This window comes from Mesorhizobium sp. WSM4817, assembly GCF_055811135.1.
Genome location: NZ_JBVVQQ010000024.1, coordinates 57,672 through 115,342, shown reverse-complemented (window position 1 = coordinate 115,342; position 57,671 = coordinate 57,672). Strand labels below are relative to the sequence as shown.

40 protein-coding genes and 3 pseudogenes (2 of these 43 cut by a window edge) are annotated in these 57,671 nt (G+C 58.0%); 21 read left to right on the top strand and 22 right to left on the bottom strand.

From position 1 onward, the window contains the following. Positions 1–8,540, bottom strand: partial view of a hypothetical protein gene (locus tag AC0L2K_RS27205; RefSeq protein WP_473532843.1) — the 5' portion only. 1,126 nt of this gene lie to the left of the window's left edge; the window shows 8,540 of its 9,666 coding nt (coding positions 1–8,540); its start codon is at positions 8,538–8,540; its stop codon lies beyond the left edge, outside the window. Between the two features lie 288 nt (positions 8,541–8,828). On the opposite strand from AC0L2K_RS27205, the pseudogene AC0L2K_RS27200 reads away from it, so the two are divergent. The 6 genes and pseudogenes from AC0L2K_RS27200 to AC0L2K_RS27175 form a co-directional block, all read left to right on the top strand. Beyond that, a pseudogene (locus AC0L2K_RS27200) lies at positions 8,829–9,099 on the top strand (TetR family transcriptional regulator C-terminal domain-containing protein); the annotation flags it as partial. A gap of 325 nt (positions 9,100–9,424) precedes the next feature. Continuing rightward, the gene (locus AC0L2K_RS27195) at positions 9,425–10,603 is read left to right on the top strand and encodes an endonuclease/exonuclease/phosphatase family protein (protein WP_473532842.1); all 1,179 of its coding nucleotides are present in this window, start codon (positions 9,425–9,427) and stop codon (positions 10,601–10,603) included. 534 nt (positions 10,604–11,137) lie between these two features. Continuing rightward, a complete protein-coding gene (locus AC0L2K_RS27190; RefSeq protein WP_473532841.1) occupies positions 11,138–13,078 on the top strand; it encodes a patatin-like phospholipase domain-containing protein in 1,941 nt (646 codons plus the stop codon). Between the two features lie 2,018 nt (positions 13,079–15,096). After that, positions 15,097–15,672, top strand: coding sequence for a tyrosine-type recombinase/integrase (locus AC0L2K_RS27185; RefSeq protein ID WP_473532840.1), 576 nt, complete (start codon positions 15,097–15,099; stop codon positions 15,670–15,672). A gap of 7 nt (positions 15,673–15,679) precedes the next feature. Continuing rightward, complete coding sequence (locus AC0L2K_RS27180; protein WP_473532839.1) at positions 15,680–16,288, top strand: hypothetical protein; 609 nt, start codon at positions 15,680–15,682, stop codon at positions 16,286–16,288. Positions 16,289–16,403: 115 nt separating this feature from the next. Then, entirely contained in the window at positions 16,404–17,015 is a 612-nt protein-coding gene (locus tag AC0L2K_RS27175; RefSeq protein ID WP_287203183.1) for a hypothetical protein, read from the top strand. Positions 17,016–17,209: 194 nt separating this feature from the next. Here the strand turns inward: AC0L2K_RS27175 and AC0L2K_RS27170 are convergent, their stop codons facing one another. The 3 genes from AC0L2K_RS27170 to AC0L2K_RS27160 form a co-directional block, all read right to left on the bottom strand. Then, positions 17,210–18,205: a hypothetical protein gene (locus AC0L2K_RS27170; RefSeq protein ID WP_473532838.1), complete on the bottom strand. Its 996-nt coding sequence runs from the start codon at positions 18,203–18,205 to the stop codon at positions 17,210–17,212. After that, positions 18,202–19,632, bottom strand: a complete 1,431-nt coding sequence (locus AC0L2K_RS27165) for a S1 family peptidase (protein WP_473532837.1) — start codon at positions 19,630–19,632, stop codon at positions 18,202–18,204. The genes AC0L2K_RS27170 and AC0L2K_RS27165 overlap by 4 nt, the downstream gene beginning before the upstream one ends. Before the next feature lie 92 nt (positions 19,633–19,724). Beyond that, positions 19,725–20,357 (bottom strand): hypothetical protein, encoded by a 633-nt coding sequence (locus AC0L2K_RS27160; RefSeq protein WP_473532836.1) that lies wholly within the window; start codon positions 20,355–20,357, stop codon positions 19,725–19,727. A gap of 989 nt (positions 20,358–21,346) precedes the next feature. Here AC0L2K_RS27160 and AC0L2K_RS27155 point away from each other — a divergent pair. After that, entirely contained in the window at positions 21,347–21,733 is a 387-nt protein-coding gene (locus AC0L2K_RS27155) for a DUF3768 domain-containing protein (RefSeq protein ID WP_473532835.1), read from the top strand. A 685-nt stretch (positions 21,734–22,418) separates the two neighbouring features. Here the strand turns inward: AC0L2K_RS27155 and AC0L2K_RS27150 are convergent. Next, positions 22,419–23,051, bottom strand: a complete 633-nt coding sequence (locus AC0L2K_RS27150) for a hypothetical protein (protein WP_473532834.1) — start codon at positions 23,049–23,051, stop codon at positions 22,419–22,421. Positions 23,052–23,882: 831 nt separating this feature from the next. Between AC0L2K_RS27150 and AC0L2K_RS27145 the strand changes: the two genes are divergently transcribed. Further along, the gene (locus AC0L2K_RS27145) at positions 23,883–24,092 is read left to right on the top strand and encodes a hypothetical protein (protein WP_473532833.1); all 210 of its coding nucleotides are present in this window, start codon (positions 23,883–23,885) and stop codon (positions 24,090–24,092) included. A 128-nt stretch (positions 24,093–24,220) separates the two neighbouring features. On the opposite strand, the gene AC0L2K_RS27140 is transcribed toward AC0L2K_RS27145, so the two are convergent. The 4 genes from AC0L2K_RS27140 to AC0L2K_RS27125 form a co-directional block, all read right to left on the bottom strand. Further along, positions 24,221–24,445 (bottom strand): hypothetical protein, encoded by a 225-nt coding sequence (locus AC0L2K_RS27140; RefSeq protein WP_473532832.1) that lies wholly within the window; start codon positions 24,443–24,445, stop codon positions 24,221–24,223. A 655-nt stretch (positions 24,446–25,100) separates the two neighbouring features. Next, the gene (locus tag AC0L2K_RS27135; RefSeq protein WP_473532855.1) at positions 25,101–25,184 is read right to left on the bottom strand and encodes a hypothetical protein; all 84 of its coding nucleotides are present in this window, start codon (positions 25,182–25,184) and stop codon (positions 25,101–25,103) included. Beyond that, positions 25,181–25,861 (bottom strand): thermonuclease family protein, encoded by a 681-nt coding sequence (locus AC0L2K_RS27130; protein WP_473532831.1) that lies wholly within the window; start codon positions 25,859–25,861, stop codon positions 25,181–25,183. The genes AC0L2K_RS27135 and AC0L2K_RS27130 overlap by 4 nt, the downstream gene beginning before the upstream one ends. 117 nt (positions 25,862–25,978) lie before the next feature. Continuing rightward, positions 25,979–26,431, bottom strand: a complete 453-nt coding sequence (locus AC0L2K_RS27125; protein WP_473532830.1) for a DUF4236 domain-containing protein — start codon at positions 26,429–26,431, stop codon at positions 25,979–25,981. An 849-nt stretch (positions 26,432–27,280) separates the two neighbouring features. Between AC0L2K_RS27125 and AC0L2K_RS27120 the strand changes: the two genes are divergently transcribed. From AC0L2K_RS27120 to AC0L2K_RS27100, 5 genes and pseudogenes are all read left to right on the top strand, one after another. Next, positions 27,281–27,874, top strand: coding sequence for a DUF6130 family protein (locus AC0L2K_RS27120; protein ID WP_473532829.1), 594 nt, complete (start codon positions 27,281–27,283; stop codon positions 27,872–27,874). Positions 27,875–28,006: 132 nt separating this feature from the next. After that, positions 28,007–28,162, top strand: coding sequence for a hypothetical protein (locus AC0L2K_RS27115; protein ID WP_473532828.1), 156 nt, complete (start codon positions 28,007–28,009; stop codon positions 28,160–28,162). A gap of 16 nt (positions 28,163–28,178) precedes the next feature. Next, on the top strand, positions 28,179–28,574 hold the full coding sequence (locus AC0L2K_RS27110; RefSeq protein WP_127205040.1) for an Ohr family peroxiredoxin: 396 nt from the start codon (positions 28,179–28,181) through the stop codon (positions 28,572–28,574). 255 nt (positions 28,575–28,829) lie between these two features. Further along, positions 28,830–29,315, top strand: coding sequence for a peptide-methionine (R)-S-oxide reductase MsrB (gene msrB / locus AC0L2K_RS27105; RefSeq protein ID WP_473532827.1), 486 nt, complete (start codon positions 28,830–28,832; stop codon positions 29,313–29,315). A gap of 233 nt (positions 29,316–29,548) precedes the next feature. Continuing rightward, positions 29,549–29,785: pseudogene (locus AC0L2K_RS27100) on the top strand (2Fe-2S iron-sulfur cluster-binding protein); the annotation flags it as partial. Positions 29,786–29,797: 12 nt separating this feature from the next. On the opposite strand, the gene AC0L2K_RS27095 reads toward AC0L2K_RS27100, so the two are convergent. The 4 genes from AC0L2K_RS27095 to AC0L2K_RS27080 all read right to left on the bottom strand — a co-directional run bounded on the left by AC0L2K_RS27095 (position 29,798) and on the right by AC0L2K_RS27080 (position 33,153). Beyond that, the gene (locus AC0L2K_RS27095; RefSeq protein ID WP_473532826.1) at positions 29,798–30,544 is read right to left on the bottom strand and encodes a ferredoxin reductase; all 747 of its coding nucleotides are present in this window, start codon (positions 30,542–30,544) and stop codon (positions 29,798–29,800) included. Next, on the bottom strand, positions 30,541–31,152 hold the full coding sequence (locus AC0L2K_RS27090) for a molybdopterin-dependent oxidoreductase (RefSeq protein ID WP_473532854.1): 612 nt from the start codon (positions 31,150–31,152) through the stop codon (positions 30,541–30,543). Before AC0L2K_RS27090 ends, AC0L2K_RS27095 begins: the two co-directional genes overlap by 4 nt. A 290-nt stretch (positions 31,153–31,442) precedes the next feature. Next, entirely contained in the window at positions 31,443–31,853 is a 411-nt protein-coding gene (locus AC0L2K_RS27085; RefSeq protein ID WP_473532853.1) for a hypothetical protein, read from the bottom strand. Positions 31,854–32,271: 418 nt separating this feature from the next. Further along, positions 32,272–33,153, bottom strand: coding sequence for a response regulator transcription factor (locus AC0L2K_RS27080; protein WP_473532825.1), 882 nt, complete (start codon positions 33,151–33,153; stop codon positions 32,272–32,274). A 485-nt stretch (positions 33,154–33,638) separates the two neighbouring features. On the opposite strand from AC0L2K_RS27080, the gene AC0L2K_RS27075 reads away from it, so the two are divergent. After that, positions 33,639–34,271, top strand: coding sequence for a response regulator transcription factor (locus AC0L2K_RS27075; RefSeq protein WP_287203890.1), 633 nt, complete (start codon positions 33,639–33,641; stop codon positions 34,269–34,271). 44 nt (positions 34,272–34,315) lie between these two features. Next, a complete protein-coding gene (locus tag AC0L2K_RS27070; RefSeq protein WP_473532824.1) occupies positions 34,316–34,741 on the top strand; it encodes a response regulator transcription factor in 426 nt (141 codons plus the stop codon). Positions 34,742–34,863: 122 nt separating this feature from the next. On the opposite strand, the gene AC0L2K_RS27065 is transcribed toward AC0L2K_RS27070, so the two are convergent. Then, entirely contained in the window at positions 34,864–35,040 is a 177-nt protein-coding gene (locus tag AC0L2K_RS27065) for a PAS domain-containing protein (protein ID WP_473532852.1), read from the bottom strand. A gap of 421 nt (positions 35,041–35,461) precedes the next feature. On the opposite strand from AC0L2K_RS27065, the gene AC0L2K_RS27060 reads away from it, so the two are divergent. Continuing rightward, positions 35,462–37,081 (top strand): MASE4 domain-containing protein, encoded by a 1,620-nt coding sequence (locus AC0L2K_RS27060; RefSeq protein ID WP_473532823.1) that lies wholly within the window; start codon positions 35,462–35,464, stop codon positions 37,079–37,081. A gap of 116 nt (positions 37,082–37,197) precedes the next feature. On the opposite strand, the gene AC0L2K_RS27055 is transcribed toward AC0L2K_RS27060, so the two are convergent. From AC0L2K_RS27055 to AC0L2K_RS27035, 5 genes are all read right to left on the bottom strand, one after another. Beyond that, positions 37,198–37,860, bottom strand: coding sequence for a thermonuclease family protein (locus AC0L2K_RS27055; protein ID WP_473532822.1), 663 nt, complete (start codon positions 37,858–37,860; stop codon positions 37,198–37,200). A 187-nt stretch (positions 37,861–38,047) separates the two neighbouring features. Continuing rightward, on the bottom strand, positions 38,048–39,649 hold the full coding sequence (locus tag AC0L2K_RS27050; protein WP_473532821.1) for a S8 family serine peptidase: 1,602 nt from the start codon (positions 39,647–39,649) through the stop codon (positions 38,048–38,050). 185 nt (positions 39,650–39,834) lie between these two features. Then, the gene (locus tag AC0L2K_RS27045) at positions 39,835–40,068 is read right to left on the bottom strand and encodes a hypothetical protein (RefSeq protein ID WP_473532820.1); all 234 of its coding nucleotides are present in this window, start codon (positions 40,066–40,068) and stop codon (positions 39,835–39,837) included. Between the two features lie 48 nt (positions 40,069–40,116). Continuing rightward, positions 40,117–40,851 (bottom strand): hypothetical protein, encoded by a 735-nt coding sequence (locus tag AC0L2K_RS27040; protein WP_473532819.1) that lies wholly within the window; start codon positions 40,849–40,851, stop codon positions 40,117–40,119. 616 nt (positions 40,852–41,467) lie between these two features. Then, positions 41,468–42,148, bottom strand: coding sequence for a recombinase family protein (locus tag AC0L2K_RS27035; RefSeq protein ID WP_473532818.1), 681 nt, complete (start codon positions 42,146–42,148; stop codon positions 41,468–41,470). A gap of 691 nt (positions 42,149–42,839) precedes the next feature. On the opposite strand from AC0L2K_RS27035, the gene AC0L2K_RS27030 reads away from it, so the two are divergent. Next, on the top strand, positions 42,840–44,618 hold the full coding sequence (locus AC0L2K_RS27030; protein ID WP_473532817.1) for a hypothetical protein: 1,779 nt from the start codon (positions 42,840–42,842) through the stop codon (positions 44,616–44,618). Positions 44,619–45,036: 418 nt separating this feature from the next. Here AC0L2K_RS27030 and AC0L2K_RS27025 read toward each other — a convergent pair. Further along, positions 45,037–45,283, bottom strand: a pseudogene (locus tag AC0L2K_RS27025) (IS21 family transposase); the annotation flags it as partial. 41 nt (positions 45,284–45,324) lie between these two features. Continuing rightward, positions 45,325–47,916: a UvrD-helicase domain-containing protein gene (locus tag AC0L2K_RS27020; RefSeq protein ID WP_473532816.1), complete on the bottom strand. Its 2,592-nt coding sequence runs from the start codon at positions 47,914–47,916 to the stop codon at positions 45,325–45,327. A 1,269-nt stretch (positions 47,917–49,185) separates the two neighbouring features. Here AC0L2K_RS27020 and AC0L2K_RS27015 point away from each other — a divergent pair. Continuing rightward, positions 49,186–51,168 carry a DNA phosphorothioation-associated putative methyltransferase gene (locus AC0L2K_RS27015; protein ID WP_473532815.1) on the top strand — a complete coding sequence of 661 codons (1,983 nt, stop codon included), beginning with the start codon at positions 49,186–49,188 and terminating at the stop codon, positions 51,166–51,168. 207 nt (positions 51,169–51,375) lie between these two features. Here the strand turns inward: AC0L2K_RS27015 and AC0L2K_RS27010 are convergent, their stop codons facing one another. Then, positions 51,376–52,563 carry a cysteine desulfurase family protein gene (locus tag AC0L2K_RS27010; RefSeq protein WP_473532814.1) on the bottom strand — a complete coding sequence of 396 codons (1,188 nt, stop codon included), beginning with the start codon at positions 52,561–52,563 and terminating at the stop codon, positions 51,376–51,378. A gap of 93 nt (positions 52,564–52,656) precedes the next feature. Between AC0L2K_RS27010 and AC0L2K_RS27005 the strand changes: the two genes are divergently transcribed. The 3 genes in view from AC0L2K_RS27005 to AC0L2K_RS26995 are tightly spaced (at most 5 nt apart) and all read left to right on the top strand, a layout consistent with a single transcriptional unit that may run on beyond the window. Then, positions 52,657–53,652 (top strand): DUF4007 family protein, encoded by a 996-nt coding sequence (locus AC0L2K_RS27005; protein WP_473532813.1) that lies wholly within the window; start codon positions 52,657–52,659, stop codon positions 53,650–53,652. A 5-nt stretch (positions 53,653–53,657) separates the two neighbouring features. Then, positions 53,658–57,011: an ATP-binding protein gene (locus AC0L2K_RS27000; RefSeq protein ID WP_473532812.1), complete on the top strand. Its 3,354-nt coding sequence runs from the start codon at positions 53,658–53,660 to the stop codon at positions 57,009–57,011. 1 nt (position 57,012) lies between these two features. Next, positions 57,013–57,671, top strand: the 5' portion of a protein-coding gene (locus AC0L2K_RS26995) for a phosphoadenosine phosphosulfate reductase domain-containing protein (RefSeq protein WP_473532811.1). It continues 169 nt past the right edge of the window; the window shows 659 of its 828 coding nt (coding positions 1–659); the start codon lies at positions 57,013–57,015; the stop codon falls past the right edge of the window.

Genomic DNA, 57,671 nt, shown 5'->3' with positions numbered 1-57,671 from the left:
GTGTAGCCGAATTCCCGCTTTGTGGGGATCAGCGACAGCAAGTATTGCTCCAGCGCGTCGCGGATCAAATTGAAGTCGATAGCCTTGAAGAACTCTCCGCGGAACAGTTCGGTCACGAGATCGCTGACCTGGTCGAGGATGAGCAACGGCGTCGGCTTCAGGTCGCCCCACTCGCGCAAGAAGGTCAGTAGGAAACGACGCGAGTTGGGGTCGCTCGCCGGTTTCCCGGACACCGACAGCGCCAGCCAGCGCGAGTCGCCCGTCAGACGGTCGCCTCCAAGAACAAACGGGCCGCCATCGGAGTTGGGCTTATAGACTTGGCCATCTGGGCCGATGCTGTCGCGACGGGGCGGATTGACCTGCAATGTGCGGTCGGCGAGCTCAGCAAACTGGTTCGCGACGAGTTTCGCGTGGATCTCGTCGCGCGATTTGAGCAGGTATTTGTCATAGAACCCAGCGAGCTTGACGGTTTGGCCGTCGACCCGGAAGGGCAGGTCATGGTCCAGGGCGCCACGAAGGACTTTATCCAGGTTGGTGAGAGCGTCCGCGCGGGCCTTTTTCAGGAAGGCGTCGCCTATCGATCTGAGCTTCTGAAGTTCCGCGGCGAACGCGTCCTGCGCTTCGTTTAGCGTGCTGAGCGCTGTGGGAGTATCTGCCGTCAGGAAGTTCAGGAACGGTCTGCTGTCCGCGTCCTTGAGATCCACCAACTTCTTGAAGTCCCCCTCGGGCGGAGGGCCGGCTATGTCTTTGAGCTTCGTCGAATAGTCAGCGACGACATTCTTCAGAGCCGAAAGCTTCTGACGTTCCGCGCTGAGAATGTCCAGCTTTACGAATTCACCGGCCCGGCCGGCTAGCGATCTCAGGCCATCGATGCACTCCTCGATGCGCGTGATGATCTCGCCGACATCGCGCAGCAGGATAGACGCATATCCGGCGATCTGCCCCGAGACCTGATCGACCTCGTCTTTGAGCTCGCCCAGGCTGGCGGAGACGCGGTCCCGTATCGTCTCGAAGCTGTTCTTCAGCTCCGGCAATTGGTCATTGGTGTTGGCATTGATCGACCACTGGGCCACTGCGGCAAGGGCGGCACCGCCCGCGAGCATCGCGACATCCTGATTGCCGGCCACCAACTCCAGTTCGTTACCAAGCTTTCGGGTATGGTCGAGCAGATGCCTCAGCAGTTGCCGGCGGCGGTCGAGGGCCACTGAGAAGCTTGTGTGAACGTCCTGAAGCCCATCGATGATCTCTTGTGCGTCGGTGCAGGCGTTTTCCTTTGCGAGGGCAAGCTCGACCGCTGCGCGGAGCTCTGCGAGCCCATGAGAATCGTTGATCAAGTCGCACAACGTGCCGCGTGCGATCAGGGAGAATCCGTTGATTGCCGGTAGCAGCGCCGCAAGGCCGAGATCTATCTTGCCCGCCAATTCCCGCAGGTCAGAACCGGAAGGTGCTGCGCCGCCAGTTATGCCGTTAGCCCTATCCGCGACGTCGCTCAGTATCTTTGCGTCCGCGTCGATTGCCTTCGCGCCGCCGGGTCTGAGTTCCTTCACGCGCAGAGCTGCTTTGTCAGCTGTCCGCGCAATCGAAACCAGCGCCTGCGCGAACGCGTCCGAAGGCTCGCCGTTGAGGTGATCAGCGAGGATCTTGTCGATCGAAGGGGGCGGTTCGACATGTGGGCAATAGGCCTTGACCGCAAGTTTCCGACAGATCGCCAGATCGTCGAACTTGACTGCTATGAACCCCTCGCGGAGCGGGGCCCAGAGCTCGTTGACGGCGTTGCAGAAATTGTTGTCCCAGAGACGGATCGGACCGGCGAAGAGTTCGACGATCTCGACCGCAGCCTGCGCGGCTTCCTTCGGCTGGCCCGCCTCAACCGCCCCCATGAATCTGGCGGCGAGGTCGTACGTCCGCTTCGCCAGGCGCAATTCGTCGCCAAATTCTGCTTCGAGCCACGCCGCCAGTTCCACGGCGTTGGCCAACCGCGCCTCTAGAAATGCGCTGAAGAATTCGAGTTGGGCGTTTGCCGCGTTCCTAGCGGCCTCGGACCAGCCTGCGATGACCGTCTGCGCCGTGTCGATCTGGTCCTGGTGAAGCGCGACCAGTGCCTTTGCCAGAGGCTCGCCGAACGGCCACTCCTGGGTCGCCAGCCTGTCGAAGACGGTCTCGGGTGGGAGATTGTTCCACGCGTCAGATGCGACTCGGTACAACAGGGCCTGCACAAGCATGCGCGCATCGGGGCGCCTGAGGCGCAGGGCGAGCACGACGCTTTGCCATTGATCGGGTGTCACGACAGTCGCCGGCACCAGCGGCAGTCGGATCACTTCGACTTCCCAGGCGTCGGTCGCATCGTTGGTGCTCTCGGGCACGACGAGGAACGAAAGCAGTTGGGCAACGTCTTGGATCTCGTCGTCCGTCGGACCTTTTCCCTGGGCGACCCGCAGCACCCGAAGCAGCGCCTCCTTCGTTTCTTGCGGCGAGGTCCCGAACAAGCCGAACAACCACGATGAATTGTTGTCTTCGAAATATTTATCTATCAGCGTGACCGCGATCTTCGGCAGGATGTTCTTCGCGTCTTTGTCGAGCAGCTCGATGTATTTGAACGCGGTCGCGTAGCCGGAACGCACTGCGTCCTCGAGATACCTCCCCGGATTCGAAGCCGTCCGCTTCAGCGCGTCGAGGAATCGCCTCCCGGCCTCGTAGACCTCGGACAGCGACAAGGCGAACAGGGTTTCATCCGCTTCGTTGGCGGAGGCTTGCAGCGCAAGCGCAAGCTCCCGCAATCCCCTGTCAAGCTCCGGGAAGACATTGGATATCCTTACGCCTTCGTCGCCCAGCGTGCGAAGCGCCGATATCTCCTGCTGCGCCTCCGTGATCTGCCGCTCGAGCGCGTCCCACTCCTTGCGAATATCGCTGACCGCTTTGGAGAGCGGTTGAATGATCTCGGTTCTGACGGCTTCAATTCCGGCGGCGGCATCGCCCGCCAGTTCCTGCAACTGACCGGCGCCGTACTGTACGAGCTCGCTGAGCTCCGGCAGCCCCGTGTCCGGATTCGACAATTCTTGAATGAACTCGAAAAGGTCCCTTATCTTCACAAGGCCAAGTATCTTGGCGTCGCCGGAGAAAAAGTTCCGGTAGACGTCCCGTACCTGTTTCATGGTCTCGGCTGCAGGCGCTGGCTGGGCAAGTGCGGCGCCTGGCTGCGCGGTCGAGGTGGTCGCCACTGGCGTGAACTCGAATTTGCGTGCCACCGAGAATGCGACGTCGATGGTTTTCTGTCCGGCCGCATCGACCAACGGCGCGGACTCTTTAGGAGCAGCGACGTTCTGGGTGAGCAGTCCGCGCTTGCGCGACATCCCCGCGAGCACGCCTGCCTGGCGGAAAACGCCGCCGCCCTGGTCTCCCTTATGCCCCATGTCCTGGGGAAGCTGATCTAGAAACGCCAGAAAAACCTCGGATTGGTTGCCTTCGAGGCGCCCTTTCTCGTTCTTGGGATCGGTGAGGCCGTTGCGGATGTACTGCGGCTCCAGCGTGGCGCGGATCGGTTCGAGTGGGCGGCCGATCAGCTGCTCAGTCTGACGCGCCCGCACGCGCGCGACCTGCACGGCCGGATAGAAGGGCGGCTGGTCCGCGCCTTGCAGCACCGGGTCGAAATCGTAATCGAAGTCGAAGAAATGGGTCCACTCGGCAGCGGCGGATCCCTGGTCCGTTTTCGCGGGGGTGGTCGAAGGCGAGGTGGCTCTATTGGTCTTCCCCGTCGCGATTAGCGTCCAGAGATCGGTCTCGATCGACGCGGTGCCGGACTTCTGTTCGGGTGCGTATGCATGCTTCTCTGCGTTCAACCCGACAGTCCGCAGGTGCCTCAGCGGCTCGTAGGGCGTTCGGATTGCCTCGGTATCATCGACGTCTGTCGTGTCCGGAGCCTCCAGTTCGTTGTAGTAGTCGCTGACTCCCTTGAGCGTGGTGGGATCATTGGCCGCGACATTGTCGACGAACAGCATCGGCATGTCGGTTTTCTTGCCGTCGAGGTCCAGTTCGAACCTGATATTGGCTTCCTGCACACGCGCCGTCCGGGGCCAGAACACGAGGCCGGTACCGCCGGCGATATCGACCCGTCCGTTCGCTTTCGGATCGGTTTCCTTAATATCGAATCCGGCGGTCGGATCAGTTGGATCGACGATGTCTGGCGTGACGTCCGTCAGAATATCGACCACTGATGCCGGGAAGCGTCGTCCTTCATAGGGCTGGCGAACGGCGGGATAATCCTTCTTGGTCTTGCCGACACGGATGAACATCCGCTGACGAAGATAGGCCCGCACGCCCTCTTTCGGATGGACGAAGAAATCCCGCTCGGTGACCATGACGAGCGATGCCCGGTGCCCCAGCGGGTAGAGGAAACCCTTGAAGACAACCTCGCAATAGACGTCGCGACCGAGATTGGTCCATTGCTGCCAGCTTTCGATCGACAGCGCGTCGAAGAGCGGATCCCCCCAGCTGTCTTTTGCCCCCGCCGGCGGCTCGAAAGTGCTGGTATGGCGCAGCGTCCCGCCAAGCGCCGTCAGAGCGAGCTCCTGCACCTTGAGCGCCCTTGGCTCATAGAGCGCCGCGCCGCGCATCAGGTCCACCAGGCGATAGTTTTCCCCTGGCTCGAGTTGGCTAGAATTCTCCGTCAGCTTGCCGGCCTCGGTTCGCCTGCCGACAACGGGAAGCCCCCAGCCGGACGAGAGGAGTACCAGCTCGTGCCGGATGTAGGCATCCATCGGCCCGCGGAAGTTCATGTCGTTAAGCGGTTGCCTACCGGCTGGTAAGCAGCAGAACTCCGCCAACTTGGCCCAGATCGAGGCTTGCGCCTGCGTGACCGGACGACGATCGATCAACCACGGTGCCAAGGGGCCCCGCGGGGGCGCGCCAATACGAGGCGCGATGCGTCCTTTCGGTAAGGAACCGCGCCTCTTGCGGTCTCGCACCGCGAATACGAAATCGTCCGAGAAATCGGGAGAATGAACGGCTCGCAGGCCAGGATCGAGTTCGCCGGTCAGGAATTCGGCGGACCAAAGGCGGTGCACTGGGCTCGCGGGCCTCACGGGCAGCACTGATGTCCCTTGGGTGGACGCCAGTGAATAAATTTCTGAAGGCACACCCATCGGCGCCACTACGACGGCATTCTGGTTCGGCGACAGCACGAGCCGTGCCGGGATCTCGATCGCCGTCTCGTGCGGTCCGGGCGGATCGCGCAGAGATGCCGAAATGTCCCGCAGCCGCTGCTCGGGGGTTACATTCGGTCCCGTCGCGAAACCTAGATGGTCAAGCATCGCGCCGGAGTTCAGGTCGACTTGCTGTTGCGTGCCGAGACCGACCAGCCCGGAAGTGGAGGGCTTGTAGACGACCTCGGCCCGGCGCGTCACCGAAAGCTCGAAATCGTGGAATCGGGTCAGGTCTTGCAGCGAGAACATCAGCCGTCTGCGCGGCAGCTCGGCGCGGTCGTCCGCGGTGAGGTCGAGCTCGTCCACGGCGAGCCGGGCCTCCTGGATGCCGTCCCGACAGCGGACGCGGAATGCCAGGCGAGAGGGCGCCGCCAGACGCCCTTGAACAAGGCCCGTCGGCGGGTCAAAGGAGGTAACAACCTTCTTGAATGCCTTGGCAACGGCCAAATGGCGTTCGGTCAGCCGCGCCAACTCCACGCCGCTGTCGCCCGTGGTGTTCGGAAATGCCCGAACGATTGCGAGTGCTTCCGTTTCTCCGGCCCGCAGTTCTGTTGGCGCCGACACGGTGATCCCATGGCCCGCGGCAATACCGTCCATCGCGAAAAGCGACAGCATCATTTCGCGGTAGAAGGCGCGGAACTGCTGATAGGATGGATAGGCAGCTTCAAGCGCCGCCTCAAGTACAAGCGCCGCTTCCAGTGATGTGGGAGCCAACGGATAGAGCGCGGTATCTGCTGTTCGCCTGTCGGGGGGTGCCTGGCCCGCGTCCAGAACGAGCTTCTTCGCCATACCCGTTACGCCGCCGAGCTGATCCGGCGTCTGGTCGTTGGACGTCGCCGACACACCGAGCATCGCGTCGATGCGGTCCTCGATATCCTTGCTCAATGTATCCCGGTAGAGGTCTTGCGCCAGCCTAAGTGCGTCGGGGTCCAGCGCGAAAGGACCGATATAGACTAGCTGATCGGCTGGCAGCTTCGCGATGGCCCGAAGCGCCGTTGCTGCCTTCGCGTAAGCCTTGGCCAAGGTTTGGAACTTGACTTGGTCCGTCGACAGAGACGCGCCCGGCGGTTCCGTCGGCGGCTTCAGCTTATGTTCCTGCAGCGCGCCCCTGGCCTTCTCTCGCGCTGCGAGAGTCGGTAGCATGTCGAGCACCGACGCCACCTGCGAACGGTTGTTGGCGTCGATGACAAAGGTGGTGTCGGTCTGCACCATTACGTTGGGATCGGTTGCGGTCGGAATCCAGCTGTTCAGTATTGCGCCGGTTTTGCGATCGATCTCCATCCGAGACTTGACGAGTTCGACGTCTGGCAGGTCGCCAAGCCGGGGAATGAACTTGGCTTCCTCGAAGACATGTTGTCCTGGGAATTCGACGACCAGAGTCGGGCGATTGTCCTGCTTGACAAGGCGCCCCTGTGCATCGCGCTTGGTCACCTGCTGGCAGACGTTCGACGTACGGACGAGTTCCAGTGCCGACTTCGACCAGGCAAGCGCCAGGTCGGAAAAACGGAACTTGAGGTGGAGAAGGTCTTCGCCGCGCGAAGCGACAAGTTTTGCTCGGGACAGGTCTATGCGCGCGTGCTCCTCGCGGTCCGGAGCCGCTAGCCCTATGTAATTGTAAAGGGGCGGGGACTTGAGCCCTTCCCTCGTGTAAAGGAACATCGCGTCGGTGGGATCAAATGTGAGCCGGCTGAACGCGGCCCCCTGAAGCGGCGTGTCCAGCTCGATGATCGCGCCATTGACTTCCATCCACTCGGCGCGGGGCGCGCTTCTCGATATTGCTGTGTCTGTGTCCCAGGTGAATATCGCCGAGACAGCGTCGCCACGCCTCTTTGCGAACGGGTCCGGTGCCTTCTCCGCTTTATCGTCCTCCGGCGGCCGCTCGCGGACGTCGCCAATGAACAGGGCGCCGCCGATCGGCGTCGAGACGCGCGTGGCCTTGTCACTTCCGGGGCGGAAGTAGCCATGGAAGCCTATATTGCCTTCCAGCCTCGCAGGGGACTGATCGCCCGCCTTTTTCGGGGCATCCACACGCTCGAGCAGCCGGCCCTCTATCCCCACGAAAGGCCCGGTCCGGAATTTGCCGTTGACAACATATGCCTCGGACCAATTCCATAAGAGCGCGGCTTCCGAGCGGGTCTTGCGCCTGTCGACATGAATAGCATCGTCCTTGGTATCGAACGCGGTTCGGATCGACAGGACTGGACCCTTCGAGCCGGGAGCTTTCTTGGCGTCGTCCCATTCCGCCTTCAGTTCGATCTGAGGCCCTTGCGCGCTGCCGAGGACAAGCCTCTCGTCGATGTGGTCGACCTCGCCCTCACCAAAAAGCACGAGCTGGTCTTCTGGAATATCGGGCGCAGGTGCCACGGCTCCCGCATCGCCTCCCATAGGCACTTCTTCGATTGTCACCGGCGCCTGCGGAACCTCGGGTTGCTCGACGGCGCGCATCGCCCAGTACATGTCGAACTTCTTCGCGCTGATCCCCGGATGCAGTGCGGTCAATGATACGGCTGGATTGGGGTGGCCGGTCGCGTCTATGGACCAGCGGCAATCCTGGTCCAGGTTCAGATAGACGTTTGCCTGGCCAACCTGGTCGGGAAATCCGATCTGGCCATTGAACACCAGCCTGAACGTGGAACTGATCCGCCCGGCATCCACAATCTGGCGGAGCAGAACTGGCTCGGTTTGTTTCAGGAAAGAGCGAAGTCTCACATAGTTCTTGGGGTTATTCACCGGCGCTTCCGGAGGAAACGACTGCAGCGTGAACGTGTCGGCCGTGGTCGCTGATTGTGACAGGCTCCACAGGTTTGTTTTGGCCGCGATCCGGAAGATCAGCTTTGGCGTGTAGCGCCCTTCGGAGATGCCCGTGTCAGACATCTGTCGGAAGATGAATTCGATGCTTCTGTCCTTAAGACGACCGAACGATGCACCGACAATCCTGACCGTATACTGCTTGTGGCGGTCGGAACCGATCTCCCGGCTCTGAAGAACGAAGCGAGCATCGGGACCAAAGGCTTTTGCCTTGATCGTCCAGGACAGGTCGTCCGACTGCCAGTCCGCCGAGCCAAACCGCCACCCGGGCTGATTCTTGAGGCGCTCAGCCTGCTCAACCGCAGACACGCCCTGGATCAGGGATACGACCAGTTTTTCTTGGCCATTCTGAAATGCAAAGCTCAGGTCAAGATCGTCAAGCGCTGGCTTAAGGCCATTCGCGAATGCGCTTGCCCCAACGGGAGCACTGATCGCCCCTGCCAGAAAAGCGCGTCTCGTGAGATTTTTTGAAGTTATTTTCTGCAGCCCAGCAGGCACAAAAATGCCGTTGTGCTGCTTCCCAGCCCCCTTCACAGCACGTCCCCTCCCGAGATACTGCTGCCAAGCCCTACTAGCGCATCAATAATGTTGCATAGGCGATGATAAAGGGAAAGAGATTTTTCTATTATCAACGGCGAATCTTGACGCAGGAGGCAAAATCTAAAGGATAAGCGTGAGATATGTGTTTGCGCCGCGCGTAACTCCTCCGCGCTGAAGTGCTTTCGTCGGCCCATTCTTGCAGTGCGTGTCCAGCCCTCCTGCGTAAATCAACCGAATGGCAATGGGCTTTATGATTGCCGGGGAGAGATCGATTCGCTGGCGCACACCTGCTTGGGCGTCAACGGCGTCTTGGCGGGCTCGGACGACGCCGAACCCATCCGCCAGGCCCTGATTGAATATCGGGCCACCAGCAAGCGATGCTTCGCGAGCGGTTCGAGAGGGCAAAGCAGAGGGTGATCTTCCGGAAACTGCCGACTGCGCAACCCTGGCCGCCTATGTCATGGCGGTGACACACGGCCTGGCCGTGCGGGCAAAAGCGGGTTTCCGTCGTGAAGTTCTCCAGGCCGTGGCCGAGCAGGCATTGGCTGGTTGGCTGGAGAATGCCCGCTCACGTCAGAGAGCCGCTCATGGTTCTGGAGTTATGAGAGAACTGCGGGAGATCAACGAAACGAAGTCCGTTGCGCCAGAGGGCGAGAGCCGGAGGCAATCGGCGGTAAGCGTTTCTGTCGAGTAGCTTTTCGCGCCAGCGCTCTCACCATTGTTTCGAAGTCTGTGTTAGCTGGCAAGGAGCACTGGAAAGTCTCAAGCTTATGCGCGAATGATACCGACAACGTTGGTCGGAGGTCCGGAACAATGCGTGTATATGCACAGCTCTATTGCTTTTGTGCCTTTTGCCTACGTCTGCGCTATCACGTGAATTGACCGTCGCTACGTGGAATTTGGGGTGGCATGTCGACAAGGCCACAGCGGCGACCTGGATCTCAAAATGCGATGCGCTGTTCGAAAAGGACCCTGTCACGGACGTCTGGAAACCTTCGACGAGCGGAACCGGCATTGCGGGCTGGCAGGTCAATTTTCGCGAGAAGGTCGAGTGGGATTGGACCAAATTCCCTGCGTGCGACGTCTACAAGGATCGCAACTTCGACACGGTCCCGGTGACTGTTGGCGCCTATGACAAACGACTACAGCAGGTCAGCGACTTCCTCCAAAACACAGTCCCCGCCGACATCTACGCCTTTGAAGAGGTGAGTGGTGAGCAGGCTGTTCGAGACGCCCTTCCAAACGGATGGACCGATTATGAAGTTTGCACCTTCTCGGACTTCAAGGTCCAGCGCCTCGCGATCGCGTGGAAGGCAGCCCTCGGCGAGTCGATAGCATGCACGGTCGAGCCTGCACTGAGCCTGCCAACCAATCCGCAAGATGAACAACCCCGGCCAGGATTGTCGGTTGAGCTGAAGATTGATGGAGAACCGGTCCGCGTCCTGGCCGTTCACTTGAAATCTTCCTGCGTTTCGCCGCTCGAGGCCAGCGGTGACCTGACGGACGATCAAGACCGGGACTGCAGGATCTTGCAGCAGCAGATCGTGCCCCTTGAACGTTGGGTCGAAGACCGATTCAGCGCGACAGACAAAGTCATTCTGCTCGGGGACTTCAACCGGAATTTCTGGCACGAAGTGCACGAAACGGGTCCGGTCCGCACTGACGGCAGTTCACCGCAAACGCCGCTCCCCGCTGGGGTATTGGCTAAGGACCTCTTTGGAGAAGTTTTCGATGACGATCCAGCTGCCACCACGGTGACGCTCCTTCAGGAAGAATGCCCGGTGAACGCAGCAACCATGGCACTGTGTCAGAAGGGAGAAACCCAAATTCTGAGTGCAGATGAGAGAAAGCAACTCAGTCACTCGGAGAACCTTGGCTGCCGGAATCCCTTGGGTCTCGATCATATCCTGATCAGTCGAGGGATTTCCGCGACTCATCCGGCCGAGCATATTGCGGTGGGTGTTTTTGGTGGGACCAAGCCCGCCAGCACAGCACATCCGGATCCGCTACTCGCGATCTCCGACCACTGTCCAATGGTGGCGAAGCTCACCCTGTAGAGCGCAGCGACGGCGCGAAGGTAAAGCCCACTCGCTTTACCAAGGTCCGGTTCGGACCCCGATGCGAAGGGCTGCCTTGCGGGCAGGGCGGACAGGCGAATTGCCCGTATAGGTCAGCAGGCAGGTACGATGTGGTGGTGCGTTACAAGGACGGGTTCATGGCACGCATCCGGCGCCCAGATCAGGTGCTCGATGAATGACCGCTACGCATAGTCAGCTTTATGGACTCGATATACCTGATCGAGAAGAAAGGTGAATGAGATGTGGGTGGATCGCCGGATGAAAGGAATCCGAGCGTCATGGCGACGGCGGTCGGTAAGGACCTGCATCGCACTCCGTCGGGCCGGTCGGCGCCTCGGCCGATGGCTCCGACCGATCGGCGCTCTGGTCCGTCTCATGGCTCAGATGTGGCCAGTCTCGTTTGCCTGGTTCGCATTGACAGCATGCTTCCTCGTGCCCGGGCTCGCCAACAGCCAAACCTTTGAGGCGATGCTTGAATACGCCGGCGGGGGAGGGCAGACGGGAGTGCGTTGGATGCGCCTGCTGACGACGGCGCTCGTCGCGATCGGTTTCGGGTCTGTCATGGCTGCAAGCGCACGAGACCTTCTGACGCGCCACATTTCCGAAACGCAAATGTCGCCGCTACGCCTGCACATTGTACAGTTTGCGTGCCGATGGTTCCCGGTCGCCGCCGTCGCCATCGCGTTCTACAGAATGCAGGATGTGGTGTCAGGCAAGCTCTATCCCTATCGGGTGATGGCGCTGAGTCTAGCCGGTCTGCAAATCGCCTGCGCCATCCTCGTGCGAACTGCCCGCCAACGCCGTATGATCCAGCCTGCGAATGCAATGTCACGCACGCAAAGAAACGTTCTTGCTGTCGCCGCGATCATTTTTGCCGTTCTCTTCTTCGGCGCACCCGACAAAGATACATGGGCCGGTATCCCCATAAGTTCGATCGCGGTGTCACAGGCGCTCGGACCGCTCAACGTTCTATTCCTGTTCCTTGCTGCATTCCTCGTCTTGACAACCGCTCTGGTGCGCTTAGGGCGGCTGGTCCATCTCCGCCTCGTGACGATCTTGATCGGCTTCGCGCTCGTGTTCAGCTGGTACGACCTCAACGACAACCACATGATCCGGCAAGTGCCGGAAGGGGCCACCAAGGCCCGGAGTGTCGAAGACGCCTTTGATCAATGGATGGCGAGCCGCCCGGACAAGGACAAGTTCGACGACTATCCCGTAATCTTGGTTTCAGCCGAGGGCGGAGGCATCCGAGCGGCCTTCTTCACAGCAGTTACGCTGGCGCGCATTGCGGATCGATGTCCGCGGATGGTGAGCCATATCTTCGCGGTGAGTGGCGTTTCGGGAGGCGCGCTTGGAGCGGCTCTCTTCACTGCTGCGATCAAGGCGTGGCCCGTCGACACGAACGATCGACACTGCGACCTGAAGGTGACCGCTGCGCCAGTTTATGAGGATGCGCTCGCACAGGTTCTGCAGGACGATCACTTGTCACCACTGTTGGCCCGCATGTTGTTTCCGGATGCTGCGCAGCAGATCCTGCCGTTTCCCATCGAATCTTTCGATCGTCAGCGTGGCCTGGAATTCAGCATCGAGCGTTCATTTCGGCGCGTGTTCGGGCAAGATTTGATGAGCCAGTCGATTTATGATTTGCGGCCCGACGCCGCCAATCCCGCTGTGCCTTACCTCCTCCTGAATACGACGGAAGTGCAGAGCGGTCGGCGATTCGTGATCACACCACTGTTTTTGCAATCGCAGCCCTTTGGAGGCGCGCAGGATTGGCATTGGCTCGATTGGGACTATGGGCCTCCGCTCAGCGCCGCCGCCGGCGTCAGTGCCCGCTTCCCGATCTTCTCGCCGGCAGGGTATTTCTTCAATAACGGCCGCAAGGCTCGGTACGTCGACGGCGGCTATATCGACAATTCGGGAACGGTCACGTTGAATGAGATTTTCAATGCTCTCTATTTGCTGCGTGAAGAAAAATATCTGGAAGATTACAAAGGCGAGAAGACAAACAAGTTCACGATGACCGCGCTGCACATCGGTAACGCTCCGGCCTGTGACGTCATCCGCAATGAAACGCTGAAGAAAGTAGCCGAAGGGCAGGAACAGCCGCGCTGCGATCCCAATGAACAAGCCCCGCCCGCTGCCGGTCTCGGTGAGTTCCTAAGCCCGCTTGACGCCGTGCTAGGAGTCCGTTCGGCACAAGTCGAATACAATCTCTATCAATTACACAACCGCATCGAGCTCGGCACCCGCACCGACGACCATTCGCGTGTTCAGATGTACGACCGTGGCGTCTCTGTGCCACTGGGGTGGCTGCTTTCAAGTCGGGTCGCCGTCGAACTGCGTTCGCAACTCGACGCAAGACCCGAAGAGCCTGATTGTCGAAAGCAAGTAAAGGGGTCCAATCTGTGCGAACTCGCTGATGTAGTGGCTGGAGTGACCTGGGAAAAGTGACGCTGGAGACCGTCGTTGCCCCAGATGTTGAGGTGAGAGACGTTTGGCGTCAAACTTAAAGGATCGGGCGCGACAAGTAAGCAAACTCAATTGTTTATGAGAGTTCGTGTCCAAAAAAATTGCACTGCACAAGACAAATCTTTGGCGCGGGTCAAACCTCAGGCGGCTGCTCCGCTCCCTCAAAAGATCGAATTTCCGGATCTCATCACGGACTTAGCACTCGAGCATGTACGGCGCCGAGCCTTGTTCGTGTGGAGTGATCCCCACGCCGGCAAGGGATCGCCTCAAGGGAATGCTCCGAAAATCGATCTTATTAAGTTTGATCGGTCCGGCGGGGCGCAATTGCCACAATAGGTTGCATCGCCCGCCCACAGGGCGCGCTTCTTTTCGATGGGACTGCTGAAATGCGTCCAAAAGGGGACGCGCTTGACGGTCCTCTGTAATGTCGACGCTGCCGGAGAGCTTGGCAGTACATTCGCGACTGAACAAAGATCTCGCTGTGCGAAAAAAACTTTCGTCCGGTACTACTCGGGTGGCGGCATCGCGTTTACAAAAGCAAGACCTGTCAACCCAGTGTGCAGAGGAATAGATACATTGCGAGCCAGAACGCGTTGAGTCGCAATTTTTTCAAGCCAAGGGAAATGTCGAGCATGCTCCTTATCCGCGAGATGCTTCAGCCTCTTGATCGGGGCACCTTCGAGTAGGCTATCCAGTTCGTCGCGGTATGCTCGCGCGTTCCATGTGCATCGAGAAGCGCTCATAGTGCCTGGCCAAGAACGCAGCTCCAAACATGCCGACAGCGACTATGAACACCGTCAGCGGCATATCTATCCTCGTCAAGCCCCTATCGAGTGTTACAAAGCCCATGCTTGCCCCTGCGATCGCAATCAGCGCAGTCCCTACAGTCGAACGCTGGGTTCCATGGTGCCGTCCTTGAGTACAGTGCTCTTGGTACATCTTCCAGACCACGTCACGGCGCGCCGATTCACTCTCCGACATGCCTAGCCCTCCTTGCATGAGCGACGGGATGTTGTCGTCGACCTCTTTGACATTAAAGCGAGATAGTCGAGCGAGCCCTATTTCAATTGTGGGTGCTCTATGAGGCCGTCAAAGGCAACGCGATCCTGAGTCCCCTTTACGGGCCAAAGGCGAGACCTTGAGTTCTTGCGCCGCCTTGGCGACACGGTCGAGACGGGCGACGGCTTCGAAATGCGTCATCGAGTTGAGGTTCATCGACCTAACTTAAGCTCAGCTTCGCGAGGGCTCGGCCTTCCTAAGGCCAGGTTTGACCCTGGCCGACCTTCTAAGGGTTCTCGGAGCGTCGAAAGAAAGCTCGGCTGTTTTTACTCAAAGCGGACGTTTTGCTGAATCGCAAGTTCAGCTAAAGCGCGTCGCCTTGAAACGGCTTCAGTCGACGCGCTTTAACTCTTTGTTTTTATGTATGTCGTTGCCCCCAAAACCGTACACTAACACCGGGAAAAACGTGATCAACAAATGAGCCTCGAGGGTGAGCCAAGTTGGAGTTCCCACGGAACTGCGCTCCTCGATATGGATCGTGCAGGTCCCTAATGAAGGGAATGCGGGCGGCGAACGTATGCAAGAGATGTTCGATCAACGTACGCAGACCGATACTGTCGCCAGAAGCCGGCGTCGAGAATACCTCGAGGCTGGGACTGTCGATAAGTCTGATGTCGCGCGCCACGTTGTTCATGGGACTTGCCCGAGCGGCGAGGGGACGAACTTGTCGACCCAGCCCCTGACCAGGGAAGCGTCGCGGACGAGCAAACTTGAGCCGACGATACATCAGTGAAATTGAGCACGGAAAACGCAGAGTTGAGAACCCATATTGATCTGGCGCAGGCGCTCTGAGCCACATAGAACTCGTCAACTCGACGATCATTTGAGAGAAAATCCTGAACTAGACCTGCAAACTGACGATAATTGTGGCTGCGTTTAGGCTTGAAAATAGGAATAAATACCTATAGACTGGGATTGTCACAATCCCAGGAATTCAACCCATGTCCGGTCATCAAGCCAAGGTCGTCACTGATTCAATGTTGCGAAAAATGCTGTCCCACGCCCGAAAATCCTCTCACCCGGTCCGGGATAGGGTGATCATCTTGCTCTCCTGTAAAGCCGGATTGAGAGCCTGCGAAATTGCTGGGTTGGAGTGGTCGATGCTCCTTGATCCGAAGGGGAGGATTGGAAATCTGCTGGTGGTCGAGGACCGCATCGCGAAGCGTCAATCCGGACGGCGAATTCCCCTTCATCCCGATCTCAAGGCGGCCCTTGCTCAGTTGAGGAAAAGCGAGCCTGACGACGGCCCGTTAGTCCGTTCAAGTCGCGGCGGGGCAATGAAGCCCAACAGCATTGTCAATTGGTTCGTCTCTCTGTATCGCGAATTGGGTTTTGAGGGTTGTTCATCCCATTCAGGGCGCCGGACGTTTATAACGACGGCCGCGCGATCCGCGCACCGCGCGGGAGGATGTCTTCGCGACGTTCAGCTTCTCGCCGGTCATCAATGTCTTTCGATGACACAAACGTACATCGACGGCGACACCGACGCCCAACGCCGCATCGTTTTGATGATCTGAGATGTCGATGTCTGACAGGACCGAAGATGTTCGTGGACACATTCCGCGCGCGCGGATTTTGAAGAAACCGGTCGCTCGCGAAATCGCGGCGCCTTTCAACCAAGGGGATCTCGATAGTCTTTGTGGGGTCTATTGCGTCATGAACGCTATTCGTTTTCTTTGCCCGGAGCTGGGGCGTCAGCGATCAATTGCCCTTTTCCAGGTCCTCTCAGAGAGCCTGACGACAAACTGGGTGACCGCTCATGAAACTGTCGGATTGGGAATCGAGATTCCGATCGTTCATGCCCTTGTGGAGGCTGCGTGCAACCACCTTCGGGATATCGTCGACGTGCCCATGAGCACGACGACGTTCACCTCTAAAATCCGTCGGTTCGACGATTTGTGGACAACGTTAGGAGAGGGCCTGGATGACAGTCAGGTCGCGATCATTGGCTTGTCGGGTCGCCACGAACATTGGACGGTCGCATATCGGATGACGAAGAAAACCATCCGACTGTTCGACTCGGATTCCATGAAGGTTTTGCTGCGCTCGCGCTGTTCACTCCGCAGTCCCCGAGTTCCTTATCAGATCGATCCAGACGAGATTATTTTCATTCGAAGGGGAGGGGTTCGATGACGGGAAATTCTAGTAGAAATCCAGGTAGCCGATCCGTCAGTGTGAAATGTCTCTTTCACACTGAGACTGTGTCCCCGAGGGACCGACCTAATTCTAGTAGAACGGAATTTTCTCGGTGACCCTGGAGGAATATTTCTACTACCGGAAGAAGGTCACGGAACTCGATCCAGATATGATGGAGAAGGTAGCGACGAAAACCCCGCCGACCGATGCGACCGATTTTGCGTTGAGGGTTTCATACGTCATCCTCAACAGTGGAATGAGGTGGACGGTAGCAAAGGACATTTGGGCACGGATGAAACCGTCTCTGGTCGGGACGGGAGAGGTTGGCGAAACCTTCGGTCACCCAGGAAAGAGAAAGGCCATCAACTTGGTGATGTCGAACCGTTCGGAGCTTTTCCGGGGTTTTAAGTCTGCGTGGGCAAACGGGCCGGAGGAGGTGATCGAGTTTTGCGTGGGCCTTCCGTATGTCGGCGAGATCACGAAATATCACCTAGCAAAGAACCTCGGCGTCGACACCGCAAAACCAGACGTCTGGCTAGAGAGGGTTGCGACGAACTCGGGTGAGGCGGTTCAGGAATTGTGCTCGCGACTGTCAAATCTAGCGGGAGACAGTGTCTCAACGGTCGACTACGTGATTTGGAAGACATGTCAGCAAGGATGGTGGCGCCCAAACGCGTTGCCAGACTCCGACCTCGAAGCCCCTGACCGCGCCGACGCAGGCTAATCGTTTCTCAACAAGCCTATCGGCGGCGAGATCCTCCCTTTGCGCTGATACCATCGCCCTCAGGACATAATCCAAGAAACCCCGACGACGGACGGACAGGAGGCCTTCAGCGCGGGATCCAAAGTACTACTATGCTTCGTGATTGCCTACCGCGAATTCGGAGAGCCCGAAATGCCGGGCGCGAATGCTCTATACTAATTGTCAAAAATTACACTTGAAAGATTTCCATTTGCGATGGCATCGGGCCAACTCGAGTGCGATCCAGCAAGTGCACTGTTCGAAATTGTTACCGTGCCCAAGACGGAAACACCCGATGTGTACTTTTCCTCTGCCAAATTGCTCTGATTAAGGAATGTCCACTTAATGTCCGAGTTGATCTTGACAGTATCCATAAAATACTCATCGGTTATATCTATCCTATCAAAAAGTAGGCTACCATTGACGTTGACGGTTTGTAAGTAAAGACCAAAATCCTTACTGGCAGCGATTCGGATATCACCTTCTACTACGCTATCGGAAATAGAAAGATCCAACCCACTCGTGTTGTCAACCGTTATGTTGCCGAATATCACGCAGCTAGATAAGACAATGTGCAGGCGGTTTGCGGAGAGTTTCTGAAAGCTAAGGTCACCGATAACCACGCAGTTCCGAACGCGAAACCAAGTTTCCATTAGCAACGCAGTATCTCGAAAGGCGAAAGCGCCATCCACTATGACATCCTTCGCCTCAAACACGCGTGGGAGCTCAACATTTGTCAGCAGTATTGAACTCGGAATGCGCGGAAGAGGTTTCGCATTGGCTAACGTTTGATCGTTGCAAGCGTTGTTAACTTTGAACGGTTGACCAAACACGTCGCAGTACGACGAAAAAAACGACGTGTCATATGTCGTCGTAGCCAAACCGTCGAAGAACACATTATCGTTCCGGGGTAGTATGGCGGCCGTCGAGATCGCCAGCTCCTTGTTAGAATTCGCCATTACGGCTGGGCCGAGGGCGTTGTGTTCAATTGAGATGTCTTTCAGACGACCATTTTGGTCACGGCAGCCTGCTAGCTCCATCGGATCGGCTGCGTAGTACATGTATTTCGACCCGGCAGAATCCAGAGGGCATGCCGCAGCATTTGTGTGAAGCGTCGAAACAACAATTGCCAGGACTAGGCCCACAGATTGAATAAATAGCGATATGCTCATTCTGCCACCACACGAGGAAATCTAACGATAAGCGCGTGCCGTTTTTCTTTAAGTTTTCCAATCGGGGTTAAGCTCATCTTGCTTGATTTCATGGTGGCTCCAGCTCCAGGCTCCCACTCAAGTACGAGTTCCGCCTTTTCGAGAAGAGCATCGATTTGAGGCTTCAGGCCGTCGGCTCCCTGCGGCAAGCTGTAAGTCGGATGGACTAAACACCCACCGCCTTCGAGCATACGAGCGCTGTTTACGCCATTTCGCAAAGTTGCCGATTTACCAACGAGATTTCCAGTCTGAGCAATTTCAATCTCCGCTCCGTCGATGTGGGCACGGAGACGGACATTCGTACTTGAGGACGAATCGATATTTGCGCGAACTGTCGTCGAAAATTGCAAATCAGGTTCTGATACAGAGCCTGTTTCACCAAGTCTTTGTAGAAGGCGCAATGGAGAATAACAGGCAAACGAATAGCCTAGCGTGCTGAGGAAAGCGTGATCGACATACTCATTATTTTTGGCAGATTTGGGAGATGTCTGGAATCGTGTGGGCGAGTCTTGACTGATTGGATAGATTCCATACTGCGCTTGCTCATCGAATTCTTTACTTAGTTTTTGGAGGTCTTTTGCCCTTACCGCATCGCGATAAAGGCCAATCATTCTCTTTGTGTATTCCGTGAATGGTGGATTGAGCCCGTCGAAAGTAGTCCAAACTGACGCGCTTAATTTCGAGAGAATAATCTCATGCTGAGGGGAGGGCTCATAAAAATCGAAATACGCTTTGGACAAGATTCCACATTGGTTAGAAGCAGACGTTGGTGGCTCGACTATCTTACTCAGAGCCGCAGCAGGCATGAGCCACCCGATGTTGCGTGTGCCTCCTCCTAGCCCGCCGTCACCTATTCCAACAACTTTTCCGTGGAAGAAAACAGGGGCGCCGGAATACCCGGGCTGCAGGCCGCCCTGCACAACGATAATTTCTGTATCTAGGCTTGGAGAACCGTTTTTAAGCAGTGCTTTGGTTTCGCTATCTAGCAGGGCATTGAGAGTGTTCGAATAGATCGGAAGCTGCTTCAGGTCATGACCTTGAAGGTTAGCTGAACCGGCGGGATATCCCGCTACGATGAGGTTTCTTGTCGTGCCATCCGTTAGGTTTTCCGCCGTAGCAACTTCTAGAACTTTTACGTCCGTCTTTGGATCGCTTAGCTTAATAATTGCAAGATCATGCGTGGTGGATACTGAGATGACCTCCGCGGACGAGTATCCAACTTCTTGCCTTTGTGGATAGAAAACTCTGATCGCGTTTGCGCCTTTCGTGCATGCGACCACATGCAATGCGGTCACGACCGTGCTTGTATCGCGCCAAACGAAACCGCTTCCTCTCGTTAAAAGATTTCCGTCGCGGACCACTTCGATTCGAACGACGGATGCCGCCAACTCCGACATTTCTTGAGGCAAAATAGTACTCTGATCCGCATGCGTTGTGATGCTTTCCGAAACGCCTAGGCAACATACAATGCTCGCGAGTGTTACGATTCGTCTGATTGGCATGATTTTTCCCACAACGTAGTGAGGAACGCTGCGACGGCTTTTTCTTGATTTGCTTCATCCAAATTGGTTAGCTTCTGCCGAAACTTCATTGACCACGATGCATACTCCTTCCACGGGGAAGCATCGGATTGTCGATAGCCAGCCTCGATATCCGCACCGTAACGTGCCGGTTCGAACGCGCTACACGTTTGCTTGGATAGCGTTTTAAAGTGAATGCTGGGGGATCCGGGTTCATAGTTCCCCTTCTCAAGTCGGGCTCGTATCAAGGCCAGCGCATCCGCTGCGGTGAAACCAGCGATAACGAGATCAGATTTTTCCTGTGCGTACGGCGAGCCTTGGTACCAATTTGACTTTCGCGTATGAATTCCGGCAGCCAAGCCAATGGGAAGTGTCAAAAATAGAGCCGCAATCGAAACGTAAATCCGAGCTAAAGATTGATGTGAAATTGCTGAACGGTTCTTGGACAATGTAAGGACGGCAGGAACACCTGAAAGAATAGATGTAACCACAACACCCGCGATTGGTGCATTTGACATTCCTATGAGCAGACCGATTGAGAAGCCTCCCAGCGCTCCAATTGAGATGGCTCCAATCCAAAGCAATCTCAGCATGTATCCTCAGCAAATGGTATTTGCCGCAGTGTCGAGGACGTTTTACCCGACCGGCTCTTCGGGCCAAGATTGACACCTAGGGACGGGCCTTGGCAAGCTTGAACTTCGCTGCGAGCGGCAGGATGGTCCAGACGCCAGTAAAATAGGCCGCGGCGCAGGCCGGAAACGGCGATTTTGTCCTCACCAATGCACATCCCTGCGGTGCCTTCAATCAAACTCATACTGCAGGCCGTTCATGTCGGCACAGGATCAGGAGGTCGCCGCAGTTCGGCGATCAGCCGCAGGATCTCGGCGAACAGCATCCTCGTCACGGCGACCAGGTTGGTGATGACGAAGCCGACGCGCGGAACAAACTCGCCCGGACGCCACTCGACTTTAGCCTCGTGCGGCTGCGGTGAGTTTCGGGAGAAGACCTTGCTACAAGCTCTGATAGGGTCAGGCTGACTAGGTTATTGTCCGCTATCGCGTTTGGACGCCAGAAGATGACGGTCGGCTTCCGGCCCCAACTCAGTCATCCGCTGCGCAGCAGACGACGGGTTCTGTTGGACTAACTGCCATCGTTTACGTCAGAGCAAACCGGAGGAGGGAAGTCGGTGTGAAATCACGGTTTCACACCGAGGGCGTGCCTTGCTACTGAACGAGCCAGCCGGTGAGCACGGCAACAGCAGGATAGGGGCAGGCGGTTAAACCCCATCCCCGGGACCCGCGGACCGTCGATCGTCAATTGACGACTGCCAATTTCGGCCTGCCTTGGTTCGTTGTTGGCTTGAAAATAGGAATATTGTCCTATATCCTGGTCCTAATCGGAGGGGAAACACCCGGGACGTCACGCGTGATGACGTCCTGGAGCTTTCTCCGGCTGATAAGCCGGCGGCTGAATGATTGCGTCTGACGTGGGCTAATGACTCCAAACAGGAACTTGAACGCGGAACTGACCGGCAATGGGCCGGCCAGATAGGACCACTCGTATCCAAGAAAGAGGAAAGACCATGACGAACGAGAAACCAGACATGCTCTTCGGGGAAGCCAATGACATCACTCTGGCTCTCGACGAGACCGTCCTCAAGACCAGACTGCTGAACGACGACCTGAGGATTCGGCGCCTCGGGGGGACCATCGTCATCACCGCCGGCATAGCAGCCCTCGATCCCTCGACGATCAGGGATATCATCTCGACCATCACCATGTTCGATGGTTTCACTCCCGAGAACGATCCCTACGGCGAGCACGATTGCGCGGTTATGACGGTCAGCGATATCAAGATCATCTGGAAGATCGACTACTACGACCTAACCCGCCGTTGCCATTCCTCCGACCCCTCCGACCGGAACGTCACATCGCGGGTGATGACGATCATGCGGGCCGACGAGTACTGACGCGCCCTCGCTGCCACAATCACGCGCAGGACGACCGGCCTCTACCGAAACGTTGCTCGACTCACCACCCAAAGCGACCGGGTGCAGAGCTTCTGGAAAGATCACCTGTCGGGGCTCCATCTCGACGATCCGGACCAGATACGCCTCAAGCCGCGCTTGGTGGCCATGTCGTCTTGACATTGTGGCTGATTAAACGTCGCGCCATGGTCGCCGGTGGAAAAGCCCGCTGTGTGCGGCTAAGTTAGGTCAGGGTTCAGTATCGTTATGCCGCAGCATTCTACGGGCTCAACGTCACCCCCTTTACCAGGCAAGTCGCCACGGTATCGTCCACATAGGTATAGCATTTCTTCTGTTCTCCGGCATTGTCAGTCTTAAAAGATTTCGCCGCCGAACACGCCTCCTCCACAGTTGGCTTAGTTGCCAGAACTTCCGGGTATTGTGGCCCCGCCGACTCTGCGTCCCTCACCAGGCAAGTGCCTGTGCCGATATTGCCACGAAATACCGAGTAATCGGCAATTGATTTCGCTGTTGACCCTAGGCACAAAAGAACAGTCACTAGCGGTATGCTAACGATCTTATCCATGGATAGCGTCCCTTCTTATTGCCGATATGTTTCTGCTGGTATAGTTTTACATCGCCGCTCACATCTTTCAATTCACAGCGTCGCAGAGCACCTCTGGTTCTACTACTTCAGCCTCCAGAAGATTTCGACCTCTGAAGGGTCGCTGAATGCCGCGGACAGACGACAGCCTACATAAGCTTTGTCGACATGGTTTAGGCTGAAGGCTGCAGAGTTGGGGACCTTCAGCGGCTGACCAGAAGCATCCTTCCAAGTTGTCGAGGGCTTTAGGTCCCCGCCCAGCACGGTTGCGACGTGACCGTGCGGATCCCCCCTCATCACTGCGATCACCGCCTGCCCGTTCGCCGCACCTGCAACTGCATTTTGCAAGACAGATTGGTCGTTTGCCAAGCCGAGGGTCGACCAGGTGTCCGTATGAGCACGAACATAGTCTGCGATCTCATTGGCGGTTAGCCAGTGGCCATTCGTGTCTATTGTGAAGTCATTTACGTCGTTCAACTGCTTGAGCCCCTCAGCAACGAACCAGTTGCAGGCCACTTGATCAATCTGGCTAGCTGTTATCGCATCGCTGTCGAGCGGGCATCGCATCAGCTGGAACAGTGTGTCTCTGGTTGCCTGGTCGGAGCTGCTTGACCAAAACGCGTTATCGGTATCCATACATCCGCCAAGCGAGGCTGCAGGCCAAAGTCCCGTCGCTAAGCATGCCAGACCGATCATCAATCTTCGGATCTTCATCATAGTGATCTCCATCTTACGCAATTGATCGCGACGGCGTGACATTTGTGTTCCGGACGCGCATCTTACATATCACTAATATACCTGTGGATTGTGGTCAGGACGACCCCCTCTGGAATTGAAATTTGATCAAGTATAGCGCCAAATAGCACGCCGAGTGAAGGAGTTCTCCCCGGCACCACATCGCCTGGTAGACGCACGTTCTAGATTTAAAGGTTAACAGACCGCTGCGATTAGCCCGTCGACGGGTGGAGCTTGAATTGGCAAGACTAAGCGACGTCGCTGTAGTTGCCGCCGTGTTGCCCGTTGCGCACCCGTCGCGATACTGACCCGCGACCCACGTGTTGGCGAAGTCCTTGCCCAGAAAAATTGTTGGATCGACAATAATTATCTGTCGGTAATATTGCATCTTGGCATCTCATATGAGTAGCATCGGAAAATAGACGGGTTGGAAGATGCTGTTCTTCTAACATGGCCTAGGGGTGGGCGATGCGTCGGGGGACTGGAGTAGGCGGCAAGAGAGTTGAAATCACTCGTCGAGGGTTCTCGGCGGTGTAGCGGCGACGCCAATCGCTGTCGCGGCTAGTGGGCTATCATATGCCCAAGGTTTCGACGATGTAGATGCGGGGGCAGAACTCTATTTCCCTTTATCGGACGACCAGCGCAGTGTAATTGTGCGACGCATTCCTCCGGTGGATGCGGAGGGAAAGCCGCTACACACCCCTCACCGGGATTGGATAATTGAGGCTACCGCCTTTGGGCCATATGCCTGGTTTGACTTAGACCGGCAGGACTATCTGGACTGGAACTCGGCGGCGCAGCAGCCCGTCGCCAATGGCGGTCTGGTTCGCCGGCGTCCCAAAGGTCGCGCTTTTTCCAGGCATGAAGCTCGTCCACGAGCGCGAATACGGGCGTGCGTCCGTGAGCGGTGGCGGCATCAGCGGACATGGCCCGATAGAATGCACCGCTTTTCTTATGCATGATGCGGTTCTTCGTGTCCTGAATCTGGAAGGCTTCATCAAAGGCGGGGATGCGCCCGAATAATGCCGGTCATCTCCTCAAGCGCGAGGCGGGATTGATCCCGATCGACTGGGATTATTGCGAATTGTGGGGCACGCGTGGTCTGCCGTAGGTGGCAAAAAATTGCCGACCTGCCGCGGAAAACAAAACGATCATTGTGCAAATACACGCTCGGTGATACATTCGAATTCGCTAATAGAAATACTATGTGAGGGAAACACCATGCGGTTCGCACTAGCTTCACTTGCTGTCGTATTCGGAACATGTGTCAGTGTTGCTGTAGCTTTTTCTTCAGTTGAAGTGATCCACGAGGAGAAAACATGGCCAGTCACGCAGCGCATACCAATGTCGGTTGCGCCAGCAACCCAACCGATCATTATTGCGCTTGATGAAGATTTCGAAGATTGTAATGGATCAAGTTCCTGTGGGCAAGAAAATGCTTCTGCTGGTAAATGCAGTAGCTCCGAGAGGATTTGCTATAACTATAAAAAAGGCGGGAAAGACGTGTGCATGACATCTTGCTCATGTCCAGACGCTAATTGCTAGGGTTTCCAAACCCGTCCCACGGACCTGATATTCTTCCTGCTGTTGCAGCCACGATTGTACGGCTGCCAATTGGCGCGGTCCCAGAACAAGGTCATGTTGCCCTTCGGCGCTACCTTGTGGTCGACTATGTTGGCTTGCCTGCCGCATCCACACGCACACAGCGGGGCACCGAGGGCAGCTAGGAAGGCTTTGCTCTCGCGTGTCCATTCGGGCGTGTAACCACGGTCAGCAGCCGCTACGTCGCCGACGACCCGGCGCTATTGCGCCTAGCGTAAAAACTGTCGTTTGCAAACCCGCCCGGGAGGAGAGGTTCAGTGTGAAAAACTAATTTCACACTATCGGTTATCCCTCAGAGTCGTCGACTGTCTGCTGGTTCAGAACGTGGCGCCCGGCCGGACGGCAGCTTTGCGCCAGAACCAGCCACGCTTGAATCGACCTGCAGCGGCTCCTCGGACTGTACGACGTCCAACGAAGTTGGAGCTATAGTCATCTTTTCGACCGGCGCCAACCAGCCGCGCGCGCCTCGTCTTCCGAACAGAACATTCGCTCACCCTTGGCAGGGCTGATCACTGTCTCGTCATAGAAACGCTGGCCGGGGAGGTGTTCATGCGAACGTCCTTGTTGCTGATGTTGCCCTTGATGTCGCATGAGCCGGAGAGCAGTCGAACTGGATTCGTGGTTTCGCGCTTAGGGGCCTGCTGCGCGGCACGCCATTCCCACGGAGGCTGAAACTCGCCTTGCCAGATTCCGCGCTTCGCCGGCCGAGCTTCGTTCTGATAGCTCGCGTAGGCGCCACCCGAATGCTGCGGCCAGTCCATTGCGTGCCCAGCGCTGACCAGCCATGCGGCCACTGCCGCGCCATCGGAACGATAGCAGTCGCCTACGAAGCGGCCGTAGCGATCCCACTCTACAAATGTGCAAGTCACGGGCCGGGACTTCGCCAGCCAAGCATGAAGCGCTTTCGCGGCTGACTGGCCGCAGCGGTAATTCTTACCCTTGGCGTTCTGGCAGAGCTGAGCGCTCTCAGGCGCATCGATGCCATTGAACCGCACTCTTGTGCCGGAGATGTCGATCGTGTCTCCGTCGACGATGATGGCGCGGCCTGAGATGGTGTTGTCTGAAGTTGACAGTGCGCCTGGGACCTGCGGTGCTATCGGCGAAGTAGTTGCCGCTGGTTCAGGACGCGGCTTCGCGAGATAATCGCTAGAATCCAGCCCGAATAGTTCCCGTATGAAACGTGGTGCCAAGGCCCTTCGCGCCTTGACGACAATACTGCAGATCCAACTGGGACGGTGAGCACAATCGCCGACTCAGCCGACGGGGATGTCCGTAGGCGAACATTTGCGGTGCTATAAAGTGTCTTTTCAACGGAAGAGGCAGGCCCTGCATAAGCTTCTGTAACCTGGGAGGCCCCCGGGTCCGGTTCTGCGTTCGCGAGTTTTAGGTTCGGCTGTTCCGACCCGTTCGTCGGGGGAGCGCCCACTGGCAATCTTGGTTTCGTTGGACGGCGCGCCGCACCAGACCAGTCCAGCACCAATGGCAAGTAGCAGAAGCGCGATAGGGCCCTTCGAAGACGGCTTGGTTTGAGAAGCATCACGTTGGGATGCCGCGCCATGCGCTGACTGCCGCTTCGAAGAACCACCCTTCGAATACGAAAGACCGGTGCCGGCGATGCTCGCATTAAGGCGCTTTTTGCCTGTTGTGCTAATTGTATACCCGAGCCCTTTCGGTCCAACCCGAACGCTGGCACCTTTCGCGCTGAGATCTATCCGGACTCCTGGCGCAATCCTTACAGATTTTCCAAATCGAAATGCCATCCCCCCAAGCGCCCCCCCGTGAACATGATGTGGCGAAAGCGATCGCGAGTCGAGTCGTTGGCGAAGCACTTCATGCATTGCATTCAACTGACGAGGGTTACGCCGAAAGGGCGGTCATCGCCGAGCCACTACTCAGACGTCGCGTTTGGGCCGGGACCGGCGAAACGGTCATTCAACTGCGGTCGCGAAGAAGTTTCTTAAATGCATTCGCCTAGTGAGAGTTCGCCCAACCATCAGGCTGCTGGTGCACTGCAAATAGTTGAAATTGTTTGGATTAGAGCTGAGAACCAAAGTGCGAAGTTGAGAGCTTCGGAGAACGTTGAGCCAGAGCCATTCAGCCCGGGAGGCCGGCAGCGCGGTTGGCCGCTTAAATTGAAAAGCCCCGCGGTTCTGCGCGGTTCGTGCGCCATCGAGCCGCGGCAGAGAAAGTTGGGGCAAGGTGCGTTGGCGGAGGAAGAGGTACTGGGATCCAACCTTCTCCACCTATGGCACGCGTGCTTTCAGCAAGCCCGGCCGCGTCGCCAATATGCCAATGTGACGGTCTGGCTATCACTTCCATCTAATTCCATGTGATTGGAGCCGCGAGGGGTGCCTCGGGACGTGCGCGAAGGCCGTAGGGTAACACCCGCGGTCGCTCCATTGGTTTCGGCGATGTAAATCATGTAGTTATGGATTGTAAATCCCGCAATTTCTTTTGAGTTTCTGAATGATTTGCGAGCGAACCAATCCAAAGGTATTGCCGATACCATAGTGCAATTATTGCCGATACCATAGTGCAATAGAGTTAATGTTGCCGACGGTCGATCCTTCTCTCACATCCGAATGATCGGATAGAGATAGGAGGACGTCATGTTAGCAGCATCACTATCGCCCACGCGGTGCAAACTACATGCCACCAAGGCTCACGCCGGGGTCGGCGACGCAATCCGCCCCTTCTGCGTCAACATTCCCGAGTCGGAACTGACCGAATTGCGCCGGCTTCGGCACAATGCCATGACCCTACTCATCACGACGCTTGCCGCAGTCGCGACAGGAGCCGTGCTCGCTACGAGCGCCTTCGCCCAGAGCGCGAGGGACGTCCGCGGTGCTTCACCATTCGAAACAATCGAGAACGAACCCGCACCCAAACTGATTGTGGATCCACCACTTCCGGGTCCACTGGCCCAGGGCCTCTTTCAGGCCCAGTACCGGACGGAGAACGTGCACATCGTGCCGGTGTTTGGGGAGGGCGCCCTCAAGGCATCTCCACGCATCGGGCATCTGCATATAACCGTCGACGACCACGAATTCTTGTGGGCGGATTCGGGTAACACCAATACTGTCGACATTGCAGGGTTTTCGCCCGGCGATCACAAGGTGAAGATCGAGTTGGTCGACGCTAACCACAACGTCTTCGCCGGACAATCTGTGACGGTACCGTTCACTGTGCCTCCTGCAAAATAGGGAGACCGGCTTTCCGCTAATGCCCCGGAAACGGTGCCGTCGCGGGAGTGGTTGCATTTGGGAGTTGGCGTAGTCTCCGGGTGTCAAACCTCGAATTATCCGGCGTTAGAGCGCCGGACAGGAGACTACGCCATGACAAGGACTCCCATGAATGCGGAGCCATTCATCCTGAGGAAAGCGACGAGCTATCTTCGACAGGGCAACCCGACCGATACTGGCTGGGGCGCAGGGCTTCGCAGCACCATGTGCCGGGCAGCGGGTCCGTTCATCGGCATGCTGGAACGATAGGAGAAAGGATTTCGATATGACTGAGAAACTTCTCTTCACTGGCAAGACCCACAATACTAGCGGTCGCGATGGCGGAGCCCGCAGCAGCGACGGCCAGCTGGACATCAAGCTGAAGCAGCCGCACCCGGCCGCCGAAAACCTGTTCGGTGCCGCCTGGTCGGCCTGCTACATGGGAGCGCTCGAGGTCGCAGCCTCCCAGAGAAACATCAAGCTTCCGGCGGGTACCGCGGTCGATGCAGAGATCGATTTGAACTCAGACGCCGGCTCCTACTTCCTGCGGGCGCGCCTCAACGTCAGCGTGCCGGGCGTCGACCCTCAGGTTGCGCGCGAGCTGCTCGGTGCGGCACACAGCATTTGTCCGTACTCCAAGGCGACGCACGGCAACATCAACGTTGCGACCAAGCTCCTCTGAACCCGGTCAAGTCTGCCCGGCGGAGACCGCGAAAGCCGGAGCTGTTCACCAATGAACTCAGAATAGCGTCCGGTCGCTGCATTGAGATCGAGTGATTGGACGGCGCCAAAGTGGCGCCGTCCAAGTCAATAACGGCGATCTAGGTAGTGAGCATCGTCATGATGCAACAATGTGACGTCTGGATGTCGCGTCGGCCCGGCCCCGCAGCCTTTGCGGGTGTCCAGCAGTCGCGGTTGAGCTGTGAGGCGATCGACGATGAACGATATCATCGAAGTGCAATTCGATTTGACACCCCCCACCCAGGAACAGTTGCGGGAGTTGGCGGCAGACCTCAGCGACAAAGAGCGACATTTGCTACTCGAGCATGGCGAGGAAGCGCCGTTCTGCGGTGTCTTTCTCACTGAGAAGCGGGAGGGGGTATATACCTGCCGCTTGTGCGGACTGCCGTTGTTCAAAGGCGGCACCAAATTTGAAAGTGGCACCGGCTGGCCGAGCTTTACCGCGTCCTTCGCTGAAGAACATCTGCGTGACATCCGCGACACCAGCTACGGCATGGTCAGAACGGAAATCGTTTGCGCCCGTTGTGGCGCGCACCAAGGCCACGTCTTCCCAGACGGCCCCCCGCCGGCCGGGGAGCGTTTTTGCATAAATTCAGGATCGCTCGAGTTCACTCCCCAAGGGGAATTGCTCCCCGACAAACTCCGCCGAGGCGCTCCCGAAGGTGAACCGTGGCGTAGCTGACTCTACGTTCCAGCCGTCTGTAGCCAAGGGTGGGCGCGACGCGGCCAGGCGGCCGATGGCCGATACCCGCCCGCCGGGGTTAGTCGGCGGCAGGGGCGGACTGTGGCTTGTGGGACCCCAGGTCGAGGCGCGTGATTGGCGGGTTCCTACAAATGCACATCCCCGGATTCTTTCGAAAGCAGGCGACTCCCGTGGCGGCTTGCAAACTGCAGGGTTGTGCATTGCTTGTGGTTGCGCTTTCGGATGTCGACGCTGGATGCGTTGCCGGGCAGACCGTGCTGCAGACGGCGCTTCGGGGTCAGGATTCCCGCGGCCTGCGAATTTGGCCTGTGCGGAACCTGCAAGGTGAAAAAGGTCTCCGGCACGTGGAGATGACCCACAATGGCGGCATCCTCGATCAGGAGATCGATGACGGCTTTATCCTCGCCTGCTGCTCGAAGCCGCTGTCGGCGCTCGAGATCGAAGCCTGATAGACAGGCCGCTCACACCCCGTAGCGCTCGGTGCGGATGAGGCCGGCCGGGACGTCGGCGTCGATCAGCGCCTGGGCGGCGGCCGAGACGAAGGCGTTCCAGCCGCAGACGATGGCGAGCTTCGGCGGCTCGGGCAGCCGCGACATGGATTGCATCATCATCTGGGCGTCGATCCGCCGCGAATAGTCATCGGGGCGCTGAGCCGGCTCGCGCGTCAGCGTCAGCACCAGGTCAAAGCCGTCGCGGCGGTCGTCGAGCTTGATCAGCTCGTCGCGAAAGATCACCTCGTCCCAGATCCGCGCCGAAAACACCAACGCGACCGGCACGAAGGATTTGCGCGCCGTGCGGTGGCGCACCATCGCCATCAGCGGTACCACGCCGGAACCACCTCCGACCAGGATGATCGGCCCGCCATCGCTGTCGGACCAGACGAAGTGGCCGCCGAGCGGACCGCGCAGCTCGATTTCGTCGCCGACCGCTGCCACCTCGTGGAAGAAGGGCGAGACCCCGCCGTCTTCGAGCCGTTCGATCGCCAACTCGACCGTCCCGCCGCTCTCGGGTGCGGAGGCGATCGAATAGGAGCGGCGCGCCTGATAGCCGTCCGGCGCCGTCAGCCTGACATCGACATGTTGCCCGGCCTGATGGGCAAAGGGTCGCGACAGCTTGAAGAAGAAACTGGTGACGCGCGGCGTGCGCTTTTCGATGCGAATGATCTTCGCCATCTGCCAGGGCGATTGCGTCGCCGCTGCCTCGCTCATGGATCGTCCGTGTAGCGCTGCTCGCGCCACGGGTCGCCATAGATGTGGTAGCCGCGCAATTCCCAGAAGCCCGGCTCGTCGTGCTCGGTGAACTGCAGCCCGTTCAGCCATTTGGCCGACTTCCAGAAATAGAGATGCGGCACCAGCAGCCGCGCCGGTCCGCCATGGTCCGGCGTGATTGGTTTGCCTTCATAGAGCAGCGCCACCATCGCCTTGCCGGCGACAAGGTCCTTCGCCGGCACATTGGTGGCGTAGCCGTCGAACGAATGTGCCAGCGTGAAGGCGGTCGGCGGCGCGATGCCGGCATCGGCAAGGATATCATCGATCAGCACGCCTTGCCATGACGTGTCGAACTTGGTCCATGCCGTCACGCAATGGATGTCACGCGTCATCCTGCTCAGCGGCAGCGCGTTGAACTCGGCCCAGGTCCATTTCTTGACCGGCCGCGGTCCGTGCTTGAGCGTGAACGACCAGTCCTCGGTGCGCACGCGCGGCGTCGGCCCGGCTGACAGAACGGGGAAGCCTTGCTCGAGATACTGTCCGGCCGGAATGCGCCCATCCGCATCCGTCGGAGGTTTTCGTCCTGAAAAGAAGCCGCGGGTTACCATCGACACGATCCGTTGCTGCGGGTCGAAATCGACCGCGGCCAGTGTTCTCGAAGATATCCCGGCGGGCGACAGGAATTTTGGGCGAGGGGACTTGCCGCCATTGCCTTCTGCCGAGGGGGTCTTCGCATCATCGCTGTTGCGTCCGACAGCGGCGGAAATCTGCATGGCCTTGCCGTTGCGCCAGACATTGAGCGTTTCCCTGGCGCCCGGCGCGACGTCGGCGGCGGCACGCGACAGGTCCTTCGGATCCATTATAGCACGCAATTAGATCGGGGGGATCCGTTGCGAAATCAGAATCCACGCGGCGGTACAAAAAGGCAGATGGTGTGCCCGTCATTCGCGCCGGCCATCGAACACCAATGAAATACGCCATCGGGACTGTCCTTGATGCGGCTGTCTGCGTAAGTGATCAGTTCGCCCGTCCCCTTGATGACGTAGCCTTCAGGCCGCTCTCCGATCGCATTATCAGCGACTTCTCGGCAATCGTAGCCGGAGCAACAGGAAAAGGGATAGGACCACCCCCGCGGCTGCGCAGCGGTTGGCAACGCGTCATGCGCCATCGCATCGGATGTCATGAGGAACACCCATACGCCAACCAGTGCAGCGGTGACTAGTGCGGCGGCGACCACGGCCAGCAGCGTCATGCCTGCGAACACGCCGCTGGGTGCGGGCTTGGTGCGGTCGTCAATGACGCAGCTCATATGACAACGGCAGAGCGGCCAGAGGTGACAGTCGACTATACAGTTTCTCGCCCCGACCATGACCGCGCGGCGCGCGTAGGCTGGACCGGGGCCGCGCATGTAGTGGAGCTCGGGCCGGTAGCGAGGTGCTACGAATTCGCGAAAGGCTGACGCCGGCTGCGTGATGAGAGACCACAGTATCATGATGCGAACTCCTGTCCACAATCCGCTTAGTCGGGTGCAACAGGCGACGCGCGCACGATGTCACATCGCCGTTCTGGGTCTGTGCAGCGCTCCCGTAGAAGGCTAATTCGCAGCAAGGAAATCCTGACTTCTGACCGAGCGGTTGCCGATCGTTGCCGCTGGCGACAACCGCCGGCTCGCTCAAATCAGCCCAATCGCCAGCTTCTTTCCTAGCGGCCTCCTGGCCGACGGCTCGTCAGTGCACGAGGCCGAGCCTCGCGGCCATGTTCACTAGGTCGGGAAGAGATTTCGCTTCCATCTTGCGCATTACCCTGCCCCTGTGGGCCTTCACTGTGATCTCGCTGATGCCCAGCTCAAATGCGACCTGCTTATTCAGCAACCCGGAGACGACCAGCGCCATGACCTCCTGCTCGCGGCAACTCAGCGATCCGTGGCGATCTTGCAGAGCACGCACCTCCAAATCGAACTCGAGCGCGGTTCTGCTGCGCTCCAGCGCCTCCTCGACGGCGGCCAACAGCACTTCGGTGTGGAATGGTTTCATAAGGAACTCAACAGCGCCTGCTTTCATCGCCTTAACAGTCATAGCCACATCGCCAAATGCCGTGACGAAGACTATTGGCGTTATCCGCTCGACAGAGACTAGACTTTGCAAATCAAGCCCGCTGATATCTGGAAGATTGACGTCCAGGATCAAGCAGTTCGGAACACTAGGTCGCGGGAGAGAGAAGAATGCCAGAGCGCACTCGAAAACTTTCGGGCACCAGCCCGCAGAGTGGATGAGCGATTCCAAGGATTCGCGGACGGATCGGTCGTCGTCGACCACGAACACGACCGGTTTGTCTTGCGACATGGATGGCCTAGCGTCAGCAGTTTTCGCCAACTGCATGCCGACAGCCTCCCCCCGGGGCGAGCGGGTCGTCGCCAGGCGCCGACGCAAATCTACAAGGGTCCCTTCTGAAAGGTTGATGCGTAAGGGAGGAATCGCGTTGTTTCCCTGAGCCGCGCCTGACCGGGCGTCGGCGGTGCGTTTGGCTGCCTTGGGAGCAAGGCCGAGAGCGCTGGCGGCTGCCTTATTCGCGAGGACGTTTCGCCGCGTAGGTTCGGAAAGGTAATCCACTGCGAGGCTCCTTAGTTCGGCGTTCGGCAAGGTGGCGGGGAGATCAAAGGTTGACGAAGTTGCAGCCCTGGCCGCAGAGCTACCGCAACGCCGAGTTGCAGTTCACTAGTGACTCATTAGGGCCCTCTTCAAGTGCTGGTATCCTAGGTTTCTGCGCCGGATTGACTATCCAACGCTCGGAAGGGCATGCTCATATCAAAGTATGAATTGGATAATACAGATCGCCGCTTTCTGTCGCGCCATGACGCAAACTCGCTGCGAGAGCATCGATGCAAACCTTGAGTGTTCTTGAGGCTTTACGCGGGCGAAACTTGGGGCCTCAGGCAACTCAAGAATAAATCCCGCGCGGGTGGCGCAGATCGTTGCTGGCGCCGTCACCGCGGTCGGGAGCCCGGGGGCCGGGAGGCGGCGCTCCGCATAAAAGAATGAATCGACTCCGTCACACTTTCGTTTGATGCACGCTCAGAGTTCTGGCATGCTTAGCAATGCCGCTCCCCTCGGACGAGAAATCCATTGTTCACGTGGTCGACGATGACGCGTCGATGCGAGAAGCGTTGCAGGACCTGTTCCTTTCGATAGGGCTCGAAACGCGGACTTATGCAACCGCACAGGATTTCCTCGACACGCCCGTTCCGGATTCTCCGGGCTGTCTTATCATCGATATCCGTTTGCCTGACATGAACGGGCTCGATTTTCAGGCGCAGCTGTCACGGACGGGTGTTCATCTGCCGGTCGTGATGATGACCGGATATGGCGATATTCCCATGTCAGTTCGCGCCATGAAGCGCGGTGCAGTGGACTTTCTCCCCAAGCCATTCAAGGATCAGGACATGCTCGATGCCGTGTTCGCTGCCATAGAGCGCGGGCGGCAGCAGCGCGCCCTCGATGGTGATGTTTCGAAAGTGCGGGAGCGATTTGAAACACTCTCGGCACGGGAGAAGCAGGTAATGCTACTGGTCACAGACGGAAAGATGAACAAGCAGGTGGCCGGCGACCTCGGAATCAGCGAGATCACCGCCAAAATTCATCGTGGCGCGGCCATGCGGAAGATGGGCGCGAGGACCTTGGCGGACTTGGTTCGGATCGCGGACGTGATCAACCCCAGGCGCCGGCCGTAGGCGCGGAGTAACACTCCCGTATAGGTTGCTTATAGCGACATCACATGCCAGAAATGGCGATCCTGCTATTCGCCTTAGCTCAAATCCGTGGACAGGATGATGTGTCAAGAAAGTTCCTAATCGCGGTAGTCGATGATGACGAATCATTCCGCATGGCTCTCGTAGATAGCCTTAGTTCGCTCGGATATGGGGCATGCGGATTTGCATCCGCGGAAGACTTTATCGCCTGGGAAGCGGGCACGTCCTATAGCTGCGTCATTGCTGACATTCACATGCCTGGCATGAGCGGACTTGATCTTGCCCGGCTGCTTACAGGGCGGCGGCGCGGTGTGCCTGTGGTTATGGTCACCGCACGTTCAAACCTAGGCATCGTCGATCAGGCGGCAGCAAACGGCGCAACATGCCTGCTCCGAAAGCCGTTCAAAACGGAGGCGTTGATCGACTGTATCGAAAAGGCTCTCAAAGTCTGAGGAGTCCTGAGCGGCCGGCAAGCTCGCAAAAGGCCCAATCCCTACGGGCTGGCTTGTCAACCTTCGATACCTCCCTTTCTCAATATCCCTATTCGCCTCCGCCCAAAAGACGGCCGCGATGGCTATAGCGCGTCCTCTTGGCGCCTTCTGTCGTCAACGACAGTCATAAGGCAGTACCAACGGGCAATTCGTCCCTCGCGGTCCCGAGCCGGATTGCCTCGAAACTGGAACCAGCGATACACGCCGTCCAAGCGTCGAAGCCGCGTCTCAAAGTCGATTGGCGACCACTCTCGAGCGATCGCGTTAGCGCCTCGATGTGGCGATGGAGATCATCGGGATGGACCGTGCCATTCGTCGCCTAGCTATTACAGGAGACTACCACGCGCGGTCGCCCGGTCACGTGGACGCCGACATGTCACCTCGTCGCATGAGCTTAGAGCCGCGTTGTGGCGTGCGGCGGTCGCGCATGGCGAACACGAGAAGCGAACCGGTGCACTGAGGGACGAGAACTGGCCCGACTGGTACGCCGAATACATGGTGGCGGAACAGTCCGCCAAGCCGCTGCCGTCATGGATAGTAGCTATGGTGTTCCTTGCAATTGGGGCGCAGTGTGCAATGGCAAACGAGTGCGTTTGGGCAACAAAGACTCTGCCCTCGTGCGCCCCGTGGACTGGGCGCGCGACCATGTGCGCGGCGGCAACGCCCCGAATGGGGTCATCCATGTCATTGTCTACGGCGATTGTCTGTGTCCGTCCCCCAACTCCCGGTCAGCGCCGCACGGCGCGCGCTTTCCTGCTGGCCCTGCTCGTCATCCTCCTCGGCACATTGCCGTTTTCGGCCATCAAGCTGCCGGAAATCACCGCGATTGTACCGACTCTTGCCGCCGCCCTGTTTGTCAGCGACTGCGTCACCGCAGCTTTTCTGTTTGCTCAGTTCTCTATTTTGCGCCAGTGGTCACTTCTGGTGATTGCGAGCGGCTACCTGTTCAGTGCCCTGATCGTGGTTGCACATGCGCTGACTTTCCCGGGTGCGTTCACGCCCACCGGCGTCCTGGGTTCGGGAATGCAATCCGCCGTTTGGCTCTACTGGTTTTGGCATTCAGGGCTGCCCATTGCCATCATCGGTTATGCCCTGCTCAAAAACACGGATCGTGTGGCGGACGTTCGCTTCACGCGACATGCCATCAGCTTGAGCGTCGCGGGCGTTCTTGCCCTCGTCATTGGGTTGTTCTGGTTCGTTACGCAGCATAACGATCTGCTGCCACTAACCTATGTAGACGTTCATCCTGTCGGTCTGTTTCGTCGCATCATCGGCGGGATGGTGGTCCTGGCGCTAGGCGGCATTGCACTTTCGTTGCTATGGCTGCGCCAGCGGTCCTTGCTCGACCTGTGGCTCGCCGTCGCTTTGTGCGCGCTCCTGCTTGAAGTAAGCTTGGGCTCCGTCTTGAGCGCTCGCTACAATCTTACGTGGTATGCCGGCCATTTTTATCAGCTTGTGACAGCCACCATCGTAATGGTGGTATTGGTTGCAGAGATGGCACGACTGTATGACGGCCTCGCTCGTTCGAACACCATGCTGGATCAAGAGCGCATGAGGCTGCAGCGCGCTATTGATGCGCAAAGCCGCGAGCGCGATGCCCGACTGATGACCGGCGACGCCGTTGCCGCCACGATTGCACACGAGGTCAAGCAGCCCCTTGCTGCTATGATAACGAGATCCGACACTGGTTTACGCTGGCTCGATCGCGCGGTTCCCGATCTAGATAAGGCGAGAACGGAGTTTACGAAGATCGCAGCTGACGGGCATCGCGCGGCCGCCGTGATCGAGAGCATCCGGGCGACCTTCCGGAAGGATGACCGCGTCAGAGCTTCGTTCGACGTCGACAAACTCATTGATGAAGCCATCGCTTTGCTTCAGGACGATCTGAAAAGTCACCGGATATTGGTCAAGGTTGAGCGCAGCGCGCGGCCGCTGCGGGTGATGGGAGATCGAATTCAGGTGCAGCAGGTGCTCCTCAATCTGATCACGAATGCGATTGAGGCAATGACCACTGTGGATGGTCCACGCGATCTCGCGGTTAGTTCAAATCCTCACGACGATGGGGGTGTAGTGATTTCGGTGGCTGACACCGGCATGGGGATCGACCCGCAGGACCTGCAGAGGATATTCGATCCGCTCTTCACCACCAAATCTCGCGGGATGGGAATGGGCCTATCGATCTGTCGTTCAATCATCCAAGCGCACGACGGGATGCTCTGGGTATTGCCCAACGCACCACGGGGCTCAAAGTTTCAATTCGTTTTGGGTGCCAATATCGCATCCTCCGTCGGCGGGGTGTGAGCCCTTGGAAGTGGAGACCACACACCGTTTGGTTCCGCTCTCCAATGCAGTCCGAGGCGCACGATCGGCTCGGCTCGGGGTTCGAACAGCTTAACACGGTCGGCCCACTCACGGATTCAACGGCGGACGGCGGAAACCCGGAGCGTGCTTCGACTTGGTTCTGCCCTCAATACAACGTTCAACCTGTGGAGCGCCAAACCGAGCGCTTCATGAAGAGCCTCGTTGCGGATCGTCTCGACCTTGTCGGCGTTCGTCGCGCGCCAATCCCAAGGTTGATCGAAGCGGCCCTGCCAAACGCCGCGATGCGCGGCCTTGGCTGAGACTTGCTCGGCGGCGAATGCCCCGTTCGAATAGCGAGGCCAGTCTAATGCGAGGCCCTGCTCGACAAGCCAGCGTTGGACGCTGCGACCGTCTGCGCGATCGCAATTCCCGACAAGGCGCCCGTACCGATCACGGTCGACAAAGCTGCACCGCAGCGGACGCGATGCTGCCAGGAACTTGTCTAAGGCTTGCGCGGCCCGGCGCCCACAGGGATATTCGAAGCCCTTGCCGTCGCTGCAATACTGTCGGCTCTCTGGTGCATCAATGCCGTTGAAACGGATACGTTTGCCCTTGATTTCGACGGTATCGCCGTCGATTACAGAGGCCCGGCCTTCCATTACACTAGGCGGCGGCTCAATCCAGTTCGTTACCGTGCTCTGGAGGCCCGCCGTGCTCTGGATGACGAATTGGGTGACTGTGGCGGCAAGCGTGCCGACGCCGAGGAAGATCAGCCCCATGATCGGTCGCGGCAGTCGCCGTGACGGCATTCTTCTGCCAGCGCGCTTTCGCCAGCGGCCATCTTCCCAATACCAGTCGCGATAGGTGTAGCGTCAGGGGCGCATTGGGGGCCAAGTCCGGTAAAACTTCCTTGACCCCGGTCGGAAAACGGCCGAGCGACGCGTAGATTCGACCACCCACGCCGCCTTACATAAGGGCGGCGCCATGTCGCTGCGGACTGACGGTGGCGGCGCTGACTACCGTTGCAATGAGCTCTCTGAGTTTTTCGATGTCGAACCCACCATCTGGTGTGATCGTCGCGTTAGCAGAGAGCGCTGTGATTGTGTTGGGAACTCCTGACCCCGCGTATTTAGGCGCCAACCCAGTTCGTGCTGCGCTCCCAATAATTATCTGAAACATCCTGTCAACCCTGGCTGAATTTCTGGGCGCATCTCTTCTGGAGAACTCTGGATGATGGGCAGCCAGCAAAGCGACTAGTCCAGTGATATGTGGGGCCGCCATAGACGTTCCGTCCCACGCAGCGTAGCCGCCACCCGGGATGCTTGAGATGATCGCCACTCCCGGCGCACAGACGTCTATTTCCGGCCCGTAACAGGTGAACTTGGGTGCAAAGATCCCGTTTACCCCAATGGAGCCCGCAACGCCGGATGGCATTGTTTGCGCATGATAAGTATCCTTCGGATAAACTCCCTCCCTTCCAAACGCCGAAACTGCCAGAACGCCTGGTGCGGTTGCCGGAAACTGAACAGGCCCGGACGAGTTCCCGGCAGCGGCAACTACGGCAACACCTGCTTGCCGAGCTCGTTCCATCCAGCTTTGAACTATCTCCGAGCTCTCCGCCGTTCCCAGGCTACAGTTCACGACGTCTAGCTGGTTATCAATGGCGTACTTTATTGCCGAGATCAAAGAGTCGAACCTGCCGCCGGGGAATAGCTTCATAGCATGCACTTCCGCCTCGGGCGCAAAGCCACGGATGCCGCCATTTCCATTTCCACAAATTACGCCTGCGCAGTGTGTTCCGTGGGAGATCTCGTCATTGACCCAGCTCGCAGCATTTGGATTTCCTTGTTCATCTATCTTCGTGTAGTCAACTCCAGACTGAATATGCGTCAAGGCTGGATGTCGATTGTCGCATCCAGAGTCGATGATCCCGACACGCGCACCCGTACCGGTCAACTGCTGTTGGTCCAGGCTCATAATTCTCTCGCCCCAGCCAAAGAATGGATTTCCCGGAAACCCGACCGGTGCAAATGATGACAACGGCTGAAGTGTGAGAACATTGACCGAGTCAAGCTTAAGCGCAGGACGCACAAGCCATTTCTCCCAAAAGTCAGCCTTTGGCTTCACATAGACGAAGTCGATGCTTTCGATAGCGGCCTGGGGAATATTTATAGTTGCAGCGCCGGAATTATCTGTTACCGCCGCCACTGGGACCCCCCCGAAATAAAGAAACAGCTCAGCGCCGTCTATACCTCGTCCTTCCGCCGCGATGATGCTAAACTTGACGGCAGCGTTTTTGGGTGAGGTACCAGGAAGTCCGATGCCAGAGGGCACAATTTCATCGGGAACACCGAAATGTCGTAATCGAATATTCCTTTCAACTATGACTGTATTGCCGGCCGAACGCTGTATCGCAGCAGCGCGCGCTATAGTAGTCTCAGCAACCAAGACCTCGCCCGCTGTTCCAGTCCCGGTTGCCAGCGTGCCTAAAACATTTGGCCTTATGCGGTTAATTATCTTTACGTCCGGATAGGCTGTCAGCGCATTCAGAATCACGTCGGTCGCCATCGGTGCCAGTCCGCCTATCTTTCGCGGACAAATCAATAGCTGGACCGGCCGCACTTCTATGTCCTGGCTATTAGGTCCAGTTGATTCGACGTCAGACGTACCCTCGGCTGTACCCCGCGGAGTGTTCGTCGACGGTGGACGTTTGCGGTCCTCCATTTTTTTCTCCCTAGAGTTCGCTTCATAGCTCAATAGTTTAGTTTAGGGTTTACATACATAGTGTAATCTTCTTCCAATGCGCTCTTCACGCTTGGTAGTATTGCATCCGGAATTTGAAGATCAGCTATCTCTGTTTCACGATGAATTTTCCATTTTACTCCTGGGAATTTACTGGGAAGCTGCTTGACGACTTCCTCCATCCGCTGAGCCGCCCCGGAGTTCCGAGGCGAAATTATATAATGCCGTGGCTCTTCATCAGACACGATATGTCTCCAGAATATTTTCGAAGCGCCACGGCTGTTATCGGAGTGTTAGTGGTACATCGCGGCGCCGCTGGCTTGCGGCTGCATGCCCTGTCCTGCCTGAGGGTTGGCCGAAAGCACACTCAAAACGATCGGGACTAATGTACCAATCAGGCTCCCGAAATCGAAGCCCTGCGGAGTCAGGGCGCCTGGGCTGGATGAAAACGGATTAATAGTGAACCCGCCTCCCACACTAAACTGCGGCTGCATGCCCTGTCCCGCTTGGGGGCCTGCCGAAAGCACACTCAAAACGATTGGGACAATCTGCTTTATGAGGTTACCGATATCGAAGCCCTGCGGAGCCAGGGCGCCTGGGCTGGATGAAAACGGATTAATAGTGAACCCGCCTCCCACGCTAAACTGCGGCTGCAGGCCCTGTCCCGCTTGGGGGCCTGCCGAAAGCACACTCAAAACGATCGGGACAATCTGCTTTATGAGGTTACCGATATCGAAGCCCTGCGGTGAAAGCGGTCCCGATGATTGCGGCTGCATGCCCTGTCCCGCTTGGGGGCCTGCCGAAAGCACACTCAAAACGATCGGGACAATCTGCTTTATGAGGTTACCGATATCGAAGCCCTGCGGTGAAAGCGGTCCCGATGATTGCGGCTGCATGCCCTGGGTTGCCTGTGGGTTGGCCGAAAGCACACTCAAGACGATTGGGACAATCTGCTTTACGAGACTACCGATATCGAAGCCCTGGGGTGAAATTTGTGATGTCCAATTCTGCTGCGAATGCATCGTCATAACAACCTCCATTGGAGTTACGATGACCGAGCTATCCCCCCGCCAAAACCCACCCGCCTTGCGCTGGTAAGCTTGGTCGTCTAAATCGGCGGATCTGCATTGATTGCCGCAGTAGTTTAGTGTGGATGAGGTTGATTGTCCATACGCCAAACGATAACGTTCGGTAAATTTCGTTGATACGATAAGTCTTCGCGACCTTCGCACCCGTGTTTAGTAGGCGGTGATCATGGAACACCATGCCACGGATGCCCCTCGAGGTGGAGCAGGTCGAAAGCCACAAACGCCCACCGATTGGCGATTCTTGATCGCAGGCCAAAGCTTACGGAAGTCGGACGCGCCTTTTCGCCTGTCACGATCATCTCGCCCGACAAAGATAGCCGGAAAGTCACCCGAACTGTTCTGTGATGCCGGGTTCCTGTAAGCGGTGAACGTAAAGAACGCTGCGGCGATCAAGTCACATATTACCCGCGCTGGATGCACCTGTAGGAACGGGTTGAACACCAACGCCGCGCAAGAAGGAAAACGCCAAGCCGGGTAGCATAAACAACCTTAGGGTATCACGCCGCCATTTTCCCGTCCGTTTCTAATTCCCGCCTATAAAAGCAGAAGCTGAGTCCTAAAGATCCGTGGCGGCTCGCAAACGAACATTGCGCACATTCGAGACCTGCCATTGGCCGTTGCGGGCTGTCCGAACGCCTCGATTGTTCAGAGCGATTGCCAGGCCACGCAGGCTGGTGATGCCGGACTGCTGGATGGAGGCGATGATCGGCAGCACGGTCTGGGCAAATCTGTCAGCCTCCCGGATCGAGATCTTCCGACCTTTCGCCGCAGCTTCGGCTGTGTTGGTCGAATTGCCGAGCTTCATTCCAGTGGTCTTGCGTGAGGCGAGGGCGGCCTTGGTCCGTTCCGAGATCATACGCCGCTCCTTCTCGGCCAAAGCGGCGTAAAGGTGCAACATGAACGGATCGGCATCAGCACCGAGTTCGGCGACGATGAAAGGAACGCGCTGGACCATCAGTCCGGCAATGAAGGCGACATCACGAGAGAGGCGATCGAGCTTGGCCACGACGACCGGGCATTTTGTCTGGCGGGCAAGGGCGAGGGCAGCGGTCAGTTGCGGGTGTCGATCAAGAGCATCCACCCCCTTTCCGGTTTCGATCTCGGTGAACTCCTGGAGGATGATCATTCCCTCGGCCTCGGCAAAGCGGGCAACCGCGAGGCGCTGGGCCTCGATGCCCAAGCCTGAACGTCCTTGCCGCTGTGTGGACACCCGATAGTAGGCGACTGCGCTCGGCATGTTGCTAATCCTCAAAGGTGTTCAAACTGCGAACCACCGTTTGCAGTTTGCTCGCTCAACGGGAACTAGCAACTCGTATCAAGGGTTTGTGTCATCATCGATGTTGCAGTGCCGCATTGGAGCGTGACCGAGCCAGAGCCTGGGTCTCTACGGGCTCAAGGAAGCAGCGAAAGCCAAAAGTGATGCGGCTGACGAAAAGCAGGCGCCGACGAACTTGCCAACACCTGGCGCGGTGACCCCGCCCGCCGACACTCGAGCGGCTGAGACCGCTGGTGTCAAAAACCAATCACTCTGAACGACCGAGTCCGACGCCTGAGCGGACACTCGTTCGCCCCGGCCGAATTCACGCCCATGACCCAAGAGCGACGCTCGCTTGTTCGCCAACAGACGGCCGCTGTGCGCCACGGTCCCGACCTTGCGGTCTGTTCAATCGCGGCAATGGTGCAACGGCTAAAGGCCTTTGGCGGATCGGATCGGTGGCTCGCGCAACCTCTGGTCTGCCGGACCAACGCCTGCGAGCGCGGCGAGGTTGAGCAGAAACATCTGAATCGCAGCTGCATTAGCAACAGGAAATATGTTGCCAAACGGCGGCAAGAGGCGGATCATCATCGCCCGCACCACCCCGATCGAGAATTGGCAGAGACAGGGCTGATCGGGGGTTGGCGAACGTACCGAACGCCAGGAGGTTCACATGAAACTGCGTGCTTGCCTGCCAAGCGCGGGATGGACCGCGCTTGTCCTGATGAGTTTCGGCACCGGCGCTGCCGTTGCTTACGTCGGCGACAGTCCGGTGCAGCTTGCAGCGGCGCCTAGAGTGCCGGTGCCGGGGGAACTCGACGTCGGACACTGCGTCGTCCTGGCCGCTGCCGGCCAATCATTGGCCCCGGAAGACATGAAGGCCTACGAGGAGGCCCAGCCGCCTCTGTGGGACAACCTGGGCTCCCTGAGCTATCCGATCAGCACAAAGAGCGCCGATGCCCAAAAATATTTTGACCAGGGGCTGCGGCTCGCCGTCAACTTCAATCACGCGGAGGCGCGACGCGCCTTCCGCAAGGCACAAAGCCTCGATCCCGACTGTGCGATGTGCTTCCTCGGCGAGGCGCTGATCCTGGGGCCGAACATCAACGTGCCGATGGATCCCGCCGCAAATGTACCGGCGATCGCTGCTATTCGAAAGGCGCAGGCGCTTTCATCCGGTGCCACCGAGAAGGAGCGGGGGCTGATTGAGGCGGTCGCCACGCGGTATTCCGACGATCCAAACGCCGATCGAAACACCCTGAACGCCGCCTTCGCCGATGCAACTGCGGCGCTTTCCGACAAATATCCTGACGATCTCGAGCTCGCTGTGCTGGCCGCAGAGGCCGGCATGGACACGCAGCCCTGGGACTATTGGCAGCCGGGTGGCAAGGAACCCAAGGGCCGCACCGCGGACGTCCAGAAGCGGCTGGAAGGCGTTCTCGCCAAGAGGCCTGACCATCCGATGGCGATTCACCTCTACATTCATCTTGTCGAGGCATCGGATCGTCCGGAGCGCGCCGAGCCCTACGCGGATCGACTGGCAGCGCTGATGCCGGGGGCCGGACACATCGTCCATATGCCGAGCCATATCTACTACCGCGTCGGCCGCTATACGGATTCGCTGAAGTCCAACGAAGCTGCCTCGAAAGTGGACGAGACTTATCTCGCCGAGACTGGCGCGGTCGGTGTCTATCCGCTCGGCTACTATTCCCACAACGTGCACTTCGTATTGGTTTCGGCCCAGCTCCTCGGCGACTCGAAGACGGTGCTCGCAGAGGCCGACAAGCTGGACAATTTTTTGACCAACGAGGTGGCGACGGCCATTCCGATCGTGCAGCCGGTGAAGGCAGCTCCGTATTTCGCCTGGGCGCAATATGCCGAGCCGGATGCGATCCTGGCTAAGGCCGAGCCGGCCGGCGCACCGCCCTACATCACGTCGATGTGGCACTATGCGCGCGGCGTCGCCCTGGCCGAGAAGAAGAACGCCTCAGGCGCCCGAGCAGAGGCGGACGCCATCCACAAGATCGCTCAGGACACCGACTGGTCGGTGCACGATGCCTGGGGGATCCCGGCATTGTCGGTCCTGCAAGTGGCCGAAGATGTCGTACGCGCCCGCGCTGCGCAGGCCGAGAACGACGTCGGCGGCTCGATAGCCTTCTGGAAGAAGGCGGCCGAAACGGAGGACTCGATCCCCTATATGGAGCCTCCGTACTGGTACTATCCCGTGAGGCAGTCCTTGGGCGCCGCCCTCCTCAAGAATGGTCAGCCGGCGGACGCGGCGAAGGAGTTCGTGGCGGCGCTCGACCGCGCACGCAGCAGCGCCTGGGCGCTGTTCGGGCTGCAGCAGGCGGCGAAGGCCCAAGGCGATGCTGCCGCCGAAACCAAGGCCGCGGACGAACTTTCCAAAGCCTGGAAGGGCGATCCGGGCATGCTGACGCTCGAACGGCTCTGACGAAGCTCATCCCGGGCGGGACCGATCCGGTCGGCCGCCCGGGCTCCAAGCAGTCACCGAACTCCGATTTATCGGAACATCTCCAAGCGCTTGTTCGGTTTTGGCCGGGGCCAGTCTTGAATCGCGAATTTCTCCGGCCGCTCGGCCTGCCCATGCTGGCCTGCATCCTCTGGGGCGAGCAGTTCGAAGGATTCAAGCGCCAGGTCAATACACGGGCGAGCGGGCGAAGGTGACGGTGCGCCTGACAACCGCCTAACCGATCCCGGGCGCGGCCGATCTCGCTCGTTCGGCACACTTCGCATGGGGGCCCGGTGACGTCGACTTTTTAGATGATGAGAGAGATTGAAGGCCCAAATAGCGGCAAGGGGATGACGTAAAGCCGGTCTCTCGTCGATCCAGCAGCCTCGTCGGCGTGCAGGGCCACTGCCTCGACAAAATAGTGCCCGCACATCTGCTGGAAGCGACGACTATACCGCCTGTCCTTGCCGATGAAGGTCGCCTCCACCGCCGTCTTCATGTTGTCAGATGCCCCGCGTGCAGGTGCCCTGAGGAAAGCAAACGGCCCGATTGTGCGCGTCGTGCACCATCTCCTGGCTTTCGCGCCGATACGCCCTGACGAAGAACATCATGCTGTGGCGCAGCCGCCTATACACCACCTTTACCGTCGCTGGGCCAACGCGTGGCTCGGCGACGATTGATCGCGGCCCTAGGAAAAGAATCGGGTTAGTTCTCGCAGCTCGACTGCTACATTTGGGCCAAACTGCAAATCATGACGCCGACTCTCGTTGAGGTCGATTATCAATGAACGCATGTTTTGCCATTTCAATCGTCGAGCGCCACCTGCTGCTCGCATGCCCCGGCCGTCAACCAAGTCAATCAGTTTGTCTTGCGCTTCCAACGAGAGGCCCAGCCCATGGACCGCATAAAGGAACTGGAGGCCTGTAAGTTTGCCAACATCATCGATATCCCTGTCCGGCTCAAATTCAGGAAGGAGTTCAGGGATCCCCTGAATAAGTGCCTGGTCCAAAATTTCGAATTCGCTCCAGAGGGCTGTTCCGATTGTGTCCGTCACCTCCGCAATCCAGGGGCTGGCCTCACCGTGGAACGACAGGATCAGTTCTCGCTTGGCGCGCGTCATGGCAACATAGAGCTTGCAGGACGCACGATATGCCTCTTCTACCGGAGCGTCGCGCGGCGGCAGCACGCCGTTTCTGCAATTGAGGATGATCAGCGTGTCGAACTCATAACCTTTTGTCTGCTCTAGATCGCAGAAAACGAGGTGATCAGAACTGGGATCATACGCACCGTCGAGTGCGGTGACACCGCACTTCTTAGCGAAGCCGTTTACGTCCAATCCCGAAAAGCCCGCAAAGGCCACGCAAACGGTTTTAGCATCGTTCTGCAGGGCAGTGGCAGCATAGGCGCGCGCGTAGGCAATTTCTTCTTCCAGCGTACCCGCGGCAAGGGCCATTGGAACGGAGCCGCTAAAATTCGCGAACTGAGGGTCGAGAATTTCCAGATCGTCGCTGTCGAACATTTCATCATGTAAGTTATTGCTTAAGACCCCGTAGGCAGCCTTCAATATCTCCCGGCTGTTTCTGTAGTTTTTTTGAATGCGTTCGCGGGTCACGCCGGAGAGGCCCGCCTCAGGCAGGGACCTATGCTTCGGGAGGATGGTCTGAGCGATATCACCGCAGAGAAAAATGTCGTTCGATCCGTCTTTGACTAGCTTTCGAATGACCCGTATCTCGGTAGTACCAAAATCCTGCGCCTCATCGACAAGGATGTTCGTATACTGCGATTGGATATCGTCCAGATGCTTCGTCAGCGCCGAGGTCAGGCCTAGATAATCGACGACGCCCACATCGCGCATTTTCTGCTCCCAGCCGTCCAAACCCCTTAGGATGTCCGACCGGCGATCGGCTGCGATCGGGAACTTTCGTCCCTTACGCTCAAGACTGAGATAGGAAGAGCGCGCATCTGGCGTCACAGCGCTGCGAATCCAGTCAAACTCTTCCCGAAGATACGCTTCACCATTAACACCACGTGCCGCCATTGATTTTTGCATCGGCAGCAGCACCTTCGCGGAGTCGTTATTCAGCCATTGACGATAATACTCCCGGAACACCAGGTCGACATGCTCATCGGACTTCCATGTCACATCTACATAATAGCGATCATTGTGAGGTTCTAACCGATGGAGAAGCCGCTGGGCGAGTTCGAAGAACGACGTAACCTCGATCCGGTCTCGAACGGCGTCGTTGCTGCAGGCAGCGTCAACGAGCTGACCAAGAAGACCGGCGAGGCTACGGTTCAGCGTAAGAAGCAGCACCCTCGAATCTGGCGCTTCCGCCAAGCGAAGTGCACGGCGAACGGCGACGCAAGTCTTGCCAGACCCTGAAACTCCGGAGAGTTGCGAAGCGCCAGAATAATCGGCCTTCACGACCTTTTCCTGCTCGGGATGAAGATACAGGAACCATTCGTGCCAACTGGAACGCTTCTCGAATGACGCGAGCCAAGCTTCGTATTCGGGCGACCCAATGCGCAGGCGGCGGATATCCTCCCCGTCGGCCACCTCGAGCATCTCGGCTTCATCGACATCCTCGAGGAGCCCGATACGGCCCATGCTGAGATCGACATGGGCCTGAGCGCCTTCATAATTGCCCGAAAGGAGTAAATTGAAGACAGCGTGGACGAGTTCGGCCCTCTGCGTATCGGGAATCTCGATGATCAAGGATTTGAGATCGTTGGTGGTCGAACGAGCGTCCAGCGCCTCCAACTTCCTGGCAACGCTGCGCGGAAGGTGGTCCAGTACATGGTCCATCGCATCCGTATCGAGACGCTCGACGACCGGCTTGTCATGGTGGTCAGCCCGGAAGTCGTTTGCATGAACAACCTCCTGGCCCGACCCGGGCACAAGAACGGCCCTTAGGTCCCTGACGGCAGACCTCATCCCCTTCTGCCTGTCCAGCCATTTGTCGACGTCTTCGTGATCGGCGACAAATAGGAAAAGACACGTCTTGTCGGTCTGCTGCGTAATCAGACGCCAACCATCACCGAGATCATATTTCACAACGTTTTGGATACGATTTTCGCCATGTTTGGTGACTGGAGTCCCGACGAACGGATTTGGGTCGCGTAGGCTGCCGAGGATGGCCTTGACCTTGATCGCCTTTTTTTGCAGTTGCCCGCCTCCCAGGAATGCCCTGCTTAGCGACTTGTCGAATTCCTTAGTGGTGAAGTAAGCGATTTGCCCGACGGCGCTGCCGGCGGCATCAATGCCTGACGTGATATTCATGAAGTCCCCCATTCTTCTCGTGCCCACCAGTGTTGGTCACGAGGCCCATCCCAAACATACAAGCTTTCAGCAGTATTGAAATCCCGTCATCTCTCATCAGAACCGGACCCAGGTCTCTCGCGCACCAGGCTGCCTCGGTGCGCGCTTCGTGGCTTCGAAGACACGGTCTTGGAGCCGAGCCCTTGTTGTCTTCCACCTACGTGTCAAACAACCCGGTGCCAGAACTGCCCACTCTGATCTGGCAGGTTACACATTTCGGCTGAACCAGCGGCTGCTTAACTTGAGGCGTTGAAACTTTCGGTCCCGTCAAGAAGTCGATCACACCCGGCAGCTTCTCGTTGGGTCTTACCGTGTCGCTGGGGCTCGGTCGCAAGCGATGTTGATACGACACGCACGCTTGAAGCAGCCGATCGGGTTAACGTCGATTCTACCCCGAAGATTCCCTTCAGTGTGAAAACCCAATTTCACACTGAGACCGTTATCGGGAACGCACGGAGTTTGCGCGTAACGTGGAAAGAGAAAGTCGATCAACAGCGTGATGTCAAACCGATCGGAATATTTCGAGGGTTTTCGGTCGGCGTGGCAAAACGGACCGGATGGGTAATCGAGTTTTGCCAGGCTCTTCCACATATAGGTGGCATCACAAATTCCACTTAGCAAAGTATCCAGGTGTGAACGTGGCAAAGCCTAATGTTTGGCTGGAACGGCTTGCAGCATCGTAGTGAAACAGTTCAAGATCTGTGCAAGTGGTTGTCGAACAGTCCGGTGAAAATGTCTCCACGGTCGATTATGTGATCTCCAAGGCATGTCAACAAGGATGGTAGGAGAGGGAAATTGAAATCCGAGCTTGGTCATTCCCAGTTTCTTTTTCAGACCCCCTATGCCAAGGCTTTTGTTAAAACCTCGCCAATTTTGGAAAGATGAAACGCACGTAGACAACCATAGGAGTGCTCCCGGGAGAGGTGGGCTGCCGGCTCTCAACCTGTGCGGCGCTGCGGCGAACGAGGCCGTCGATCCCGAGGGCTTCACCGTTCACCTATGCGCTCGCTCGGCGCGGAACGTCATGGTGCGCTTTGTCGACAAGAAGTTCGGCACGGACTATCCCTAGCTCAGGAACATGCCCCACTCGAGGGCGGCATCGTTACAAGCCAGGAAGAGGCTGTCGAGACGTTTGATGATCTGCTGGCCGAAATGGACCGCCGCTATGCGGAGATATCACTGGGGCAAGGCAGGATAGGAAGAGGGCAGGCGCCCGGAGGATGCCGTCAGTTGGCTAGGCGAAGCGAAGTAGGTAAGCAGGTCGGCGGGTTCCTGTACGTCCACCGGGACGCGCTGCCGCACGTGTCCGAAGAAATGAGGCAGGCGGTCGCCCGCGCCGAGGCCGCGGCTTCTGGCTTCGCGTGGAACGTCGCCAAGGTCTCGCCCGAGCGGCAGTCGCTTCTCCTCTACGAAGACTTCTCGAAGTCCGCGTTCCCCGCCTTGCTCCGGTCCCTTTCTTTCGACGCGGGCGGAGTTCCTTCCGTCATCGACTACTCCCGGCGCGACAACCCGCCAATCCTCCACCGCAAAGAAACGCTGCTCGCACCCGGTGACCCACGCATTCCAGCCTTTGCGGCGATAACGCGCAAGGCAGAGGATCTCGGACTGTTCAACGACACCAAGCGCATCGGCACGCGGGCCAACTGGACGGCCATGCTTGCCGAAGCCGGCCTCCGGGTGGACGGCCCCCGGTTGGTGGCGGCGGGCGAATCCGCAGTGGACGTCGCCAGGGAGAAGACCGCCATATCGAGGAACGGGCTCTCCCAGCCTCCCTCGATCATGATCCGGTACGGGATGCTGCAGCCCGGGCACGAACTTTTCGACTACGGCTGCGGACGCGGGGACGACGTGGCCACCCTGCAGGCCAACGGCTACTTCGCCTTCGGATGGGACCCGAATTTCCTACCCGACGGCGAAAGGCGGCGTGCCGATATCGTCAATCTGGGCTTCGTCATCAATGTCATCGAGGACCCCCACGAGAGGGAAGAGACCTTGCGCGCCGCCTGGGGCTTCGCGGCCAGAGGCATGACGGTGTCCGTGATGACCGCCGGGAAGTACAACGTCGAGCACCACACCCCGGTCGCGGACGGCTACCTTTCCCGCAGGCAGACTTTCCAGAAGTACTTTTCACAGGAAGAGCTGACTGAGATGGTCCAGCGTGCCACGGGAGAGCGTCCGATCGCGCTAGCCCCGGGCATAGTGGCCGCGTTCAGAGACAAGGACCTCGAGCAGCAGGTGAGCTTCCGGAGGAGGTCGAAGGCGACGATATACGCCAACCTCGCCATTCCGTCCCGCGATCCCTCGCGCTTCCTTCTCCGCCCGAAATCTAGGCCTGTCGCCGAAAGGGCGAGCGAGGAACTCGAGGCGATCTGGAGGACAGCCCTGAATCTGGGAAGGCTCCCGCAGGATACCGAAGTCGAACCGACTGTGCGTGCCGCGCTGGAAGAAAAGGGTATAGCCATCGGCCGCGCGTTGGCGGCCTGTGCACGGGAAATAGCCGATCCAGCGCAGCTGAAGGTTGCCGGCGATGCCCGGCGCGAGGACCTTGTCGTGCACTTCGCTCTGACGCTGTTCCCCGGCGCCTTGAAATACGGTTCACTGCCCATCTCAATTCAGCGAGACATCCGCACCTTCTTCGGCTCGCTCGCCGGCGTCGTCGACGCAGCTAAGGCAGAGCTGCGGGCTGTCCGCGACAGGCAAGTGCTCGCAACGGCGTACGCCGACGCGGCAGCAACGGGCTTTGCGAGCTACGAGGACGGTATCGTTCGCTTCTTGTCCGAAAACCTGGAGCAGCTTCCGGTCAAGGTCAGGATCGTGGCAGGGTGCGCCGAGATTGTGCACCAAGGGTTCTCTCTGCTGGACTTGGTCGAGATCGGCCCAGAACCGTGGCTCGTGCGTGGGCTGGAGTGTGACGTTGACGATAGCGCCCTTCCGACAGTCAGGTCGTCGGTCGAGGTGGACCTTGCTCGGTCGCGGTCCCGCAGGAAAACGTTCGAGGGCAGGGTGCTCTACTTGAGGTCCCGGTACCTGCAGCGAGGCCATCCCGGTCTGGAAAAGCAGGCGGCTGCCGACAGGAAACTTCTGGAACTTGGAATAGTGGACGCCAAAGGCAACGGCCCTCCGGCCGGCAGGATTGCCGCCATGCTGGCTCACCGACCCGGGCGGGAGCCATCAACCACTAGGTCACCAACAGCGCCGACCCGGATGCTATGAAAAAGCCTATGGGTAGCCTACCCTGCCGGTGCCCAGGTATTTCGGGGGAGGGATCCTCGATTGAATCACTAATTCAGACAAGGGACCGTCAAAATTTTGCAAAGAAATGCTAAAATTCTTCTCAACCACGTTGCTTTGGCATTGGGAAGCTCCAAGCGTGACAAGTGGGAGCTAGGGACAAATTAAGCGAGTTCTACTGTAGGCCAACTAAACCGCGGCTAAGCCCAAAACAGTCGGATCAAAGTCGCGCGCTGAGAGGCTCCTCATCGCCGATGACAAGCAGGAGACCGCGATTTCAACATCGGATTCAGTGGAGAAACGGCCCAATGAAAAGCGTAGACATTCTGCGGCGTCGGCGGCACTCAGGCCGATGGCGAGGACCACATGTGACGGGCCAAGCATCCCTGAAGTACATGCTGAGCCAGTTGAGGCCGCGACTAGCGGCTGAAGACGCATAAGCAAGTCACTCGCGCTTACTTTTGGAACCCTAATATGTAAGCAGCCCGGGTGCCGCGGAGTTTGTTCACAAGACACTCTCAGTTCGGCAAACACGTCCTTCAAGCGTCGAGCTAGCGTGTCACGCAGGTCACCAACACGACGGCGCTCGACCTCCCCTTCAAGCGACATCAGCCGACACGCCTCGCCTAATCCGACACAGAGCGGAACCGGTAGCGTTCCCGGCCTCAAGCCCTGCTCTTGCCCTCCTCCAAACATTAATGGCTGTGGTCGCCATGGGGCATCCAAAGCGACGATTAGGGCGCCAATACCTCCCGGTCCGTAGATTTTGTGTCCTGATAGACTCAGCGCGTCGGCACCCCACTCCGCCATATCGACATGGGTTGCGGCAAGGGCCTGAGTGGCGTCGACATGGAAAAATGCGCCAGCACTTCGCGCCAATCGTCCCACCAACGCGCTTGGCTGGATTGTCCCGATCTCGTTGTTCACCGCCATGACGGACACAATCGCAACTTCGTCGTCAAGCATCGCGTCTAGTGCCTGAGTATCCGTCAGGCCATCATAGGTGACGGGCACCACTTCGACTACAAACCCGAAACGCTCCGCCGCATATGCGGCGGCAGACACCGACTTATGTTCGATAGCCGATACCAAGATCCGGCGGCGGCGCGGGGGCGCAGCCATCGCCGCCCCCAAGATCGCTATGTTGTTCGCCTCAGTGGCGCCGGAAGTGAAAGTCACCTCTTCAGCGACGGCATTGAGGCTCTCAGCGACAAAACCACGAGCGGCTTCTACTCTGCTTAAAGCCGCCCACCCAAAAGCGTGCTCTTCAGAACTCGCATTTCCGGGCGCATTATAGGCCGCATCCATAGCGATTCGCACTCGTGGGTCGAGTGGTGTCGAGGCCTGATAATCGAGATAGACTGCTTTTTGAGCCATACGGATCCAATCCACTGGTGAGCTTCGCCAGGAGGTTGACATAGCCCCTTAAAGCAGCTCATTTCAACTGGTATCAACATCCAGTGAGTTGCCATGTCCCGAAGCCTTCTCGATAGCTCTGACAGCCGGTTGCACTTTGCAGGTCATGAGACATTTCCGCTTCGCTATGGTTGGCTAAAGAAAGCGTATGACGCGGTCAGAATATCGTTAAGTAACGATAGTCAGATCTGCAGTGCCTTTACGGACGATTCAGCAATTGCCCTTTTTGGTGTTGGTCGCAATATGGTCCTCTCAATTCGACACTGGGCAATCGCAACCGATGTGCTTTCTGCGGAAGACCGTCCGGGCGAGCGCGCCGCTCGAATCACCACGGGGAAGTTAGGCGATCTACTTTTTGGAGATTCGCTCGACCCGTATCTTGAACACCCGGGGTCGCTTTGGCTCCTGCATTGGATGTTAGCCGGAAAGCCGGGCCGAGCGACCACTTGGCACTGGGCGTTCAATGAGTTTCACGAACCGACGTTTGATCGCGAACTCATGCGTCGCCGCTTGAGCCGTCGTTGTGAGGAACTCGGTGATGCAGGCCGGCTCGGCAAGGGCCGAAGCATCAGTGGCATCACCATACGCCGCGATGTCGATTGCCTCCTGCGGACGTATTTCGCCCTGACAGGAGGGGCGCGCCGCGCACCCGAGGATAGCATTGAGTCGCCGCTCGCTGAACTTGGGCTTGTTCAAAAGGTCGGCGTTGGCGAGCTGTTTCGTTTTCGTCGCGGACCCAAGTCGTCCCTTCCGGACGAGGTATTTTTGTTCGCCCTAGTCGATTTTTGGCGGACGTACTATCCGTCGCGGCGCTCGTTTTCTGTCGATTTTCTGACATTTGAGCGAGGTTCCCCAGGGCAAGTCTTCTTGTTGGACGAAGAGGCTGTAGCTGAGCGGTTAATCCGGCTCGATGCATTAACAGATGGCGCTCTTAGGTGGGACGAGTCTTCCGGAATGCGACAACTGTACGCGCACAATCTCGACGACATCGACGAGTGGGTTGTTCTTCGAGCCATGTTCCGGCGAGATCTCAGATCGGCAGCAGCATGACTAAAATGCTCAGCGAAACGGTACGCGTGGCCCGGCGCTTCACCCGATCAATTAGGGTGGACACCGACCTCGGTGATCCGAGCGCACTGGAAGGATATATTTGTTCTCAATCCGCCGTCGATGCCCTGCTGATCATGGGCCGCCATCGGGAGGCGACCGCACACAGTGCCTTCACATGGACTGGCCCATATGGGAGCGGAAAATCTAGCTTGGCAGTGGCCCTGGCCGCTTTGCTGGCAGGGCCCACTGAGTGCGTCGCCAAGTTATTTGCTGACGTCAATCTAGATGATGCGTCTGAGATGATCAGGCTGTTTCGGCCGACTTCTAAGCCTTGGTCAATTGTGCCGGTGGTCGGACAACGGGCCGATGCCGCAACCGTGCTGAGGTCAGCGATTGAGACTTCGCTGCGGGAAGAGCTGCCCCAACAAAGGGCTAAAGAAAGTTTCGCAGCATGGGTTGGTCGGGCGGCCACGGAGGTTTCGTCAGGGGGCATAGTGCTTCTCATCGATGAAATGGGGAAGTTCCTTGAGCACTCCGCCATAGACGGCCGTGATGTACACGTCTTTCAGGACCTAGCCGAAGTGGCGGCCCGCTCTCGTGGCCGCCTCATCGTAATCGGCATCTTGCACCAGGCCTTTGACGAATATGCTCATCGGATGTCCCGGGAGGCGCGCGATGAATGGTTGAAGGTTCACGGGCGTTTCCTCGATATCTCCATCAGCCTCGCTGGCGAAGAGCAGATCGAATTGATATCACGAGCGATTGAATCCGCGGCTAAGCCGCGCGGTAGAGATCCGGCGGCATCGGTAATAGCCAAAGCAATGCGTGGTGCGCGGAGCGGCCCTACTGAATCTTTGGAGCAGCGGCTTGCCGCTTGTTGGCCCCTTCATCCAGTTGTTGCGGCCCTTCTGGGGCCTATTTCTAGGCGGCGATTTGGTCAAAGCCAGCGTAGCATCTTTGGCTTTCTTACCTCGGCTGAACCCTTCGGCTTCCAAGAATTTCTCACGACAACGCCTACGAACGGGTCGGTTTTTTCTCCGGAACAACTCTGGGACTATCTGCGCTCAAATTTGGAGCCCGCGATTTTAGCATCGCCTGATGGACACCGGTGGTCGACGGCGGTCGATGCCGTTGATCGATGTGAAAGTCGAGGTGGAACAGCGAACCATCTACGAACCTTGAAGGCGATTGCGCTCCTCGACCTCTTTAAGGATCGCTCAGGCCTTCAACCCACGCCTGAGGTTATCGCGTCCTGCGCCACCAATGACCAAGTCAACTTCAAGGCCCAGCTCGAGGACCTTGCAACCTGGTCGGTCGTCGTGTTTCGCAAACACGCCGGCGCCTTCGCGATCTATGCCGGAAGCGACTTCGACATTGAGCAGGCCGTCGACAGTGCGAGGAAGGATGGGGTCTCAATCGATTATCGACAACTGGCTAGGCAAGCCGCGCTGCAGCCCATCCTGGCGAAGCGTCACTATGAGACTACGGGAGCGTTAAGATGGTTCGAAATTGATCTCGCCCCGCTCCATGAGGCGGAAGAGCGGGTCCGAGCTTATCGCCCAGCCGCTGGAGCCGCCGGGTTATTCTTGCTACTCGTAGGCGCTAACGGCGAGTCTCAGTCAGAGGCCCGCAAAATTATCAAGGCTGCGGCGGGCTGGGCTGGGGATCGCCTGATTGTAGTCGGATGGACCCGTGATAGCTTTCGACTTCGCGAGATGGCGAGCGAGCTCACAGCTCTAGAGTATGTTCGAGCTACTCGGTCTGAGCTGGAAGGGGACGCGATCGCGAGACGTGAGATCGATGCTCGAATCTCGCGCCTGTCAGCCGATCTCGAAGATCGGCTTGGTGAAGCGATTGATGTGGTCGATTGGCGTCTTCCTACCGGAGCTGATGTCAGCACACACTCGCACCTCAGTGGCCCAGCAGCGCTGAGTATATTGGCGTCACGCCTGGCGGACTGGCGCTATCCAAAAACACCTCACCTTAGAAACGAACTCGTCAATCGTACCCGACCATCGTCAAATGCTGCCGCGGCTACGCGGGCGCTGTTGAAAGCCATGGTCGAGCAGAACGGCAAATCTCGTCTGTCGATGGAAGGGTATCCGCCAGAGGCAGGTTTGTACTCTAGTTTGCTTGAAGCGACCGGACTGTACACGTCCGATGACGAGGGCGCTGTTCGCTTTCGGGCTCCGGTCGACGGCGATTGGCACCGGCTGAGCGCTCTCTGGACCGCGGGTGAAAACTTGCTCAAGAACTCGGAAATAGGCTCTCCGCTATCCGAACTGTTTGCACTGTGGCGAGCCCCACCATTTGGTGTGCGTGACGGCCTCCTCAGCATCCTTGGCGTAGCGTTTTTGCTCACAAACGTTGAGCGAGCTGCGATCTATCTCGACGACGTTTTCCGTCCCCAGCTGGACAGCTTTCTCGTCGATCGGATTCTCCAAGATCCAAGCGCGGTGAGGGTCCGTCTTGTTGAACTCTCCGATCTCGATGCGAATCTCATTTCAGAGTTGGCTCGGCGGTTGACCACGGAGGAAGTCAGCGTTGCTCCTTCGGCGCTCGATGTGGCCAAGGCGCTAGTAAAAAACATTCGGGCGCTGCCCGCTTGGACAACACGAACGGCGAGCTTGTCAAAATCGGCCACGGCGTTGCGAAACCTAGGTCAGAAGTCGCACGATCCGAATCAACTCCTGTTCGAGGATCTCCCGCGCGCGATCGGTGAAGGCTGCAACGATCAAGGAGCGCTATTGGCTAGCGCTGTAGAAGCGGGGCTCAGAGAACTGGAGGGCGCCTACCCCAAAATGCTCGCTGATCTGGCCATGACGTTGATGACTGAACTCCGGTTCAAGGGCGCAGCGGCGTCAGATTACGGACTGCTACACAGGCGCGCCGACAACGTGAGGGGGCTGTCGGGTAATTTCCGCCTTGATGCACTTGCGACGCGGCTTTCGACTTACCAAGGCGACCTGGATGACATAGAGGGCCTCGCCAGTCTCGCGGCTAACAAGCCGCCTCGGGATTGGGTTGATCGAGATATTGATGCAGCAAGAATCGAACTCGCGGCACTTGCCCAGCAATTCCTTCGGGCCGAAGGCTTTGGCCATCTGAAGGGACGCACAGACGGTCGGGTGACGATGGTCGTCTACATGAGCGACCCATCCTTCCCAGAACCCGTGACATCAGAGATCGAGTTAGATCCTGCAGAGCGCCACAAAGCCGATGAACTATGCCTAAAGTTGGTGGCTTTCCTCGGCAAGGAAGGTGCGGCCGACAAAGTGGCGCTTGGCGCCATCGCAAAGCTCGGTATGACGCTGAATGCGGAGCAAACGTCCCGAACCAAGCAGCGAGTGCGAGCCTAAAATGACTGAAAAGCACGTCCTTGGCATATCCGGTGGCCGCGATAGCGCTGCGCTTGCAGTTTACATGCGGCAGCACCATCCAGATTTAGAAATCGACTACTTCTTCACAGATACAGGTAAGGAGCTGCCGGAGGTCTATGAGTTTCTCGGTCGGCTGGAAGGTTTTCTTGGGAAACCAATACTTCGGCTGAATCCGGATCGCGATTTCGACTTCTGGCTGCGCGAATACAAAAACTTCCTACCTTCGCCTCAGACTCGGTGGTGCACTCGACAACTCAAGATTAAACCCTTCGAGAATTGGGTGCGCCCGTTTGTGAAGGCTGGCTATGTGGTCAACAGCTACGTCGCCATCCGTTCGGATGAGGAGTATCGTGAAGGCTACGTCTCAGGGCAGGAAAATCTCCGCATCCACTTACCCTTTCGCACAGATGGGATCGACAAGGCCGCAGTTATGGAAATACTAGAGGCCGCTGGAGTTGGATTGCCCGACTATTACCGTTGGCGATCCAGAAGCGGCTGTACTTTTTGCTTCTATCAGCAAAAAATTGAGTGGGCGCGGCTGCTTGATGAGCATCCCGATGCGTTTGAAGAGGCGAAACGGTACGAAAAAAACGCGCTTGAACATGGATCACCATTCTCTTGGAGCCAGGGTGAGTCATT

Bases quoted from the DNA above. Each gene is read 5' to 3' on its own strand.
- AC0L2K_RS27035 (WP_473532818.1), bottom strand. From the start codon at position 42,148: ATGCCGAGCGCAGTCGCCTACTATCGGGTGTCCACACAGCGGCAAGGA.
- AC0L2K_RS27020 (WP_473532816.1), bottom strand. From the start codon at position 47,916: ATGAATATCACGTCAGGCATTGATGCCGCCGGCAGCGCCGTCGGGCAA.
- AC0L2K_RS27070 (WP_473532824.1), top strand. From the start codon at position 34,316: ATGCCAGAAATGGCGATCCTGCTATTCGCCTTAGCTCAAATCCGTGGA.
- AC0L2K_RS27125 (WP_473532830.1), bottom strand. From the start codon at position 26,431: ATGGCATTTCGATTTGGAAAATCTGTAAGGATTGCGCCAGGAGTCCGG.
- AC0L2K_RS27150 (WP_473532834.1), bottom strand. From the start codon at position 23,051: ATGATGAAGATCCGAAGATTGATGATCGGTCTGGCATGCTTAGCGACG.
- AC0L2K_RS27155 (WP_473532835.1), top strand. From the start codon at position 21,347: ATGACGAACGAGAAACCAGACATGCTCTTCGGGGAAGCCAATGACATC.
- AC0L2K_RS27110 (WP_127205040.1), top strand. From the start codon at position 28,179: ATGACTGAGAAACTTCTCTTCACTGGCAAGACCCACAATACTAGCGGT.
- AC0L2K_RS27005 (WP_473532813.1), top strand. From the start codon at position 52,657: ATGTCCCGAAGCCTTCTCGATAGCTCTGACAGCCGGTTGCACTTTGCA.
- AC0L2K_RS27185 (WP_473532840.1), top strand. From the start codon at position 15,097: ATGTCCGGTCATCAAGCCAAGGTCGTCACTGATTCAATGTTGCGAAAA.
- msrB (WP_473532827.1), top strand. From the start codon at position 28,830: ATGAACGATATCATCGAAGTGCAATTCGATTTGACACCCCCCACCCAG.
- AC0L2K_RS27090 (WP_473532854.1), bottom strand. From the start codon at position 31,152: ATGGTAACCCGCGGCTTCTTTTCAGGACGAAAACCTCCGACGGATGCG.
- AC0L2K_RS27000 (WP_473532812.1), top strand. From the start codon at position 53,658: ATGCTCAGCGAAACGGTACGCGTGGCCCGGCGCTTCACCCGATCAATT.
- AC0L2K_RS27085 (WP_473532853.1), bottom strand. From the start codon at position 31,853: ATGAGCTGCGTCATTGACGACCGCACCAAGCCCGCACCCAGCGGCGTG.
- AC0L2K_RS27160 (WP_473532836.1), bottom strand. From the start codon at position 20,357: ATGCTGAGATTGCTTTGGATTGGAGCCATCTCAATTGGAGCGCTGGGA.
- AC0L2K_RS27115 (WP_473532828.1), top strand. From the start codon at position 28,007: ATGACAAGGACTCCCATGAATGCGGAGCCATTCATCCTGAGGAAAGCG.
- AC0L2K_RS27120 (WP_473532829.1), top strand. From the start codon at position 27,281: ATGTTAGCAGCATCACTATCGCCCACGCGGTGCAAACTACATGCCACC.
- AC0L2K_RS27075 (WP_287203890.1), top strand. From the start codon at position 33,639: ATGCCGCTCCCCTCGGACGAGAAATCCATTGTTCACGTGGTCGACGAT.
- AC0L2K_RS27095 (WP_473532826.1), bottom strand. From the start codon at position 30,544: ATGAGCGAGGCAGCGGCGACGCAATCGCCCTGGCAGATGGCGAAGATC.
- AC0L2K_RS27030 (WP_473532817.1), top strand. From the start codon at position 42,840: ATGAAACTGCGTGCTTGCCTGCCAAGCGCGGGATGGACCGCGCTTGTC.
- AC0L2K_RS27145 (WP_473532833.1), top strand. From the start codon at position 23,883: ATGGCGGTCTGGTTCGCCGGCGTCCCAAAGGTCGCGCTTTTTCCAGGC.
- AC0L2K_RS27190 (WP_473532841.1), top strand. From the start codon at position 11,138: ATGCGCCTGCTGACGACGGCGCTCGTCGCGATCGGTTTCGGGTCTGTC.
- AC0L2K_RS27180 (WP_473532839.1), top strand. From the start codon at position 15,680: ATGTCTGACAGGACCGAAGATGTTCGTGGACACATTCCGCGCGCGCGG.
- AC0L2K_RS27050 (WP_473532821.1), bottom strand. From the start codon at position 39,649: ATGGCGACCGACGTGATTCTGAATGCGCTGACAGCCTATCCGGACGTA.
- AC0L2K_RS27140 (WP_473532832.1), bottom strand. From the start codon at position 24,445: ATGATCGGTTGGGTTGCTGGCGCAACCGACATTGGTATGCGCTGCGTG.
- AC0L2K_RS27055 (WP_473532822.1), bottom strand. From the start codon at position 37,860: ATGGGGCTGATCTTCCTCGGCGTCGGCACGCTTGCCGCCACAGTCACC.
- AC0L2K_RS27040 (WP_473532819.1), bottom strand. From the start codon at position 40,851: ATGACGATGCATTCGCAGCAGAATTGGACATCACAAATTTCACCCCAG.
- AC0L2K_RS27170 (WP_473532838.1), bottom strand. From the start codon at position 18,205: ATGAGCATATCGCTATTTATTCAATCTGTGGGCCTAGTCCTGGCAATT.
- AC0L2K_RS27060 (WP_473532823.1), top strand. From the start codon at position 35,462: ATGTCATTGTCTACGGCGATTGTCTGTGTCCGTCCCCCAACTCCCGGT.
- AC0L2K_RS27010 (WP_473532814.1), bottom strand. From the start codon at position 52,563: ATGGCTCAAAAAGCAGTCTATCTCGATTATCAGGCCTCGACACCACTC.